A 57,671-nucleotide genomic window follows, 5' to 3' on the forward strand; every position below is an offset into this window, starting at 1 on the left:
AAGCGCTGGTGGCGGGACTGAAAGCCTCTCCTTGGTTGGTGAAACCAAACCGCCGGGAGCTGGAGATATGGGCTGGGCGTAAATTACCTACGCTGGCTGATGTGGTGGATGCCGCCCACGCGCTGCGTGAGCAGGGTATCGCGCATGTTGTGATCTCACTGGGTGCGGAAGGCGCGCTGTGGGTGAATGCATCGGGCGCGTGGCTGGCAAAACCACCGGCTTGTGATGTGGTAAGTACGGTAGGTGCGGGCGACTCCATGGTTGGGGGGTTGATTTATGGCTTATTAATGCGTGAGTCCAGTGAGCACACTCTGCGTTTGGCTACGGCGGTTTCAGCGCTGGCCGTCAGCCAAAGTAATGTTGGTATTACCGATCGTCCTCAGTTGGCCGCAATGATGGCGCGTGTCGACCTCAAACCCTTTAACTGATACAGCAGGAGATAAAAATGAAAACGCTGCTGATTTTGGATAAATCACTGGGCCTGGCGAGAAGCCAACTGGTGAAGAACCTACTCGGCGCTGCCGCTGCGAAAGCAGGGGTGACGTTTACAGAACAAGCTAACGACGCTGAACTGGCGATCGTTCTGGGTGCGTCCGCCGCGGCGGATAGCGCACTGAATGGCAAGCAGGTTTATGTCGGTGATATCGAACTGGCTGTTTCGCAGCCGGACGCTTTCTTGGCGAAAGCGCAGGCTGAAGCTACGGTCTATCAGGCCGCTGCGTCAGCTCCTGTTCAGCAGCCCGCAGTTGCCAAGCGTATTGTTGCAATAACGGCGTGCCCGACGGGCGTCGCGCACACGTTTATGGCGGCAGAAGCGATTGAAAGCGAAGCAAAAAAACGCGGCTGGTGGGTCAAAGTGGAAACGCGTGGCTCCGTTGGCGCGGGCAATGCGATTACCCCTGAAGAAGTTGAACAGGCCGATCTGGTGATCGTCGCGGCGGACATTGAAGTCGATCTGGCGAAGTTTGCCGGTAAGAAAATGTATCGCACCTCGACCGGGCTGGCACTGAAGAAGACGGCGCAGGAGTTAGATAAAGCGCAGGCTGAAGCTAAAGTATATCAGCCATCCGGGCAAGCCAGTGCGTCAAGCGCTAGCGAGTCTGGTCAGAAAGGCGGGGCAGGCCCGTATCGTCACCTGTTGACCGGCGTGTCTTACATGCTGCCGATGGTGGTGGCGGGCGGTCTGTGTATCGCACTCTCGTTTGTCTTTGGTATTGAAGCCTTTAAACAGGAAGGTACGCTGGCAGCGGCGTTGATGAAGATCGGCGGCGGTTCTGCTTTTGCGCTGATGGTGCCAGTGCTGGCAGGCTACATCGCATTCTCCATTGCGGATCGTCCGGGCTTAACGCCGGGTCTGGTTGGCGGGATGTTGGCGGTGAGTACGGGAGCGGGCTTCCTCGGTGGGATCATTGCCGGTTTCCTGGCGGGTTATATTGCCAGAGCGATCAACAATAAACTGATTCTGCCGCAAAGTTTGACTGCGCTAAAACCGATCCTGATTATCCCGCTGTTCGCCACGTTGGCGACGGGTCTTATCATGATTTACGTCGTTGGTACGCCAGTGGCGAAAATCCTGACTGGCCTGACAGGCTGGCTGCAATCCATGGGTACGGCGAATGCGGTGATCCTGGGGGCAATCCTAGGTGCGATGATGTGTACGGATATGGGCGGGCCGGTTAACAAGGTGGCTTACGTCTTCGGTACGACCTTGCTCAGTAGCCAGATTTACGCGCCGATGGCCGCCGTTATGGCAGCTGGTATGGTGCCACCGTTGGCAATGGGTCTGGCGACCGTGCTGGCAAGCAAGAAATTCAACCCGACCGAGCGTGAAGGTGGTAAAGCGGCATTTGTACTGGGCCTGTGCTTTATTTCCGAAGGGGCGATTCCTTACGCGGCGCGTGATCCAATGCGCGTTCTGCCTTGCTGCATCATCGGTGGCGCACTGACTGGTGCGCTGTCGATGGCGGTGGGCGCTAAGCTGATGGCACCACACGGTGGCCTGTTCGTGCTGTTGATTCCTGGTGCGATTACCCCAGTTATTGGCTACCTGTTAGCGATCATTGCGGGAACCGCAGTGGCTGGCGTGCTCTATGCGCTGCTGAAACGCTCTGATGAACAGCTGGCGAAAGTCGCGTAAGTCTGACTTTTACGATGCAGGAAACGGCGTCGTGAATAAAAAGTAATGCCATAACACAAGGATGTGGATGAGAGAGCGCCAGTTGGGTAAACCAACTGGCGCTTTTTACTATTATGGCGTCAAGAAGCTAACTAGCGCTGTGCTTCGGATTTGAGCCAGGCGATTTCGTCAGCCCAGATATCGGGGTTGATCGTTTCCAGAATCATCGGGATACCATCAAAGCGGGCATCTTTCATGATATAGCTGAAAGCGGTTTTGCCAATATTGCCTTCCCCCAGGCTATGGTGTCGGTCAACGCGGCTGCCGAACGCGCTTTTGGCATCATTCAAATGCATTCCGCGCAGATAGCGAAAACCAACAATACGATCGAATTCAGAGAAGGTGGCTTCGCAATCGGCTTCTGTCCGCAGGTCGTAGCCACCGGCGAAGGCGTGGCAGGTATCGATACAGACGCCGACGCGGCTTTTATCCTCAACACCATCGATGATGGCCGCCAGATGCTCAAAGCGGAAACCCAAATTACTGCCTTGCCCGGCGGTGTTCTCAATCACGGCGGTGACGCCATCCGTTTCCGCCAGCGCGATGTTGATGGACTCGGCGATACGTGCCAGACAGTCCGCTTCCTCTATCTGTTTCAGATGGCTGCCGGGGTGAAAATTCAGCAGGCTTAGCCCAAGCTGCTGGCAGCGCGACATTTCATCAATAAACGCGCTGCGAGATTTCTCCAGCGCCTCGGCGTCCGGGTGACCCAGATTAATCAGATAGCTATCGTGGGGCAGAATCTGTGCTGGCGTATAGGCGTACTGCTCACAGGCGGCTTTAAAACGCTCGATAACCTCTGTGCTGAGCGACGCGGCCTGCCATTGGCGCTGATTCTTGGTAAATAAAGCGAAAGCCGTCGCCTGTATCTCATGTGCGCGAATCACGGCCTGATCGACCCCGCCAGATGCGCTAACGTGCGCCCCGATGTATTTCATGTTGGTCTCCTCTGGTAACGGAGACATTATGCAGGTTAATGAGACGTTAACAGGTAAATAATTTATCGTTAGCCGAATAAATGTTCGAAGAACAGATTAATGCCCGCACCGCCAACGACCAGCCAGAGAAACAGAACGAGTGCCAGCAGCAGCGGCTTTGCACCTGCCTGCTGGATGGCACTGAATCGGGTTGTGAGCCCTAGCGCCACCATCGCCATGGTCAACAGCACATTATCGAGCTGTACCAGCTGCGTGACGAGCGCGGGAGAAAGTAGCTGGAAAGAATTGAAGGCGGCTACGGCAATAAACCCCAGCGCAAACCACGGGAACATCAGTGGAATCGCGTCTTGCGCGTCATTTTTTTGCGCCGTTTTTTTCAGGTAAAACCCAAGAATGAGAAGGAAAGGGGCCAGCATCATCACGCGCAGCATCTTGCTGATGACGGCGATGTTTTCCGTCGCACCATCGACGGCATGCCCAGCGGCAACGACCTGAGCAACTTCATGTATCGTCGAGCCGAAGTACAGACCTACGATCTGCGGTGTGACGTCAATCCAGTGATGTTCGAGATTAAGCTGATAGAGCCACGGATACAAAAACATCGCCGTCGTACCGAAAATCACCACGGTGGAAACGGAGACGGCAATCGCATTGCTGGACGCTTTGACCACGGGCGCGGTTGCCATGATCGCCGCCGCACCGCAGATGCTGCTGCCAGCACCGATGAGCATCACGGTCTCATTGTCGAGTTTCAGCCAGCGCTTGCCTATCCAGCAGGCGAGTAAAAACGTCAACGTGACGACGGTAAGATCGACCGCAACACCGGTAAAGCCAACGGCTGCAACCTGCTGAAAGCTGAGGCGAAAACCATAAAGTATGATGCCCCAACGGAGTAAATGCTGTTTGGCCCACTGCACGCCCGGGTCACACAGCGGATGAAGACGCGGATAAACGCTATTTCCCAGCACGATCCCACTCAAGATCGCCAATGTCAGCGAACCCGGTCCCCAATGGGCGATTTTCGGAATATTTGCCAGCCAGAGGAGCGAAAAAGTAATTAAACTTACTAACAGCAGATCGGGTAATCGCGCTTTTGCTCCATCGGGCGGGTCTATCGTGTGTAATGTCGCAGGAAGAGCCATGGGTTTGGTGCCTATTCTGACCGTACCGAAAATTGAGAAGCCAGCTTATAATCCATGAGATTAAAAGAGAAATTGATTATATATTTATAACCTATAAGTATTTCAGATAAAGAGCACACTATGCATATCACGTTACGTCAACTGGAAGTCTTTGCCGAAGTCCTGAAAAGTGGTTCAACGACACAGGCCTCCGTTGTGCTTGCCCTGTCTCAATCGGCTGTCAGCGCGGCTCTGGCGGATTTAGAAGGGCAGTTGGGTGTTCAACTTTTCGACCGCGTGGGTAAACGTCTGGTGGTTAATGAACATGGCCGCCTGCTGTATCCCAAGGCACTGGCACTGCTTGAACAGTCGATGGAAATTGAGCAACTGTTCCGGCGTGATAACGGAGCGCTACGTGTCTATGCCAGCAGCACCATCGGCAACTATTTATTGCCTGCGATGATTGCCCGCTATCGTCATGACTACCCTGACATTCCGCTGGAGCTGCATGTTGGCAATACGAAAGATGTGATCACCCGCGTATCTGAATTCAGTGTCGATTTGGGCTTGATCGAAGGGCCTTGCCATCACCCCGATTTGATTACACAGCCCTGGCTGGAAGATGAGCTGGTGGTGTTTTGTTCTCCCGAACATCCGCTCAGCCGCGGTTCTGCCTCATTAACGGCGCTGGCGGATGCGCACTGGATCTTGCGTGAACGTGGCTCAGGCACGCGCGAAGTGCTGGATCACCTGCTGCTGACGCACCTGTCACATTTCCATCTGGTGATGGAATTAGGTAATTCAGAGGCGATTAAGCATGCGGTTCGCCACGGGATTGGCATCAGCTGCCTGTCGCGGCATGTCATTGCCGAGCAGTTGGCGTCAGGTTCGCTGGTGGAGTTGAAGGTGCCGCTGCCTAAACTCACGCGGACGCTGTATCTGGTTCATCACCGACAGAAGCATCTTTCAAATGTGCTGCAGCGTTTCTTGAGTTATTGCTGCGAAACGCCATAGCGAAAATATTTTCTGCTGCTAATAATCGGACGCGAGTTATTAAGCTCTCTTATAACTCGACGATCTTAACTATTCAGCACAACGCTATTTGCTACAATCCCGCCTCGATTTTTAGCACGAGCATGCAGGATAACAATGGCTCAGCACGATATTCAACAAACTACACAGGGCGCACCGACCCTGCGCCGTGAACTGAAAGCACGGCATTTAACGATGATCGCCATTGGCGGATCGATTGGCACCGGGTTATTTGTCGCGTCTGGTGCGACGGTTTCACAGGCGGGCCCAGGTGGCGCACTTCTGTCTTATGCCCTGATTGGGCTGATGGTTTACTTCCTGATGACCAGTCTGGGTGAGCTGGCGGCGTTTATGCCGGTTTCTGGTTCGTTCTCCAGCTACGGTTCCCGCTATGTAGAAGAAGGGTTCGGCTTTGCGCTGGGCTGGAACTACTGGTACAACTGGGCGGTAACTATCGCGGTCGATCTGGTGGCGGCGCAACTGGTAATGGGATATTGGTTCCCTGACGTCTCCGGCTGGATCTGGAGTGCGCTGTTCTTGGCGCTGATGTTCCTGCTTAACTACATTTCCGTGAAAGGATTTGGCGAAGCGGAATACTGGTTCTCACTGATTAAAGTGGTCACGGTCGTCGTTTTCATTGCCGTTGGCGTGATGATGATTACGGGCATCATGAGCGGTGCGGAAAATGCTGGATTCCACAATTGGGAAATTGGCGATGCGCCCTTTGCTGGCGGCTTCTCTGCCATGATCGGTGTGGCGATGATCGTCGGCTTCTCTTTTCAGGGGACGGAACTGATCGGTATAGCTGCTGGGGAATCTCAGGAGCCGAGTAAAAATATTCCGCGTGCCATCCGTCAGGTTTTCTGGCGCATTCTGTTGTTCTACATCTTCGCGATTCTGATTATTAGCTTAATCATTCCGTATACCGATCCAAACCTGCTGCGTAATGATGTAAAAGACATTACGGTGAGCCCGTTCACGCTGGTGTTTGAGAACGCGGGCCTGCTGTCTGCGGCGGCGGTGATGAATGCGGTCATCCTGACGGCGGTGCTGTCGGCGGGTAACTCCGGGATGTACGCCTCTACACGTATGCTGTTTACGCTGGCATCGGAAGGTAAAGCGCCGCGCATTTTCGCCAGGCTGTCAAAAGGCGGTGTGCCGCGTAATGCGCTGTACGCCACCACCGTGGTGGCGGCGCTGTGTTTCCTGTCTTCTTTATATGGCAACCAAACCGTTTACCTGTGGCTGCTGAATACCTCCGGTATGACAGGCTTTATTGCCTGGCTGGGGATCGCGGTTAGCCATTACCGTTTCCGTCGTGGCTATGTCATGCAAGGACATGATCTGAATCGTCTGCCTTATCAATCGCGTTTCTTCCCGCTCGGGCCGATCTTCGCGTTTGTGCTCTGTCTGATCATCACGCTGGGGCAAAACTATCAGGCGTTTCTGGAAGATAAAATTGACTGGTATGGTGTGACGGCGACGTACATCGGTATTCCACTGTTCCTGCTGATTTGGTTCGGCTATAAGCTGTATCGTGGAACACACTTCATCAAGTATCAAGAGATGACGTACCCCGATCATAAAGACTAAATCGTAAGAATGCGGTTAACGGGCGACTCCCTGACGGGGGTCGCCTTTTTTATTGGTTTTTTTCTGTTCTTGTCGTTACGCTCATGTCTTTCTTTACTCTCGCATGTTGATTTAAATCAAATTTATTCACATTGATTTTTTAGGGTTATACTACATTAACTCGATTTAATAATTGGGAGTGACGATTAATTTATTGTTTATTAATGATTTTACATTAATTTTTGTTTGTTTTTATTGCGCATGCAAATGATTTTAATTTTCATTTACAATTATTTCTCGATCATTACAATGTGTCCGACAAAAAAACTCAATGCAAATGATTCGTTTTTGAGGACACAGACGCATGGCAATAAGTATAAGAAAATCGGTGGCATTGGCACTTGCTACAACCGTATCTACACCCGTTATCGCCGCACAGGACGATACGCTGGTTGTAACGGCTTCTGGCTATGAACAAAAAATCACTGAGGCGGCGGCGAGTATTTCCGTTGTCAGTCAGGATGAACTGACGAAGCGTAAATATAACGATCTTGGCGAAGCGCTCAGCGACGTGGAAGGCGTGGATGTGCGTAGTTCAACGGGGAAAACGGGCGGTCTGGACATCAGCATTCGCGGTATGCCAAGTGACTACACGCTGATTCTGGTTGATGGTATTCGACAGAATGGTTCATCGGATGTCACCCCGAATGGGTTTGGTACGATGAACACCGGTTTCATTCCACCGTTGGCGGCGATAGAGCGTATTGAAGTTATCCGTGGGCCGATGTCAACGCTGTATGGCTCTGATGCGATGGGCGGTGTGGTAAATATCATCACCAAAAAAGCGTCGAAAGAGTGGGTTGGGAATATCACGTTGGACCATACCTTCCAGGAAGACAGAGACTATGGTGATGCTTCCAAGTTCTCGATTTATTCCAGCGGTGAGCTGATCGAAGACAAACTGGGGCTTGCCCTGCGCGGCAACATCTTCCGTCGCGATGCATCAGAAGTGAAATCCTCAGAGGGAGCTTTACTGAATCAACGAGGTGCTAACCCTGTAAAATCAGATAATTACTTGCTAGGTGGTAAGTTAACCTGGATCCTGAATGATAAGAACTCTATATGGCTGGATGGGGAAGTTGCCAACCAGCAATATGATAATAAGGAAAATCAATTAGGAACGATTGGTGCTACAGGCGGCTATGAAGGTTCATTACATTATCAGCGTCGTAAGTTAACGCTGGGGAGTGATAATCAACTGAGTTTTGGTTCATGGAACTCTAGCTTGTCTTACAGTGAGACGGATAACAAAGGCCGCCTAATCACAACCGATTCTGTTCCTGCGGGTTCACCAGCGGTAGGTCAGAAACGTCGTCTGGAAAATACCAACGTTATTCTTGACTCGAAGCTGGTTGCTCCAGTAGGTGAAAGCCACTTGGTTACTATTGGCGGCCAGTATTGGAATGCAACGCTGAAAGATGGCGTCGTTTTGGCTAACAATGGGAATAAGTTTAAGCAAGATTCATGGGCGCTGTTTAGTGAAGATGAATGGCGCTTGCTGGATTCATTGGCTTTAACCTATGGTGCACGCTATGAGTACCATGAAACCTTTGGTGGTCATGTCAGTCCACGTGCTTATGTGGTTTGGAATGCATTGGATGACCTGACGATAAAAGGTGGTGTCAGTACGGGTTATAAAACCCCGTCACTGGCGCAGCTCCATAACGGTGTTAGCGGGGTAACGAGTCAGGGAACGGAGACTGTCATTGGGAACCCGAACCTGAAACCAGAAGAGAGTACGAATACTGAACTGGGCGTTTACTATGAGAACTATACCGGGTTCGCTGCGAATGCAACGCTGTTCAATAACCATTTCCGCAATAAAATTGACAGCTATGATGTGTCGACTACCCCTGCGATTAGTTCTTACCGAAACATCGGCAAGGCAGTGACTCAAGGGGTTGAATTGGGCTCCACAATTCCATTGTGGTCAGAGGATTGGACACTGAATGTAAACTATACCTTTACGGATAGTGAGCAAAAAGGTGGTTTAAACCCAGGAGCGCCTCTTACCAACACGCCGAAGCACATGGCTAACGCACGCCTTAACTGGAACGTTAATGATAAACTCTCGACGTGGTTGAAGGCGGAGTATCGAGATAAAACAGCACGTTATACGCAGAATTATAGTTCGTTCACTTCTGCGGCCCAGAGAGAGGCATACGATGATAAAGGAGCCTACTTTAAGTCTTTCACGGTGGTTAATTGGGGTGGCTCTTACAAGGTTTCAAAAGATGTGACCTTGAACGGAGCAGTAAACAACCTGCTAGACAAGGATTTCACCAGCGGTATCCGTACTTACGGTTCAGGAAGAGGGGCATTTACTACGGCTGATTATTATTCTTTCAGCCGAGTGACTTCAGGCTCCGTACTGCCAGGTCGTAATTACTGGCTATCGGTAAACGTCAACTTCTGATGTAGCACCTTCCCGGAATGGGTCAGCTCATTCCGGGGCATTATGACCCTCGCTTGCTTCCTCTCTCCAACGACATGTCACCACTTCTGCGGTTTTTCTCGAGAGTGTATTCTTTATGATTAACAACGGGGCTTAGTTGTGACCCGTTATTACGGATATCTCTTTGCCGATGTCATGATAACAATGAGCAGCAGACTTTATTTTTTTGTGATATTTCTGAATATCGTGGCTAACAATGTCGATGAATGAAATTCATTATATTAGGTATTGTTAATTGCTTTAATGCTGACTACGCTTCACGTTACGGAGTGATGGATTTCCAATGAGGCAGGAGGTGTAACGTTATTAATACGTTCGTTGTCTTGTGTCATACAGAGAATTTAATTCATTATTTTTGTATGAGAATACCTGTCGTGATTGCCGACTGCAGAGCCTTTGATATCTGCAAGCGGAAATCAGTGTATGAATAGCAACCAGGGCACGATGATGTTAAAAATTACCTTTTTGGATAAAGGCTCACTGCCTGAAACCATTTTCCTGAAAAAGACGAGTTTTAGGCGTCCACAGTGCCGCCATGAATGGGTTGAATATAACTATACCTCGCCCGATCACGTTATCGCCCGAGCAAAAGACACCCACATTATCATCACGAATAAAGCCCTATTAACGCGAGATACCTTGGCTGCGTTGCCTGCGTTGAAGCTGATTGCTGTAACGGCAACAGGCACCGACAATATCGATCTTGTTGCTGCTAAAGAACTGGGTATCACGGTCAAAAATGTACCGGGCTACTCGACGCAAGCCGTATCCGAGCACGTGATTGCCATGATTTTTGCGCTAAAGCACAGCCTGATGGCGTGGTATCGCGATCAGCTGAGTGACCGCTGGGCCAGCCAGTCGCAATTTGCTTATTTTGATCATCCGGTCAAGGACATCGCGGGTGCTACGCTGGGCATCATCGGCGCGGGGACGATTGGGCGGGAAGTCGCACGTCTGGCACAGGCGCTGGGGATGAAGGTGATTTTTGCCGAGCGCCGGGGCGTCTCACAGTGTCGCGCTGGGTATCTGCCGTTTGAAGACGTTCTGCGGTTAGCGAATGTGATTTCACTCAACTGCCCGCTGAATGAGAGCACGCAGCATCTGATTAATGCAGAGACGCTCGCCCTGTGTAAGCCCACCGCGTTTATTATTAACACCGCCAGAGGCGGGCTGATTGATGAGCGCGCGCTGGCAGAGGCATTACAGCAGCGCACCATTGCCGGTGCCGCGCTAGACTGCCTGACACAGGAACCGCCAGCAAAAGACAACCCATTAATGGTTGCGGCGAAAACCCTGCCTAATCTTCTGATTACTCCACATATCTCCTGGACTTCCGCCTCATCGTTGCAGTTGTTGATGGAAAAGACGATTGAAAATATTGATGAGTATGCTCAGCAGAATGGATACAAATAAGCTGTAATTTGATTTCGCCGGGTATGAAGGAATATTGCCCGGCAGAGGTATTATGATATTCATCAATTTTAATTGATTATCAAAATTGAATGTTTCATCGGGTTGATTCTTTCATGGTCGATTATCTATGCCGTTCTCGCTATATCGACAGGGAATGAACACGGCGCATGTCAGACCTAAAGCGAAAATATTATTATTTGTGATTATTCCGAATGCCCTCTTGGTTGTGTGAGGAAATATTTATTTCTTAATAATAACGGAAGTAAATAATAGAGTGAAGGCAGTGATATTTTTCGGCAGTAAGACGTCGATTAATGAGAAAAGGCATGGATGGACGGTATTGTCATCCGCCCCGAATCGACTGAACGGGGCGGAGGTGAGACGTTACTAAAAGTGAGACGTTACTGAAAACAATAGCTATTAGCGTTTCTGGATATACGTCATGGCTAGCGCGAGTGCCAGAACCAGACCTTTGATGATATCCATCGCGTAATAAGGCACGGAGAGCATCACCAGTCCATTCTGCAAGACACCAAGAATAACGGCACCGAGCAGCGTACCCAGCGCGTTCGGCTTGCCGGATCCCGCCAGCGAGAAACCGATGTAGGCCGCGGCAACAGCATCCATCAAATAGCCGCCCCCTGCATTGACCTGCGAAGAGCCGATGCGTGATGCCAGTAAAATACCGCCTAACGCCGCGAGCAGTGAAGAAAACACGTACGCCTGTACCCGATAACGTGCCGTGCGAATGCCCGCCAGCCGCGCGGCTTCTGGGTTGCCGCCGATGGCATACATCCGGCGGCCGTGCTTGGTGAGGGACAGATACAGCTGCACCAGTACCGTAACCGCCAGCATGATGACAACAATAACCGGCACCTGGCCCAGCGTGGCAAAGAATTCAGGAATGAGGCCTTCCGCCATTTCGCCACTCGGCAGCACCATGTTCTGCGTGATGGAACCGCCGTAGCTGTAGGTCATCGCCACGCCCTGAATGACGAACAAACTGGCGAGCGTCGCCAGCATATCGGGAATCTTCAGCACGACGATGAGGAAGGCGTTGAATAGCCCGACCAGCGTACACAGCAGCAGCGTCAGGACAATCGCGCCAGTAGTGCCAAATCCATGCCAGACGAAAAGCGAGATAACCAACGCATTAGCTAACGAGGCCGTCGATCCTACGGAAAGGTCGAATCCGCCCACGGACAGCGAAATAGAGACGCCAATGGCAATCACCGTAACGATGGCGATAGAACGCAGAATATTGATGATGTTATACGGGTCGAGAAAGTTGTCCGACGCCAGCCCAAAGAGGGCAATCAGCGCAACAACCGTGATCAGCATGCCCCACTTATAGAGAAACTCGAAAACGTGGTGACGGAAGGGGAGCGCCCCGTTAGATGAAAGTGGGTGACTCACGCGGGAGTTCCTCCAGTTGAATATAAAAGTAAGGTTTCTTCGTCAATCTCAGCGGCATTCAGGTCTGCGACAATGCGGCCATCCCATAGCACGCAGATGCGATCGCAGAGCCCGACCAGTTCAGAGAACTCGCCCGACGCATAAATAATGCCTTTGCCCTGACGGGCGAGGCCGTCAATCAGGGTGAACAAGTCCTGTTTGGCCTTGATATCAACGCCTTTGGTGGGTTCGTCAAAAATCAAAACCTGTGCTTCGCTGCGTAGCCACTTGCCGATAGCCACTTTCTGCTGATTCCCGCCCGACAGACGCGCCAGCTTTTGCGCCGGACCGGTGGTGCGAACCGCCAGCCGTTCAACGATCTGTTTTGCCCAGCCCAAAGCCTTGCGACGGCTGAACAGGCCCCAGCGTGAAAAGCTATCGGTGGCGGTGATACTGAGATTCATGGTGACGGATTCATCAATAAAAATGCCTTCTTTACGCCGCTCTTCAGGAACCAGCGCCAGACCCTGTTCGACGGACTGGTGCGGTGAATGCGGCCGCCAGGGTTTACCACGATATTCACCCTGTGCGATCTGGCAGGGCTCTGCGCCGAACAGCGCTTTACACAGCTCGGTTTTCCCCGCGCCAGCCAGCCCGGCAATGCCCAGAATTTCCCCTTTGCGCAGCGTGAGAGAAATATTGTGCAGCAGCGTTTCGTCGTGTAAACCGGTGACCTGAAGCAGCGTTTCTGCGGAAGGGGTTGTTCGGCGTGGCGGGAAGATATCGTCGAGCCGATGCCCCAGCATTCTCTCTACAATCTCTTCGCCGCTGAGCCCCTGCATCGCACCGCTGCTGACAAACTCGCCGTCACGCAGAACGGTCAACGTATCGCAGATTTCGCTCAGCTCATGAATACGGTGGGAAATAAACACGATCCCGATGCCATCAGCCTGTAAACGGCGTACCACCTCAAAGAGGCGCGCGCTTTCGGCCTGATCCAACGGGGCGGTAGGTTCATCTAAAATCAGGAAGCGACATTCGTGGGATAACGCGCGGGCGAGCAGAATTTGCTGTTTCTCCGCGAGCGAGCAGGTATCTAGCCGTTGGCGAACATTGAGGTGGACGCCAAGCTGGTCAAGCAGCGCCTGCGCCTGACGATAGATCTGCGGCCAACTCAGCAGATGTCCGTCCTGCGCCAGCGTATCCAACATAATGTTTTCCGCCACGGACAGCGTAGGAACCAGCGCGACATCGACTTCCTGTTGCACCAGATGAATACCGTATCGCTTGGCATCACGCGGTGAATGGACGTCGACCTGCTTACCATTAATCAGAATGTCACCCTGATAGTGATCGTAAGCGCCTGATAAGATCGTCATGAGCGTGGATTTACCCGCGCCGTTTGCGCCAGTCAGGGCATGAATCGAACCACCTTCCAGTGTGAAATTAACCTGCTTGAGGGCGTGGAAACCAGAAAAGGAGATGGAAATGTTGTGCATTTCCAGTCGGCTTTGGGAGGTAGGAATCATGGTCGGTAACGCTCTTGGCGGTCAAGGTCATGAAATAACGGAAAAGAAAGGTAGCACATATCCCAGAGAATTTAATACAGCTTCAAGTGTTTGAGAGTTATTGGCTATGAACGAAAAGGCATAAATTAAATAAAAAAGTTCTTAAGCTGGCGCAGGCAAGTGAATAAGATGGGATTATCAATAGAGTAACGCAGCAGATTCGGCTGTCTACCCGTTATACTTCAAGTTGCATGTACGTTGGCTTTCCTCGCTCACCCCAGTCACTTACTGATGTAAGCTCCCGGGGATTCGCTGTGTCGCCGCCTTCCTGCAACTCGAATTATTTAGGGTATAAACATAAGATAAGAGCCGTGCTCAAGAGAGGGCTCGGCGAGGAATATTCAAACATGCACACAACGACAGTCCGCGTACAGGTTGGCCCTGCCAACTATTTCTCTTTCCCCGGCGCTATCGATAAGCTGCTGGAGTTTTATCCGCCAGACGTGCTGAAAAACGCGCTGTGGATCTACGGTGAGCGGGCGATTGCTGCGGCTCGACCGTATTTACCGGCTGAGTTCGATGCGCCTTCAGCCCGCCGCGTTCAGTTTGGTGCGCATTGTAGCGAAGGGGAAGTGGCAAAACTGGTGGCGCAGGCGGGCGATGAGTGTCAGGTCGTCATCGGCGTTGGCGGCGGAGCGGTGTTGGATACCGCGAAGGTCGCCGCGCGTCATATCGGCGTGCCGCTGGTGGCGATTCCGACTATTGCAGCGACCTGTGCCGCCTGGACGCCGCTGTCCGTGTGGTATAACGATGCCGGGCAGGCGCTGCGCTTCGAGATTTTCACTGATGCTAACCATCTGGTGTTGGTGGAACCACGGATTATTCTGGCGGCACCGGTGGAATACTTGTTGGCTGGCGTCGGCGATACGCTGGCAAAGTGGTATGAAGCCGTTGTTCTCAGCCCTAAACCAGAAACGCTGCCGCTTTCTGTTCGACTGGGCTTACAGGCCGCGCTGGATATCCGTAATGTATTGCTGCAACAAAGTGCCGCTGCGCTGGAAGCCGTCGAGCGTGGCGAATTGACGCAGGATTTTCTGGATGTGGTAGATGCGATCATTGCCGGAGGCGGCATGGTTGGCGGGTTGGGTGAGCGCTACACCCGCGTGGCGGCGGCGCATGCGGTTCATAACGGTTTAACGGTGTTGCCGCAAACCGAACGCTTCCTGCACGGCACCAAAGTGGCTTATGGCATTCTGGTACAAAGCGCGTTACTAGGCGACAACGACACGCTGCTCCAGTTGAAAGAGGCGTTTAAAGCGTTTGGTTTGCCGACCTCGCTGGCCGCGCTGGATGTGGATATTCACGATCGCGCCGCGCTTCAGGCCGTTATTGCTCGCACCTTGCAGGCGGGGGAATCCATTCATTATCTGCCGCTGACGCTCAATGAAGAGGTCTTGCTGGCCGCGTTTAACACCGTTGAGTCTATTGGGGAATAAGCGGATAGGAAGAGGAGGGCGGAGAGTATTCTCCGCCCCAAAGACTTTATCTCTAAAAAACCATGCTTTATCTTTAAAAACTACTGCGTTTTCTCGTAGGGGAATGAATTTTTGATAAAGTTGGCGTAGTAACGGTACTTCGTCTTGCTGGCCATCAGCTCTTCATAAATCATGCGTGCGACGCCGCTATAGAGATAGATGCTCCCATTCAGCAGTTCGACTTCCAACTGGCTTTTTTCTGCATCGTACCCGACTGAAAACAACTCTGTTGATGAAACTCGTTTTCTCTGCAAAATTAATCACTCCCAACGTATCAATACCGCATCCTGACGATATACCACCTTTTGGGTTTTCTAACCATATTGTGTTATAGCTCGAAATATATCGGGGTTAAACAGCAGCATATCTTTATTAGATCATGAATAATCAGTAAACGCTCACAGAATTCTTGCTCTGTCGCCCATCGACCCGCTTTGTTTGTCGTCGATAAGGTGATATTCCGATCGCACCATTAATCCTGAGCAATAGCCCGTTGAAAAGCTGGCTGGCTTTCTATCCGCTCAATGTATTGTTTGATGTGCGGGTAGTGGCTGAAATCCAAACGTGTTTTCGCCAACACCAGCGGGACTGCCATTTGGATATCGGCACCGCTGAGCGACTCTCCCGCAAACCAATCTTGTTTAGTTAAATGCTGTTCGATGAACTGAAGTTGCGTCGTCAACCGCGGCACAATAAAGGCCTGCTCGATGCTTTGCACAATTTTGCGCGCGATAGGGCGGATGAAAAACGGCATCGGCGCGGACTCTGTCTTCGCCAATACCAAACGCATCACCAGCAGCGGCATAAGGGAACCTTCGCCAAAATGCAGCCAGAAGCGATAATCCAGCAGGGCTTGCCCGCTCTGTGGACGGAACCTGCCGTTGCCGTAAGTCTCAATCAGGTATTCCACAATGGCTCCGGATTCGGCAATCGTCAGTTCGCCATCGGTAATCACCGGCGATTTCCCTAGCGGGTGAATCTGCTTGAGCGACGCTGGGGCGCTAAACGTTTTTGGATCACGCGCGTAGCGAATGATTTCATAATCAACGCCCAGCTCTTCCAGTAGCCAGGTCGCGCGGGTTGAGCGGGATTTTTCGAGGTGATGAACGTGTATCATCAAGATTTCCTTTTTATTTGTCTTGGTTCCGTTATTCAGCACGGTGCAGGTGTGTGATTGTTTTACTGAGAGTTGCTGTAACAAGGAAGTGAAAATAGCACTCGGGGGACGCCCCCCGAGTGCGGTTATCAGCTAGATGAGCATAGCCCATTATTCGTATCGCGATTATGCATACAACTATTTATGCATACAAATAGTGGGCGTGGAAGCGCAGGTGATCTTCGATAAAACTGGCGATGAAGAAATAGCTGTGGTCATAGCCAGACTGTGTTCGCAGCGTCAGCGGCCAGTCATACTGGCTTGCCAGTGCTTCCAGTTTCGCCGGTTGCAACTGATCGGGGAGGAACTGATCGCAATCGCCCTGATCGACCAGCATAGGCAGCTTCTTCTGGCTATTCGCCAGCAAATGGCAACTGTCATACTGCAACCACTGTGTTTCATCCTCGCCGAGGTAGGCGGTAAGCGCCTTGCGCCCCCACGGAACCTGGCTTGGGTTAACGATCGGTGCGAACGCCGACGCAGACATAAATTGGTCTGGGTTGCGTAGCGCCAGCACCAGCGCACCGTGCCCGCCCATCGAATGTCCACTGATGGACTGACGGCTATTCACGTTAAAATGTTGCTGGATCAGCGCGGGTAATTCGCTGCTGATATAGTCATACATCCGGTAGTGTGCCGCCCAGGGCGCTTGCGTGGCATTCACGTAGAATCCCGCACCCTGACCCAGATCGTACCCTGCGTCGTCTGCTACGCCATCGCCGCGCGGGCTGGTGTCTGGCATGACCAGCACCAGACCCAGTTCGGAGGCAACGCGCTGCGCACCGGCTTTTGTCGTAAAGTTTTCGTCGTTGCAGGTTAACCCAGACAGCCAGTAAAGCACGGGTGGCGGTGTGTCATCCTGCGTTGGTGGCAGATAAATGCTGAACGTCATCGATGTGTTCAGCGTTTCTGACACATGGCGGTAGCGCTGTTGCCAGCCGCCAAACATACGGTGTTCTTCCAGCAGTTCCAGTGATGAATTCATCGCTGTACAGCCTCCTTATTCTGTTCCTGACGGTGGTGCAATTAACCGAAATGAATCACTGAGCGAATCGATTTGCCTTCGTGCATTAAATCGAATGCTGTGTTGATGTCGTCCAGCCCCATGGTGTGGGTGATGAAGTCATTCAGCGGGAATTCGCCTTTCAGGTAACGATCGACAATACCTGGCAGCTCGCTACGGCCTTTCACGCCGCCGAAGGCAGAACCACGCCATACGCGACCAGTGACCAGTTGGAACGGACGGGTTGCGATTTCTTCGCCAGCGCCTGCCACACCGATGATGATGGATTCACCCCAGCCTTTATGACAGCACTCTAGCGCGGAACGCATGACATTGACGTTACCGATACACTCGAAGGAGAAGTCTACGCCGCCATCGGTCAATTCAACGATGACGTCCTGAATCGGCTTATCGTAATCTTTCGGATTAATCAGATCGGTCGCACCCAGTTTACGCGCCAGATCGAATTTGCTGGTGTTGAGATCGATACCGATGATGCGTCCGGCACCTGCCATTTGTGCACCGATAATCGCTGACAAACCAATGCCGCCGAGGCCGAAAATCGCAACCGTATCGCCCGCTTTCACTTTTGCAGTATTCAGCACGGCACCCATCCCGGTGGTGACGCCACAGCCCAGCAGGCAGACTTCTTCCAGCGGTGCTTCTTTATTTACTTTCGCCAGTGAAATCTCAGGCACGACGGTGTGCTCTGCGAAGGTGGATGTGCCCATGTAATGGAAAATCGGTTGGCCGTTTTTGGAGAAACGGGTGGTGCCGTCCGGCATCAGACCTTTACCCTGCGTGGAGCGAATAGCCTGACACAGGTTAGTTTTGCCGGAGCGGCAGAATTTACATTCGCCACATTCTGGGGTGTATAGCGGAATAACATGATCGCCAACGGCAACGCTGGTCACGCCTTCCCCGATGGCTTCGACAATCCCGCCGCCTTCATGGCCAAGAATCGCAGGGAACACGCCTTCAGGATCTTTGCCGGACAGCGTGTAGGCATCAGTGTGGCATACGCCGGTTGCGACGATGCGCACCAACACTTCACCTTTCTGCGGTGGCATCAGATCCACGTCTTCAACCGACAGTGGCTGGTTTGGACCCCAGGCGATGGCGGCGCGGGTTTTAATCATTTGCATGGTGGTGACTCCTAATGGCATTCCGTTATGGGTAGTAAATTGAATGACAGGACGTGGCATTGATCGCTGTGTCGTCCTCTCTTGAAAATGGTCGTTCATTCCGACTGAGCGGGTGGTTCAATCATGCTGCACTGTTCAATAATGAGCTTTTTAAGCGCCTCGACATTAGGGCCGAAGGCGTCGCGTCGCCAGACGAGCCAGGTGGACGCGGCGGCGATATCGGACGGTAATTCATGTACCTGAACACGCGTGCCTGCGGGCAGTGATTCGAGGACGGCATACGGGAGCATGGCCAGCCCGGCACCGCTGGCGACACAGGCAAGCATGGCATGGTATGAGTGGATTTCCATGATGGTGCTGGGTACGACGCCATCCTGCCGGAACCAGTTCTCAAGGCGCTTTCTATAAGAACAGCTGGGGCGAAAAGCAAACAGGGTATCGTTGCTGGCATCCCGCGCATGGGTAATCGGGGCGTGTGCAGGGTCAGATATCAGCACTAACCGTTCCGCAAAACACGAACACCCATTCAGCTCATCGTAGACAACGGGGCCGTCCACTAACGCGGCTGCCAGCGTTCCCGCCCGCACGCGCTCAATGATTTCCCCCGATGTGCCGGTATTCAGGGACAGCGAAACGTTGGGGTAACGCTGATGATAAGCCGCCAATAGCGTAGGCAAACGGGTTGCAGCGGTGCTTTCCATCGAACCGAGCGCGAAATTACCGGCGGGTTCACCCGTGCGCGTCATGCTGATCGCTTCTTCACTAAGTGCCAGAATGCGCTGCGCATAACATAAGAAATTGTGCCCAATAGGGGACAGGCGCAGGCGCTGTTTCTCACGGATGAACAGATCGGTGCCCAGTTCCAGTTCCAACTGGCGCAGCCGCGTGGTCAGATTGGAGGGTACCCGATGAAGCTGCTCTGCGGCGCGCGCGACGGAGCCCGTTTCGGCGACGAGACAGAACATTCGGAGCTGGGTCAAATCCATATCTTTCTCTTTTCGTAATGAACTGATGTTTGATTATTCATTTTTTGTGAAGTGTAGCGGCAAGCAGCGCATTTCGCAACTGGCTTACGCCACACTGACGTGAGCGCAACGTAAACCCAGCGCGATGAGATGTGCTCGGAATGATGAAAATGACGGGCGTAATTATCATCAGGATTAATATTTATACGTAGAGAGATAAAGCGATAGCAGCCTGAATTAATAGCATCATAATCAACTAATACAAAGAACAGGCTTTGTCCTCTGGAAAATAAGCTAGAATGATAAATAAGAATAATCACAGAAAAATAAAACTGTATTTTATCCTGACGCAATAGCGGAAGCGCGAAAATAAATAGATAATTAAAATAAACAGTTAAATGTGAAGATAAATTGTTGTATCGGAGCAATAGTCATAAGCTATCGCAATTCTTCATTTTTATCGCATTTGTTGATGGGAAGGCGTAAAGTGCACGCCTAAAGTGCCGATAATGTTAATGTATGGTAGGAATACCTTATCGTTATTGTAAGGAAGTGTGTCTTTTGGTCATTAAAGGAAAATAACTCTAACTAATGAGAGCCTCTGCTCTTCATTAAATGACGTAACACCCGGCGTATTTCCAATTAAAAATGTGCGGTTATCTTGCAGAAAGCGCAGAGGAAAATCGCCAGATAATTTATAGGAGTCTTCTGTGAATTTTTTAAAAAATATCACCATCAGGGCAATGCTTTTAACAATATTAGGTCTGTTTCTGGTTGTATGGGGTGGAGCGTCTTTCTTTACCACCACCTCATTAAGCAGCATGACCAAACTATTGGAGTCCAGCGAAACTCAGCGTAAAAACGTAGAGATGCTGATGAAAGGCAATGACCAGTATTTTCGTACGGTTACTCGTGTCGTTCGCTCGATGGATTTCCAACAAACGGGTGATGTCGCCGATGCGGAGAAAGTATTCACGGCTGCAACCGCGGCATTTAAAATCACGTCAGATCAACTGGCTGCATTTAAACGTATTGAACATGTTGGCGTTGATAAAGAAACCGCAGACAATATGATCGCCGCGTGGACCCAACTGTTGGATAACGGGTTGACGCCGATGCTGAATGCCGCACGTGAGAATCGTCAAGAAGAGTTTCGTCAGCTTTTCCGTAAAACCTATCCTCCGCTGAGCGTGGCGTTTGGTGCCAACATGGATAAATACCAATCCGCGATTCTTTCGTCGTCGGAGGCGTCAATGAACGAGGTATCTAGTCTGGTTAGCTGGAGCAACCGTATTCTGCTGGGTGCGATGGTTATTGGATTGCTCATCCTGCTGCTGACGGATCGCTATCTGGTTCACTATCTGGTCAAGCCGTTGAATATGATCAAAGGCTATTTCCAGGTGCTGGCTGCCGGTCAGCTTGGTCATCCGCTTGAAGAGTTTGGCCGCAACTGTGCCGGGCAGCTGATTCCTTATCTGAAAGAGATGCAGGGCAGTCTGGTTAATACGGTGTCCATTATTCGCGACAGCTCTGCATCAATTCATCAGGGCTCAAGCGAAATTAAAAGCGGCAACAACGATCTGTCCGCACGTACCGAGCAGCAGGCCGCCGCACTGGAGCAGACTGCTGCCAGTATGGAAGAGCTGAGCGCGACGGTGAAACAGAATGCCGATAACGTTCATCAGGCTACTAAGTTGGCGCAGGATGCTTCCGTTGCGGCGAAGAAAGGCGGCGACGTCACGGCAGATGTGATGGCGACGATGGCGAGTATTACGACCAGCTCGAAGAAAATTGCTGACATCACTAGTGTGATCAACGGTATTGCCTTCCAGACCAACATTCTGGCGCTGAACGCAGCGGTAGAAGCTGCCAGAGCTGGCGAACAAGGCCGCGGTTTTGCGGTCGTTGCTGGCGAAGTCCGTAATCTGGCGCAGCGCAGTGCTCAGGCAGCGAAAGAAATTGAAAGCCTGATCACCGAATCGGTTGCACGTGTCAACATGGGGTCAAATCAAGTCACACAAACCGGCGAAGCGATGGATTCCATCATTTCCGCCATTACCCGAGTGAACGATCTGATGGGCGAAATCGCATCGGCATCGGATGAACAGAGTCGCGGTATTACTCAGATTGGTCAGGCTGTTACCGAGATGGATGGCGTGACACAGCAGAACTCCGCACTGGTACAGGAATCTGCTGCCGCCGCTGCATCGTTGGAAGATCAGGCTCGCCAGTTGACTGAAGCCGTATCGGTGTTCCAACTGTCGGCCACAGATGCCCCTCGTCGTCCTCAGCAGCGTCTGGCGGAGAAAGTGCCAACAACGCAAAAGCCGATGTTATTGGCGGCCGCTGGCGGTAAGAAGGGCAATGCTAACGACAACTGGGAAACCTTCTGATAGCTTCACAGCACGGGTCGTCAGGGCGCTGACGACCGCAAAAGTCAGGTGATTTACCGTTAAAAGCACTGGGATATTCTCCCGGTGCTTTTTTGTTTATCACTGACTTTTTTATTTATCACCGAATAGTTACGACGGAATAGGCGTTTTTTTGAGCATGCGATTAGACCTTGTTACTGCGCACAAGCACATCGGGCACGCTTGATAACTTGAATCTATTTCAACAATCATGACATACAATCGCTGGATAATCGTGACTCTCTCAACTAGAGTGTTGACGGCGCTAGGGTCTGACCAAGACCGTGATAGTGCGATAGGCATAGTTACACCTGCAGGAGAATAATAATGTCATCACTAAGTAAAGAAGCCGTTATGGTGCACGAAGCGCTGCTGTCACGCGGTCTGGAAACGCCGCTGCGCGGCGCGTTGTTGGATCGGGATACGCGTAAGCAACGTATTGCCGAGCATATGACGGAAATTATGAATTTGCTGAGCCTCGATCTGGGCGATGACAGCCTGGCTGAAACACCGACGCGTATCGCCAAAATGTACGTTGATGAAATATTCTCCGGTTTGGACTACGCCAACTTCCCCAAAATCACCATCATTGAAAACAAAATGAAGGTCGATGAAATGGTCACCGTACGGGATATCACGCTGACCAGTACCTGTGAACACCATTTCGTGACGATCGATGGGAAAGCGACGGTGGCGTATATTCCGAAAGATGGTGTAATCGGCTTGTCGAAGCTCAACCGAATTGTTCAGTTTTTCTCTCAGCGCCCTCAGGTGCAGGAGCGCTTAACGCAGCAGATTCTGGTCGCGCTACAAACGCTGTTGGGAACCAACAACGTTGCGGTTTCGATTGATGCGGTGCACTACTGCGTGAAGGCACGCGGCATTCGTGATGCAACCAGCGCCACGACCACGACATCGCTCGGTGGGCTGTTTAAATCCAGCCAAAATACGCGTCAGGAATTCTTGCGCGCGGTGCGTCACCACAATTAAGCCCTCTCTTATTGGCGATGATGAAGGAAATGCGCTTTGTCATCGTCAAATCAGCAAGCATCTTCGCTTTTTCTCTGTATGTGCATACAATCGCTACTTCGATGATTTGAAAATGTAATTTGTATGCCTTCTCACACTATACCGTCACCTCATTCGCCACCCTCGCGGATCGTTGCGTTGGATTTTTCGCGCGGCGTCGCTATCTTGGGCATTTTACTGCTGAATATTACGGCGTTTGGTTTACCGCATGCTGCCTACCTGAATCCGGCCTGGCAGGGACAAACCACATTATCTGATGCCTTAACCTGGGCGGCGATGGATCTGCTGGCGCAAGCAAAATTTCTGACGCTGTTTTCTCTTCTTTTTGGCGCAGGGTTACAACTGCTGCTGTCGCGGGGGAAACGCTGGGTACATGCACGTCTGTTCTGGTTGATGATCATTGGTCTGATTCATGCCATTTTCCTGTGGGATGGCGACATTTTACTCGACTATGCGCTGATTGGGCTGGTGTGCTACGGCATGATTCGCCACGCGGAAAGTAGCCGATTGTTAATGCGGACGGGGGCGGTCCTGTATCTGGTGGGGATCGGCGTACTGTTTGTGTTGAGCCAGATTTTGAGCCTGCAACCGGGACGTTTCTGGCTGCCGGGCATGGCGGACATCGCCTACGAGGCCTACTGGCGGGCGTTAGGTGGACCGGTAGCGTGGGGGAACCGTGTCGATCTGCTGACGGAAAGTCTGTTATCGCTGGGCGTGCAGTACGGCTGGCTGCTGGCAGGGTCGATGCTGCTGGGTGCAGGATTAATGCGCAGCGGCTGGCTGAAAGGTGAGTTCAGTACGGCACACTACCGTAAGGTTGCGCTGTGGCTGATTCCTCTGGGTGTGGCGATTAACAGCGTTGGCGTGGTGGGGCAGTGGCTGGTGGATTGGGAGTATCGCTGGAGCGGGCTGTTATTGCAGATCCCGCGTGAATTGAGTTCACCTTTGCAGGCGATAGGGTATCTCGCGCTGTGCTACGGCTTTTGGGCCACGCTGTGCCAATGGCGCATCACGTATTGGATTACGGATGTCGGGCGCATGGCGTTAAGCAACTATTTGCTGCAAACGCTGATTTGTGTGGTGTTGTTTAATCAGCTTGGCCTGTTTATGGCGTTCAGCCGCCTGCAACTGCTGGCACTGGTGCCCGCTATCTGGATCGCCAATCTGGTCTTTTCTCACTACTGGCTGCGCTATTTCCGTCAGGGACCGCTCGAATGGCTATGGCGCAAACTCACCAATGCGATAGGGAAGACGGCGTAGAGAAAGACGCTACGGCGCAGCGTGCTCATTGTGCGATTCGGATTCAGACTCGGCTTTCGTCGGTTGGGCTAGTTTAGCCTGCTGCGCTGGCGCGGGAAGCACCTGTTCCGGCAGGACGGCAGGATAATCCGGAGCATCGTCTGGAATGGTATGCTCGGCGGGAATCGGCACCTGTGGCCCTAAAAAGCGCGGCTCGCGTTTGAGGACATACAGGTCGAACAGCGCGCCCAAACGAGCACCAAATTCACGAACCCGCACGGTCATCATATTTTTCGGGGAAGGCACGGCGTAACACTGTGCCTGAATACCAAGATGCAGTGCGATGAATAGCGCACGCTCGCAGTGGAAACGCTGCGTGATGATGGTGAAATCGTTGGTATCAAATACCTTGCGCGTCCTGATAATGGAATCCAGCGTACGGAACCCCGCATAGTCCAGCACGATATCTGAAGGCGGAACGCCTGCGGCGATCAAATCACGACGCATCGTCATCGGTTCATTGTAACTTTGTAGCGCGTTATCGCCGCTTAATAGCAGATAGCTGACTTTACCGCTGTTGTAAGCGTTAATCGTCCCTTGCATGCGGAACAGGTAATACTGATTGATTACGCCGGTACGGTAGTATTTCGCTGTCCCTAATACGACGCCGACCTGACGTTTCGGCAAGGTCTGAAGCTCATCGTAAATAAATGGCGCGGTTTTCCAACTGATCCAACGATCGAGGGCAAAAGCAGAGAGCAGCAGCACGCCAATGAGGGCTAACAAACCGAATGTCAGGCGTTTCCACATGCTTATGCCTCAGGTAAGGCGAGTAGACTAATCATGCCTCAAGGCTACTTTACCTGACAGGGTGACGCAAGACGCAGGCGAGGAATGGGTGGTTTATTGATTGAATTTTCAGCGTTCGGGCGAGATGGTGTAAAAATAAAACGCCAGCTTTTCGGGCTGAAAAGCTGGCGTGACAAGCGTATTAAACGCGGCTACCCCACAGATCGTACTCGTCTGCGTGTTCGACCTTCACCTTAACGATGTCACCGACTTTCACGCCAGTTTCGCCGTTCAGGTAAACCGCGCCATCAATTTCAGGGGCGTCAGCCATGCTGCGGCCAATCGCGCCTTCTTCGTCGATTTCATCGATCAGCACCAGCACTTCACGGCCAATTTTATCCTGCAAACGCTGGGTGGAAATTGCCTGCTGAAGCTGCATGAAACGGTGGAAACGCTCTTCTTTGACCTCTTCCGGCACCTGATCTGGCAATTCATTTGCCGCTGCGCCTTCGACCGGACTGAATTTAAAGCAACCCACGCGGTCAAGTTTGGCTTCTTTCAGGAAGTCGAGCAGCATCTGGAAGTCCTCTTCCGTTTCGCCAGGGAAACCGACAATAAAGGTAGAACGCAGCGTTAAATCTGGGCAGATTTCACGCCAGCGCTTAATGCGCTCCAGCGTTCTTTCTACCGCACCTGGGCGCTTCATCAGCTTGAGAATTTTCGGGCTGGCGTGCTGGAGCGGGATATCCAGATAAGGCAGGATTTTGCCTTCCGCCATTAACGGAATGACATCGTCTACATGTGGGTAAGGGTAGACATAGTGCAGGCGCACCCACACGCCCAGCGACGCCAGTTGCTCACACAGGCTGGCCATACTGGTTTTGACCGGTTGACCGTTCCAGAAACCCGTACGTTGCTTCACATCCGCGCCGTACGCTGAGGTATCCTGAGAAATCACCAGCAGCTCTTTTACCCCAGCATCAACCAGACGTTTTGCTTCATCCAACACCGAGCCGATTGGACGGCTGTCCAAATCGCCACGCATAGAAGGGATGATGCAGAACGTACAGCGGTGGTTACAGCCTTCTGAAATTTTCAGATACGCGTAATGGCGCGGCGTGAGTTTGACTCCCTGCTCGGGAACCAGACTGGTAAACGGGTTGTGCGTCGGTTTAGGGACGTATTGATGGACGTGTGACAGCACCTGCTCGTAGCTGTGCGGGCCGGTAATTTCCAGAACCTTGGGATGCACTTCGCGTATTTGGTTTTCTTTGGCACCCAGACAGCCTGTTACGATGACTTTACCGTTTTCATTCAGCGCTTCGCCGATGGCTTCCAGCGACTCTTGTACGGCGCTGTCAATAAAACCACAGGTATTGACGATCACCAGTTCAGCGTCGTCATAACGTGGGACGACCTGATAACCTTCAGTACGCAGTTCGGTCAGAATCCTCTCGGAGTCGACGAGGTTTTTCGGGCAACCGAGGGAAACAAAGCCGATACGTGGTTGTTGCATATTATTCGCTCACAAAATAAACAGAAAATAAAACCGGAGGATTCTACACCATAGTTGATTATCCTTATAGTCAGTGGTGTAAAACTCAGCATTTTATCACTGCGGCGATGGTGCTTTTAACGGCTGAATTTCTTCAATAAATGTAAACCTTGCCCCGTTTTTTTGCACAAACATCGCTTGCCGCCTAAATTTACAGGACTTTTTGTTGGATGGAGACAACGCTATGTCCTACTGCCTGATGCCTCGCGATTCTGTTTCACACACCGTGTTACGACGATTTTCTGCTGCACCGCATTGGTTGCTGCTTAGCGCAACGTTGCTGTTTTCCAGCCAGATCTTGGCGGCGGAACCGAAGGTGATGGAATTGCAGGATAAGCTGGATCATCCTTGGTCATTAGCGTTTTTGCCGGAAGATCAGGGGATTCTGATTACGGAGCGTGCCGGGAATTTACGCTTATGGAAAGCGGGTAGTGCGCTGTCTGCGCCGATAGCCGGTGTACCGAAGGTCTTCGCTAAATCACAGGGCGGATTGCTGGAAGTCGCGCTATCGCCGGATTTTGCACAGAATCGGCGCATCTATCTGAGCTTTGCTGAAGAGGGGAGCGAGGGTAAAGCGGGAACCGCTGTCGGCTACGGTAAGCTCTCTGAAGATAATAAACGGTTAGAGAATTTCACGGTCTTCTTCCGTCAGGAACCGAAACTGTCAACGGGTAACCATTTCGGCGGCAAGCTGGCCTTTGATCGACAAGGGCATCTGTTTATTGCACTGGGTGAAAACAACGAACGCCCGACTGCACAAGATCTGGATAAATTACAGGGCAAAATTGTTCGCCTGACTGCGGAGGGTAAAGTGCCGTCCGATAACCCGTTTGTGAATACGCCTAACGCACGACCGGAAATCTGGTCTTACGGCCACCGCAACCCACAGGGATTGGCGATTAATCCGTGGTCTGGTGTGCTGTGGGAAAATGAACACGGCCCGAAAGGCGGCGATGAAATCAACATTCCCAAAGCGGGCGAAAATTACGGCTGGCCGATTGCGACACACGGCATTAACTATTCCGGGCTGAAGATTCCAGAAGCGAAAGGAAAAGAGATCGCAGGGATGGTGAACCCCGATTTTTACTGGGAAAAATCACCGGGTATCAGCGGAATGGCCTTTTATAACAGCGACCGTTTCCCGCAGTGGAAAAATTCGGTCTTTATCGGTGCACTGGCAGAGAAGAACCTGATTCGGTTGACGCTTGATGGTGACAAAGTCGCTTCCCAAGAGCGCTTGCTGGGCGATCGTGGTGAACGCATCCGCGACGTAAGACTGGGGCCAGATGGCTACCTCTATCTGCTGACCGATCACGACAATGGCAAATTGCTGAAAGTCGGGCTGGAGTAAGAAATCAGGCACCTTGCGGTGCCTGTTTCACTTAAGACAGTGGAATCATGACGTGTTTCTGATACGCCGGACGTTCGGTGAGTTGCTCATACCAGCGTTCCAGATGAGGATGCGACTGTTGCTCAATCGGCATATTCAGCCAGCCGTAAGCAATACAGCCTAAAGGAATGTCGCCAACGCCAAATTTATCGCCGGATAGCCACGGCTGATTAGCCAGAACGGTATCGACAATATCGAAAAGACGTTCGCATTCGGCGATGCCTTTCTGGACCAATGCCATATCGCGTTTTTCCGGCGCGACGCGGACTATATTAATGAATACCGGCCCGAAAGACACGGCGAAGGAGGTGGCCCAGTCCATCCACTTCTCGGCACTGGCGCGTTTTCCCGCATCGGCAATATACAGCGAATCCTGACCATACTGTGCCGCCAGATAACGGACGATGGTATTGGATTCCCACAGCACCAGATCGTCGTCCCGCAAACACGGGATGAGGCCATTAGGGTTCATCGCCAGATAATCGACCTCATGGTTAAGACCGAATTGTCCGCCCGCCGCAATATGCTGATAAGGCAGTGCAAGTTCTCCTGCACACCACAGGACTTTCTTTACGTTGGTCGAGTTATCACGACCCCAAATCGTTATCATAGTTGCCCCTTTCTTCGTGAAGCCTGTCCCGATTATCCGCGACAGCCGATGAGAAATAATGATATGCCTTTTTAGTCTTTATGATTTAACTTGTCATTCTTAATAATGACAGCAAGTTACATTCAGACAGGAAAGTTACACAATGAAATTGACGCATTCTGTTCGCGCCGCTCTCGGCATCACACTGCTTGCTGCTGGGATGCAACTGGCGCTGGCCAGCAGCGATCCTCAGACGATCACGTTTGGCGTGGCACCCGGGCCGTATGGCGACATGGTGAATCTGGCGATCAAACCTGAGCTGGTAAAAAAAGGCTACAAGGTCGTCGTGCGTGAATTCAGCGATTACGTTCAGCCCAATCTGGCGCTGGCCAACGGCAGCATTGATGCAAACCTCTTCCAGCATACGCTGTATCTGGAGAAATTCGCTGCCGATAAAGGGTTAAAAATTTCCCCACTGATTATCGTACCTACTGCCAGCATGGGCTTCTATTCGAAGAAGATCAAATCGCTGGATGAGCTGAAAAAAGGAGACGTAGTCACGCTCTCTAACGATGCCACCAATCTGGCACGCGGTCTGCGTTTCCTACAATCGATGGGGCTGATTACGATCAAGGCTGATATCGATCCGACCAAAGCATCTGAGAAAGATATTCTTGAAAACCCGCGCGGTTTGGTCTTCAAACCGATGGAAGCGGCGCAGTTACCCCGTACGCTGGATAGCGTGACGGCATCGCTGGTGAACGGTAATTTTGCGCTTGCGTCCGGTATGAAACTGTCATCGGCCATCAAGCTGGAAACGCTGGATGAGAACCTGAAAAATGTTATTGCCGTGCGTACCGACGATCTCGATAAGCCCTTTGTTAAAGATACCAAAGCGATTGTGGAATCACCTGCGTATGCCGCGGTGATCAACGATCCTGCGTTGATGTATAGCCAATTCCAGAAACCGGAGTGGATGCAGGCGAAAACGCCAGCGCCCGCACAGTAAGTTTCAGGCTACACAAAATATCCTTTGGCCGGTCTATGACCGGCTTTCTTCTTTTCCGCTCAGGCCAGGAGTTTGCGGATAATGATCCAGTTAGAAGGGGTTAGTGTTGACTTCTTGCACGGGAAGCAGCCAGAAAACCGCGCAGTAGACAACGTGTCGTTGCACATCTCGCGTGGTGAAGTTTACGGGATTGTCGGTACCAGTGGCGCGGGGAAAAGCACGCTGCTGCGGACTATCAATCTCTTGCAGCGACCGACTGCCGGCCGGGTGCTCGTCAATGGCGTGCTCATCAGCGAATTAGCTGGGCAACCGCTGCGAGAACAGCGGCAAAAAATTGGCATGATATTTCAGCATTTCAACCTGATGCAGACGCGCACCGTGGCAGAAAACGTGGCGTTCAGCCTGAAAGCCGCTGGGAAATCCAGTGCGGATATTGCAGCGCGCGTGCCGGAAATCCTGAATCTGGTAGGGTTGACGGATAAAGCGTTGTCTTATCCGGCGCAGCTCAGCGGCGGTCAGAAACAGCGCGTGGGCATCGCCAGAGCCATTGCCAACGATCCCGAAGTGTTGTTGTGTGATGAGCCGACCTCGGCACTCGATCTGGAAACCTCAGCCGCTATTCTGGCGCTGCTGAAAGAGATTAACGAGAAACTGGGCATTACCATCGTACTGATTTCTCATGAAATGAGCGTGATTAAGGCGGTCTGCGATCGGGTGGCGGTGATGACGGGCGGTCGGGTTGTGGAAGAGGGCGATGTTTTCGATATTTTTGCGACGCCGCAGCACGCCTTTACGCGTCAACTGGTCTCCCACACGCTCGATCTTGCATTGCCGCCTCGCTTGCTGGTGGATTTACAGGGCACACTACTGAAGATTCTGTTCGTCGGCGAATCGGCGGAGCAACCCGTGCTGTCGGACGTTGCGACGCGTTTTGGCGTGTCCGTCAATATCCTGCACGGCAAGATCGAATACATCGGCAATCGTGCGCTAGGCATACTCGTCGCACTACTGACTCATCCTTCCGATCCCGGAAAAGTGACTGAAGCAGTGGAGCATATTCAGGTCAGAACGGCGAACGTGGAGGTGCTGCATGGCTGATTTATGGATCGATCTGGTCGCAGCGTTCGGTGAGACATTTCAAATGGTGGGGATTTCCACGCTATTTGCCGTGATTGGCGGTTTACCGCTGGGGCTGCTGATTTACGTCACCGACAGGAACCTGTTCTGGCAAAATCGCGCCGTCTATCTGTTTGCCACGGTGCTGGTGAATATTATCCGTTCTATTCCTTTCGTGATTCTGTTGGTCCTGCTGTTACCGCTGACGCAGATCCTGTTGGGGAATACGATTGGGCCTGTAGCGGCGGCGGTGCCAATGTCGGTCGCTGCGATCGCATTCTATGCACGTCTGGTGGATAGCGCACTGCGTGAAATCGATCCCGGTATCGTGGAAGCGGCCGAAGCGTTTGGAGCCAGCCCGATGCGTATTATCAGCACGGTGCTGCTGCCAGAGGCGAAAGCGGGACTATTGCGTGGCTTGACGATTACACTGGTGAGCCTCATCGGTTATTCGGCGATGGCGGGCATTGTCGGCGGCGGCGGGGTGGGTGATTTGGCGATCCGCTTCGGCTATTACCGCTATGAAACCGAGGTGATGGTGATTACCGTTATTGCGCTGGTTATTCTGGTGCAGGTGGTACAGACGCTGGGTGACTGGCTGTCAAAACGTGCCGATAAGCGCGAACGCCGCTAAGGGTATTTCCAACTACTGTGCACGAGGGAGGCTGCGCTGCCATGTCCCCCTCGTGCTATCCGCTATTTTTTCTGGCGGCCTGCCGTCTGCATTTTCAGACATTCCTTACTTTCTTCTAAGTGCTTTTTTTATCTGCGTTTTTTTAGACACTTTCATTTCTTTGACTATCTTTACAGAATGAACGGTTTTCATCCCAGAGATGACGCGTTACCTTTGTATGTTACTAAAGTTTTCAAAACATATTGAAAATTAAGAATTTTTAACGACTGATGGATATCGCGGCGAACTCATGAAAACAACTCCTTTCCTGACCAGACTCACGTCTTTCTCTGTAGGTACGGTATTGCTTGTTGGTTTAGTGCCATTCACCTATGCGGAACAGTTGCCAGCGGTGCCGCAAATTGATGCTAAAGCCTATATCCTGATCGATCACCACAGCGGTAAAGTGCTGGCAGAAAGTAATGCCGATGAGCGCCTTGACCCTGCCAGCCTGACAAAAATTATGGCGAGCTATGTGATTGGACAGGCGATCAAATCCGGTAAAATTCGTCCGACGGATGAAGTGACCGTCGGAAAAGATGCCTGGGCAACGGGTAATCCGGCGCTGCGTGGCTCGTCGCTGATGTTCCTTAAACCTGGCGACCGCATCCCCGTTTCTGAGTTAAATAAAGGCATTGTCATTCAGTCAGGCAATGATGCCAGCATCGCGCTGGCAGATTACGTCGCGGGTAGTCAGGATGCGTTCGTTAGCCTGATGAACAATTATGCGAAGGCACTTAACCTGACGAATACGCATTTTCTGACCGTGCACGGTCTCGATGCGCCGGGGCAGTACAGTACCGCGCGCGATATGGCGCTGTTAGGGCAGGCGCTGATTCGCGATGTGCCGGAAGAATACGCGTTGCACAAGGAAAAAGAGTTCACCTTCAATAACATTCGCCAGCCTAACCGTAATCGTCTGCTGTGGAGCACTAACCTGAATGTAGACGGTGTGAAAACTGGCCATACCAACGGAGCGGGGCACAATCTGGTGGCCTCGGCCACCGAAGGTAATATGCGCCTGATTTCCGTGGTGTTGGGGGCGCAAACGGATGCCATTCGCTTCCGTGAAAGTGAAAAACTGCTCACCTGGGGCTTCCGCTTTTTCGAAACGGTAACGCCTATCAAGACGGATGCGCCTTTTACCACGCAGCGAGTCTGGTTTGGTACTGAGAAAGAGGCACGGCTTGGCGTCGCACAGGATGCTGCGCTGACCATCCCGAAAGGACAAATGAAGAACCTGAAAGCCAGCTTTACGCTCAATCAGCCGCAGCTTTCCGCACCGCTAACCAAGAATCAGGTTGTCGGCACTATCGACTTCCAACTGGACGGCAAGAGCATCGGACAGCGCGAACTGGTCGCGATGGATGATATTCCAGAGGCTGGTTTCTTTAGCCGCCTCTGGGATACGGTGATGATGAAGGTGCAGCAGTGGTTCGGCGGGTTATTCGGTTAAGAGCCTACCTCATTAGGGCTATTTTATTTGCCATTTTGAACCTGGGCAGTGCTCGAAACCCTCACGTACTACGTGTACGCTCCGGTTTTTCCGCGCTGTCCGTGTCCAAACTGGCTGCACCAATAACGCCTACTGGGACAGACTCTAATTCCCTGGGTGGATAAACTGAATGTCGTTGTTGGAAAAATAGCGTAAGTAGGATTCGCTCGGGGCGCTGTCGGAAATGACCGTATCAAACAGCGTCATCGGGCCGATACAGGCACGTTTGATCTGACCGAATTTGCTGCTATCCGCCACCATAATAATTCGCTGTGCGGTCGCCATCGCGCGTTGCTTCATGCCCAGTTCGGCAAAGTTAAAGCAGGTGGCACCCGCAGTCAGTTCGATACCTGCCGCAGAGATAAAGGCTTTATTCGGGCAGATGTTGTCCAGCTCGCTTCGCTGGTTGAGCGGGGTAAAAATCGCGTTATCAGGATGGTATTCCCCGCCGCACAAAATCACTCTGCACGCCTTTTTTTCCTGTAGCGCTAAAAACGTGTTCAGGGAATAACAAATCGCGGTAAAGGGCAACTCGTCAGGAATGGCATCGATGATGAAGGGGATTGTGGTGCCACAGTCGAAAAAAACGGTATCGTTTGCTTCCACCAGATAGGCAGCGGCGGTACCGATAGCCTGCTTCTCTCTTACGTGCTTGCTCTGCTGGTCGGAGACAAAATAATTCGTGACACCGTTATTCTTCAGGTCGCTAACGACGTAGCCGCCGAGCAGCATGACGCTGGTGGAATCTGCATTCAGATCGCGGCGCACGGTCATCTCGGACACGCCGAGTAGCTGTGCGGCGTCTTTAAGATGGAGTTTATCGGTTTTCTTTAATGCTTGAGCCAGTCTGCCGATTCGTTCGTCGCGCCGCGTTTCCATAAAATTCCCTGCTAGTAAGCTATTTTTGTTGTTAGTAGTTTCCTGCTGCGGCCGTTTCACCTGAAACGATAGCGACGCCTGAGCTAGTGCCGATACGCGTGGCGCCTGCTTCAATCATACGCTGTGCCGTTTGGCGATCGCGAACCGCGCCGGACGCTTTGACACCCATCTCGCTGCCGACGGTGCTACGCATCAGTCGAACGTGTTCTTCACGTGCGCCACCCGTACTGAAACCGGTAGACGTTTTGACGAACGCGACATCCAACTGACGACACATCTCACACACCAGGACAATCTGTTCGTCATCAAGCAGACAGGTTTCCAATATTACCTTCAACGGTATAGCGGCGCAAACCTCACGCACGGCCTGAATATCTGCTTTGACGGCGGCAATATTCCCGCTTTTCAGCCAGCCAACGTTAATCACCATATCGATTTCCTGGGCACCGGCATCAATCGCCGCTTTCGCTTCAAAAGCCTTGCTGGATGTCAGGCCTGCACCAAGAGGGAAACCGATAACAGAGCATACCTGTACTTCAGTGCCTTTCAGCTTTTCGGCCACTAAAGGAACGTAACCTGAGTTAACACAGACGGCATAAAAATGGTGAGCGATCGCTTCATCGCACAGGGTGGCTATTTGCTGCTCGGTGGCATTGGCCGCCAGCAGTGTGTGGTCGATATAGCGTGCGTAGTCAGTCATGGCAAATCCTCGGTAATATCGATGAGAAATCAGATAGCGTGATTATGACACTCAATAATTTTAATGTCACAAAAATAACAATAAAATTATATTTTGTTATTTTAATAACAAAAAATGAAGTGAATCTGATACCAGATGTGTGGATATCGGGAAATAGGGAAGAGGTATACTCTAAATAATTCAAATTTCAGGAAGGCGGCAAGCGAAGGAATCCCGATGAGCTTACATAGGTAAGTGATTCGGGTGACTGAACGTAGCCAACGCACATGCAATTTGAAGTATGACGAGTATAAGCAGAAAAGAAAACGCCCATCGTTCTTGAACCTGAAAGGCGGGAACGATGGGCTCCTCAATAAGGGGAATCAAAGAAAAGCAGTGGCACTTATTCAGACTTTAGGGCAAAGAAAAAGTTCTGGCTTTTAAAAAATAATATTGACGATTTTTTACATTTTTTCAGCCGGGCAGCTCAGGCCAGATAACCACGATAAGTGATCCCGCTAAAGTGAGTAGCACGTTAGCGATGGCATAGGTACCCGCATAGCCGAGTGCAGGGATGTTACTGCGCGCCGTATCGCTGATAATTTCCATCGCGGGTGCGCAGGTTCGTGCCCCCATCATGGCACCAAACAGCAGCGCACGGTTCATTTTCAGCACATACGCACCAAACAGAAAGCAAATCACCACCGGCAGCAGACTAACAATCAGCCCTGAAGCTAGCATCTGGATACCGACTTCTCCCAGGCTGCTGTTGATAGTGCTACCTGCACTCAGGCCAACGCCCGCCATAAAAACCATCAGGCCAAATTCTTTGACCATGTTAAGTGCGCCTTGTGGAATGTAGCCGAAGGTCGGGTGGTTGGCGCGCAGAAACCCCAGCATGATACCGGCGAACAGTAATCCAGCGGCGTTACCGATGCCAAAGGTGAAGTTGCTGAATTGGATGGTGATCAGCCCGACCATCACGCCGATGACGAAAAAGGCGCAGAAGGCGAGCAGATCGGTGACCTGACTATGAATAGAAATGAACCCGATCCTATCAGCAATGCTTTTTACCCGTCGGGCATCACCGCTGACCTGCAAGACATCGCCTTTATTCAGCACGACGTTATCGTCAATCGGCATTTCAATCTGGCTGCGGACAATGCGGTTAAGAAAACAGCCGTGATCGGTCAGCTTCAATTGGCTCAGGCGTTTGCCGACGGCATTGTGGTTCTTGACGACGATCTCTTCCGTCACGATGCGCATGTCCAGCAAATCACGGTCGAAAACTTCCTTGCCATCGCGGAAATTGGAATTCAGGCGGGAATGGGCATCGGGATAGCCGACCAGCGCGATCTCATCACCGATTTGCAAGACGGCGTCACCATCAGGGTTGGCCAGAATTCCGTTGCGTCGGATGCGTTCGATGTAGCAGCCGGTTTGTCGATAGATCCCCAGCTCGCGCAAATTCTTGCCGTCCGCCCAATCAACCAGCTCCGGCCCGACGCGATAGGCGCGAATCACCGGCAGATAGACTTTTCTCTGGCTGTCTGGGTCTAATCCGCGCTCGCGTGCAATCTGCTGAGCACTGGTGGGTAAATCCTGATGCTGGAGCTTGGGCAGGTAGCGTGCGCCAAAAATGAGGCTGACCAGGCCGACGAGATACGTCAGCGCATAGCCCAGACTCAAGTGATCTTGCTCAATACTTAGCTGGTTACCCAAGCTGGCGGTGTTGCGCAGCGTGTCGCCGGCCCCGACCAGCACCGGTGTTGAGGTCATGGATCCGGCCAGCATCCCCGCCGTCAGGCCAATTCCCCAACCAAAGAATTTGCCTAAGCCTAACGCCAGTAACATGGCGCTGCCGACCATCACCAGCGCCAGCATGAAATAATTCTTTCCGTCGCGGAAGAAAATAGAAAAGAAATTCGGCCCTGCTTCCACGCCCACGCAAAAAATAAATAACATAAAACCGAGGCTCAGTGCTTCGGTATTAATCGAAAAATGCTGTTGGCCGAGTAATAAAGAAACAACTAAAACTCCAATGGAATTACCGAGTTGTACTGGCCCGAGGCGCAATTTCCCTAGGCAGAGTCCTAATGAAAGAACCACGAATAAAAGTAGAATGTAATTCCCATTTAACAAATCAGCGACGTTTATATTCATGGAATGTAACTTGTTGTTTACCAGTAAGTTCTTGATGTTATTCATTATAGCGGCTAGATTTAGCCATGAAATGCATGAATTCCCGTGACGGTATCAATACGCGTCAGCTGAAAGGAATCAGCCTCGTTCAGTATAATTTATCCGATAAAAATTGTTCAGTGTAATTATTGTTTAATTTAATGATTGTGGTGTCGCTGTTGACGAAATGCGTCGGGTTATCGTCTTTTCCTGTGGACAACCTGCGTGTCGAATAAATCGTAGCGAAGCCTCATGTTTTTCATATCGGGGAATAGATACACCAATCATTTTTACCATGCCGCATATTTTCGGTCTCTGGTTGAGGCAGGTTGGGAGGCATATTGAGTGGGGGCGATTTATGGCAAGAAATAAAGGTTGGGTTGGTGCGACCTGCTGTTTTTTATTGTTCACTGTCGTGTTTCTGAGTCAAAAGATTGAGGTATCAGAGGTTGCGGTGAGTGATGGGCTACGCGGTAGTCCGGGGATGTTGTTTTTTCTGCTGCCCGGAATGGTGGCCTGTTTTCTTTCTGCGCGCGGTCGCCTGCTTTACCCGCTGTTTGGCGCGCTGGCGGCAATGCCCGTATGCTTGCTGGTGCTCCACTTGTGGAATACGCCGATGCGCTCTTTCTGGCAAGAGCTGGCCTACGTAATGAGTGCAGTCTTTTGGTGTGTGCTGGGGGCAATGGGCGTGCTGTGTTTGCGCAGCCTGTATCGACGTTATCTTCGTTGAGTGGTGGGTATTCCAAGCCCATAAAAAAGCGCGGACGGTCGCCGCGCTTGTTTTGTCAGTTTGATGATCTATTGTTCTGCTAGTTCGATGACTATGACTGGAACAGGGCCAGATGCTCTTTGGCATAGGCTTCAAAATCAGTGCAGCCGCCGATGTGTTTTTCATCCAGGAAAATCTGCGGTACGGTTTCAACCGGCTTTCCAACCGTCTTGGACAAATCTTCTTTCGAGATGCCTTCTGCGTGGATGTCTACATAGCGGAAGCTGAAGTCATCACGTTGCTCGGCCAGTTTCTCTGCCAGTTCTTTCGCACGTACACAATAAGGGCAAGCTGGGCGCCCGAAAATTACAGCGAACATGTAAACTCCTTTGTAAAATTAGAAAAATGTTCTCATTCTTGAAACGGATAGCGTGACGCCTATTACAGACAAGGTCACGTCTAAAAGTGTTACGGTCAATGAGGTTACTGCGAATCGCGCTACTATACCGAAATTTATCAATACTATGCCCGCATTCATTGATGAAAAAAAGTAGTCATTACCTGTTACAACGATTTGCTTAAGCTATTAGGTGGTGAGGGAATGCAGATTCCGCCTGAGCTACGATATAATCTCGTCATACTTCAAGCTGCCTATGAGATGTACTTTACCGACTGAAGGATGCCAGTGTGACACCAACGATTGATTTGCTACAGCGCCACCGTTCTATTCGCGCATTTACGTCTCAGGCCATAACGGATGAGCAACGCCACGCCATCATTACCTCCGCACAAAGTGCCTCCAGCTCCAGCTTTTTACAATGCAGCTCAATTATCCGTATTACCGATCCTGCCGTGCGGGAAACGCTTGTTCACTATACCGGTGAGCAAGGTTATGTGGCGCAGGCGGCGGAGTTTTGGGTCTTTTGTGCCGATTTCCACCGGCATGTGGAGATCTTCCCAGAGGCAGAAACTGGGCTGGCGGAGCAATTGCTGATTGGCTGCGTCGATACCGCTATCATGGCGCAGAATGCACTGGTTGCCGCCGAATCGATGGGGTTGGGCGGGGTATTTATCGGTGGGATCCGCAATCGCATTGCTGACGTGACGCAGTTGCTGCAATTGCCAACGCGGGTTCTGCCGTTGTTTGGCCTGTGTCTGGGGCATCCGGACGCGGAACCGATGCTGAAACCGCGCATGCCAACCGCTATGCTGCTGCATGAAAATGTCTATCAGCCGCTCGACCACGATGTGCTGGCGCAATACGACCAGCAAATGGTGGAATATTACCTGCAACGTACCGGTAGCCGTCGTGAAAGCTGGAGTGAGCACGTGGAACGGACGCTGAAAAAAGAGTTACGTCCCTTTATGCTGGACTACTTACATCAACAAGGATGGGCGATACGCTAGTATCCGTAGGGTATTTATGAAGATAGCCATTCTGTCTCGTGATGGGTCGTTATATTCCTGCAAACGTCTGCGTGAAGCGGCTGAGGCGCGCCAGCACAGCGTTGAGATTATTGACCCGCTTTCCTGCTACATGAATATTAATTCGGCGGCGCCGTCGGTGCATTATCGCGGGCGTCGGCTGGATAAATTTGATGCGGTTATTCCGCGTATCGGTTCACAGATCACGTTCTATGGTACGGCGGTATTGCGCCAGTTTGAAATGCTGGGCAGCTACCCGCTGAATAATTCTGTCGCCATCATTCGCGCCCGCGACAAACTGCATTCGCTGCAACTGCTTGCTCGTGAGGGTATTGATCTGCCGATCACCGGATTTGCTCATTCGCCGGATGATACTGGCGATCTGATTGCGATGGTGGGTGGTGCGCCGCTGGTCGTAAAACTGGTGGAAGGTACACAGGGAATCGGTGTGGTATTGGCCGAGACGCGACAGGCGGCGGAAAGCGTGATTGATGCCTTTCGCGGGCTGAATGCGCACATTCTGGTGCAGGAATACGTGCATGAAGCGCAGGGTAAAGATATCCGCTGTTTTGTGATCGGCAACCGAGTTGTTGCGGCGATTGAGCGACAGGCGAAAGCGGGGGAATTCCGTTCAAACCTGCATCGCGGCGGGTCGGCGAATAAAGTGAAAATTACGGCGAAGGAGCGTGCGATCGCCATCAAGGCGACAAAAACGCTGGGGTTGAATATTGCGGGCGTCGATATTTTGCGTGCCGATCGGGGGCCGCTGGTGATGGAAGTCAACGCCTCGCCGGGGCTGGAAGGGATTGAAACGACGACCGGACTCGATATTGCCGACATGATGATTGAATTTATTGAGCAAAATACCCAGAGGCGCCTCGCAATATCGGCAACAATAAGCAAAAGTTAGCTTTCTGAAACAGGGGCAGCGCCGTAAAATACGGTGTTGCTTATTGGCGTGTAGGCACCGGGCAGCGGCGCTCTCCGGCGCGTCACCGTGAAGCGGAACGAGGAAAGCGGGGGGCAGGGCGCTTTTATCATGGCATCGTCGCGCAATATTCCGTAAGCTATGGGCCGTTTTTAAGGCTCTTTCTGTTTTAACATCGCTTCTGCGTAAACGGTGTTTTCTTTTCAACAACGCTGTCTGTACGGCAGCAGGTATGAGGCAAACATGATGGATTCACTCATCGTCCCGGATTTGGCTATGCTACGGCGGTGGCTGGATCAACTGAACATTCTGTATTTCGAATGTGATTCTTGTCAGGCGCTCCATCTTCCTCATATGCAAAATTTTGATGGCGTGTTCGATGCGAAAGTTGATCTGGTAGATAACGTGATCCTGTTTTCTGCCCTTGCCGAAGTGAAGCCCAGCGCGTTGATTCCTCTGGTCGGCGACCTGAGCCAAATCAATGCCAGCTCGTTGACCGTCAAGGCATTTATCGACGTTCAGGACGATAACCTGCCGAAGTTGATTGTCTGCCAGTCATTCAGCGTGGCCGCTGGCATGACGTTGGAACAATTCAGACATTTCATGCAGCAGTCCGAAGAGCAAATCTCAATGGTGATCCTTGAGGCCGGCGCTAATAATCTGCTGTTTATCGGTGAGGAAGAAGAGGGCTCTGCTGCCAGAGTCACCACCTCTCATCTGCATTGATACGGTTGCTGCCAACGGCAGCAATTGGTTTTACTTATTTTCCTTTCACCGTCATTTATTCTGGTTATTTCGCATTATTGCCAGATATTTCTCTTTGTTTACCGCTAAATGCCTTCATCACATCGATAAAATGTGAATAAATAATCGTTAAAACCCATTTTTTACGTTCAAGTATGGTGCGCACGATGTTGTGGGGTTATGCTTTATTCCTGTAAGACACAGACAGCGAAATCAGGGCTATGTCTGTGTCTGAGCGAATAAAAATCGGTGCATACTCATTCACCGGTTGGATAGCGTGGCAGGACATATTTTGTATCGGAACGATACAGATTAACTCCCATGAATCACCCCCTTGTATGGAGGAAGGAACGGATGTTCACCCAACGTAAAAAATGGCTATCGGGTGTTGTTACCGGCTTGCTGATGGCCGCGTCCGTCACCGCATCTGCGGAAGAGAAAACGCTGCATGTTTATAACTGGTCCGACTATATCGCACCGAACACGTTAGCCAATTTCCAGAAAGAAACCGGTATTAAGGTCGTCTATGACGTGTTTGACTCCAACGAAGTGTTGGAAGGCAAGCTCATGGCGGGCAGCACGGGTTTTGATCTGGTCGTGCCTTCTGCTAGCTTCCTGGAGCGCCAGCTCTCTGCGGGAGTGTTTCAGCCATTAGACAAGAGCAAACTGCCGAATTACAAAAATCTGGATCCTGAGCTGATGAAGTTGATCGCACAGCACGATCCAGACAATAAATATGCCCTGCCTTACCTGTGGGCTACCACGGGAATCGGCTATAACGTTGAGAAAGTGAAAGCCGCACTAGGTGCTGATGCACCGGTTAACAGCTGGGATTTGGTGCTGAAGCCAGAAAATCTGGAAAAGCTGAAAAGTTGTGGTGTCTCTTTCCTGGATGCGCCAGAAGAGATCTTTGCAACCGTGCTGAACTATCAGGGTAAAGATCCGAACAGCACCAAGCCGGGTGATTACACCACCTCTGCGACCGATCTGCTGCTGAAACTGCGTCCGAGCATTCGCTACTTCCATTCGTCGCAATACATTAACGATCTGGCGAACGGCGATATCTGTGTCGCGGTAGGCTGGGCGGGTGACATTTTGCAAGCAGGAAACCGTGCGAAAGAAGCGAAAAACGGGGTGAATATTCAGTACAGCATTCCGAAAGAAGGCGCGCTGGCATTCTTTGACGTTCTTGCCATTCCGAAAGATGCTAAAAATCTGGATGAAACCTATGCGTTTCTGGATTACCTGATGAAGCCAGAAGTGATGGCTGAAATCAGTAACCACGTGTATTACGCGAGCGGTAATCTGGCCTCCTTACCGTTGGTGAACGAAGAAATTCGTAATAACCCAGGCGTTTACCCGCCAGCGGATGTGCGTGCCAAACTGTTTACGCTTAAAGTGCAATCTCCTCAGATTGACCGTACGCGTACTCGCGCATGGACTAAGGTTAAAAGCGGCAAATAGCCTCTTGGATCTGAATCGTTACCCACGCGCTTGACGGTTGCTGGTTTCAGCAACCAGAGAATGGATGGGTATAAAATGTGGCAAAGAACAGGCGGATAATCCGCCTGTTCGCGCTCTATATTGTGTCACACCGCTGAATGCAAAAGCCCTGAATGGCGGCATCCACGGTGTGACTTGTTCTGCTTTTGCCGGAGAGCAATGCGAAGTGAATGACGCGATCCCCCGCCCTCAATCAAAACCTCAAAAAGCGGCCACGCCGCTGCTGGAAGTGCGCAACCTGACGAAGTCGTTCGATGGTCAGGCCGCCGTCGATGATGTCAGCCTGACGATTTATAAAGGTGAAATTTTTGCTCTGCTGGGTGCCTCTGGCTGTGGGAAATCCACGCTGCTGCGCATGTTGGCAGGTTTTGAGCTTCCCACACAGGGGCAGATTGTTCTGGATGGTCAGGATTTGTCATTGGTGCCGCCTTACCAGCGTCCTATCAATATGATGTTCCAGTCTTATGCGCTTTTCCCACATATGACGGTGGAAAAGAATATCGCGTTTGGTCTGAAGCAGGACAAGCTACCGCGCGCAGAAATTAAAGATCGTGTGGAAGAGATGCTGTCGCTGGTGCACATGCAGGAGTTTGCCAATCGTAAACCGCATCAGCTTTCCGGTGGCCAGCGTCAGCGTGTTGCGTTGGCTCGTAGTCTGGCGAAGCGTCCCAAACTGCTGCTGCTGGACGAACCAATGGGAGCGCTGGACAAAAAATTACGCGACCGTATGCAGCTTGAAGTCGTCGATATTCTGGAACGCGTGGGCGTGACCTGCGTGATGGTGACGCACGATCAGGAAGAAGCCATGACCATGGCGGGTCGCATTGCCATTATGAATCGCGGCAAATTCGTACAGATTGGCGAACCGGAAGAGATTTATGAGCACCCGAACACGCGTTTCAGTGCGGAGTTCATCGGCTCAGTCAATATGTTTGAAGGGATCTTGCAGGAACGTCAGGACGATGCGCTGATCATTAAAAGCCCCGGACTGGTGCATCCGCTGAAAGTGGATTCTGATGTCTCGGTGGTCGATGGCGTTCCGGTCTACATCGCGTTGCGTCCTGAGAAAATCATGCTGTGCGAAGAGGTTCCGGCCGACGGTTGTAACTTCGCGGTAGGGGAAGTGGTCCATATCGCCTATCTGGGCGACTTGTCGATTTACCACGTCAGGCTCAACAGCGGGCAAACTATCAGCGCGCAGTTACAAAATGCCTACCGCTATCGCAAAGGCATGCCGACCTGGGGAGATGAGGTCCGGTTGTGCTGGGATGCGGATAGCTGTGTCGTTCTGACGGTGTAGCGAGGAAGAATACCATGACTTCATTTCCCGAACATAACACGGCGGAACCACCGGGCAAGGCCAGACTCTGGTTTCGTGTTCTGATGGCGCGTTGGCGCCAAAAACATGGGCGCAAGCTGGTCATCGCGCTGCCGTATCTGTGGCTGCTGCTGCTGTTCATGCTGCCGTTCCTGATCGTGTTCAAAATCAGTCTTGCAGAGATGGCGCGGGCTATCCCGCCTTATACCGATCTGGTTTCGTGGCTGGACGGCAAACTGGATATTTCCCTGAACCTTGGGAACTACCTGCATTTGTTGGACGATCCGCTGTATTTCGATGCCTATATGCAATCGCTTCAGGTTGCTGCTGTGTCGACGCTGTGCTGTCTGCTCATCGGCTACCCGTTGGCCTGGGCGGTGGCGCACAGTAAACCGTCAACGCGTAATATCCTGTTGTTGCTGGTGATTCTTCCATCGTGGACATCATTCCTGATTCGCGTCTACGCCTGGATGGGGATTCTGAAAAATAACGGAATCCTGAATAACTTCCTGCTGTGGCTAGGTGTGATTGATGAACCGCTGGTCATTCTACACACCAATTTGGCGGTTTATATCGGCGTCGTGTATTCCTATCTGCCGTTTATGGTGTTGCCGATCTATACCGCGTTGATGCGGTTGGACTATTCGTTAGTGGAAGCGTCGTTGGATCTGGGCGCGCGACCGCTGAGAACCTTCTTCAGCGTGATCGTCCCCTTAACGAAAGGCGGAATTATTGCGGGTTCGATGCTGGTCTTCATCCCTGCGGTAGGGGAGTACGTGATTCCAGAACTGCTCGGCGGGCCGGATAGCATCATGATTGGCCGTATTCTGTGGCAGGAATTCTTCAATAACCGTGATTGGCCGGTAGCTTCTGCCGTTGCCGTCGTCATGCTGCTGCTGTTGATTATGCCGATTATCTGGTTCCACAAACATCAGAGTAAAACGGCGGAGGGTGAGGCGTGAATAATTTACCTGTTGTTCGCTCACCGTGGCGTATTGTGATTTTGGTGCTGTGCTTTACGTTCCTCTATGCGCCGATGCTGATGCTGGTGATCTACTCGTTCAACAGCTCCAAGCTGGTGACGGTATGGGCTGGCTGGTCGGCACGTTGGTACGTCGAGCTGTTCCACAATACGGCGATGATCAGCGCGGTGCTCCTGAGCCTGACGATTGCTGCCGCGTCGGCCACAATGGCCGTGATTCTTGGGACGATCGCCGCCGTGGTCATGGTGCGTTTTGGTCGTTTCCGTGGCTCCAATGGGTTTGCTTTTATGCTGACGGCACCGCTGGTTATGCCAGATGTAATTACCGGTCTGTCGCTGCTGTTGCTCTTTGTTGCATTAGGGCATGCCATTGGGTGGCCAGCAGAGCGAGGGATGTTCACCATCTGGCTGGCGCACGTCACGTTCTGTACCGCGTATGTCACCGTGGTGATCAGCGCTCGTCTGCGTGAGCTTGATCGTTCGATTGAAGAAGCGGCGATGGATCTGGGGGCGAATCCGCTCAAGGTATTCTTCATTATCACGGTACCGATGATTGCTCCCGCACTGCTTTCCGGCTGGCTGCTGGCGTTTACGCTGTCGCTGGACGATCTGGTTATCGCCAGCTTCGTAGCAGGGCCCGGCTCGACAACGTTGCCAATGCTGGTGTTCTCTAGCGTCAGAATGGGCGTTAATCCACAAATTAACGCCTTGGCTTCCCTGATATTGTTAGTCGTTGGTATTATTGGGTTTATCGCCTGGTGGTTTATGGCGAGAGCAGAGAAGCAGCGCTATCGCGATATGCAAAAAGCGAGACGCGGCTGATTCGATTTCTCATCGTAATTTGTTAGCCTAGCGAAGATTTCCAGCAACGCCGCCAGAGTATGGGGGCGTTGCTGTTTTATATCAGTATCACGTTTTATATTGGCATCGGATTCTATATTGGTGCTGTATTTTTGGCGGGTAAATACCGCATGAAGGGAGTGCGTTGAAATTCTATATATGAAGAAGGAAATAACACAACGCAAAGTTTATGCCCCGGTGCCCGTGATGGTGGCGGGGATTGCGATTATTGCTACTCGTGTTTTGGGGATTCTGCTGCTTGTCTGGGAGCTAGGGCTCAGCGATTTGAGCGGCTGGATTGGCAGCAACGCGGAAGCTTGGGATTCGACGCTGGTGTTACTGCTATCGCTGATTATCGTTGGCGTTGAAATTCGCTGTGGCTTTGCCGTTTTGGCGGGGGCGAACTGGGGACGGTGGGGCTATGTGGCCTGTCAGGCTGTCGTCGTGTGTTACCTGCTGCTGGCGTCGCTCAGTGAACTTATGCCAGCGATATTTCATATCTCAGGAGAGAACAATGCTGCCGTGCTGCATCAACTCCTGTTGCAAAAGATCCCGGATCTTCTGGTGATTGTTTTACTGTTTCTGCCACGACGCAGTAAGCGTTTTTTTACGCGTCAGAAATAGGTATGTCTCTCTTATGAGCTAATCTGGCTGCTGGCGTCACCATGAATCAGTAAAAGGTCGCAGGGTGACGCCGCCAGAGTGATATAATCCTCGCATTCCGTATTATTTTAATAGTTAGATTTTTATGCATTGTGCCCGCTACAGCACGGGAACCTGTCGTTCCTGCCAATGGTTGGAAAAAGCCTACCCGCAGCAATTGTCTGATAAGCAACAGCATCTTGAAGATTTGCTGCAACCGCACGCCGTGCAGCGCTGGTTGCCCGTACAACCTTCTGCGCAGTTTGCATTTCGTAATAAAGCCAAAATGGTGGTAAGCGGCAGCGTGGAACGCCCGCTGCTGGGGATGCTGCATCGTGATGGAACGACGGTGGATCTCTGCGATTGCCCGCTTTATCCGCCCAGCTTCGCGCCGGTTTTCGATGTGCTTAAGGTCTTCATTGCTCGGGCAGGGCTGACGCCTTATAACGTGGCTCGACGTCGCGGGGAGCTGAAATACCTGCTACTGACAGAAAGTACGCAGCGCGGTACGTTCATGCTGCGCTTTGTCTTGCGCTCAGAAACCAAGCTGGCGCAGCTGCGAGCTGCATTGCCGTGGCTACAGCAGCAATTGCCCCAGCTTGAGGTCATATCCGCCAATATTCAGCCTGTGCATCAGGCGATTATGGAAGGGAAAACGGAGATTATCCTGAGTGATGCAGCCGCGCTGGCTGAACAATTCAATCAGGTACCGCTGTATATTCGCCCGCAAAGCTTTTTCCAGACGAACCCGCAGGTGGCAGCCGCGCTGTATGCGACGGCACGCGATTGGGTTGCAGAGTTGGATATTACTAGCATGTGGGATCTGTTTTGCGGGGTAGGGGGTTTTGGCCTGCACTGTGCCTCACCTGAGATGCGTCTGACGGGCATTGAAATCAGCGCTGAGGCGATAGCCTGTGCGCGTCGCTCTGCGGAACAGCTAGGATTGAAGCAGGTGGAGTTTCAGGCGCTGGATTCAACGCAGTTCGCGACGGCTAAAGCTGAAATCCCCGATCTGGTGTTGGTCAATCCGCCGCGCCGCGGTATCGGCAGTGAACTATGTGCCTACCTGAGCCGCATGGCACCGGACTATATTCTCTATTCTAGCTGTAACGCCGAAAGCATGGCAAAAGACATGACGGCGCTGGCGAATTACCGCGCACTGCGCGTACAGCTATTCGACATGTTCCCGCACACGGCACACTACGAAGTGCTGACGTTACTGAAGCGGGAAATATAGGAAAAAACTGCGATATCTACGTTTTTTGTAGGAACTACCGTAGGCGTAAAAAATTGCGCTGAGGTGGGCGTGGCCGCCGGATGAGCGGCATGGACGCCGCGAAAGTCTGCGCCGCGTAAGGAACGCGTCGCAGACGGTCCGAACAGCGGATACGAACGCCGAAGGCACCGCGAAGCGGCGCAATTAGCGCCGAAAAGCCAGTGGTCAAGGCGCTGCGGCGTTTGAGCGCGCCTTGTCGGGCGTGTGATGAAATGACAGAAGAATGCTGTAATTAACACGCCCGAAACTTTTAAACGACCTAACACGTAATCGTGGAAGCGTTCGATAACGCGGTGCATTCACACCGCGTTAAGCTAAGTGAACCTTATTGCGGGAACCACTTGTCGTTAATGGTTTTGTAAGTGCCGTCAGCTTTGATGGCATCCAGCGCTTTATTTAACTTCTCCAGCAGTGCTTTGTCGTCGGGACGAACGGCGATGCCCAGTCCGGTGCCGAAGTATTCTGCGTCAGTTACATGTTCGCCAACCGTTGCCAGTTCAGGGTTCGTCTTGATCCACTCGTTGACGACAGCAGTATCACCGAATACACCGTCGATACGGCCATTTTTCAGATCCAGTACCGCATTCTGATAGCTGTCATAAGAAACGGTTTGCACTTCCGGGTGCTTATCGTGCATGTATTTCTGGTGCGTGGTGCCGTTTTCCATCCCGATACGTTTGCCTTTCATCGCGGCGAAGTCGCTGAATTTGCCTTTCTGCGCGATAACCACGGCGGAGTTGGCATAGTAAGGCTGCGTGAACGCGACCTGCTTGCTGCGCTCTGGCGTGATGTCCATACCGGAAATCACTGCGTCATAGCGGCGGAATTTCAGTGCAGGGATCAGGCTGTCAAACGCCTGATTGGTGAACGTACAAGTCGCTTGCATTTGCTTACACAGCGCTTTTGCCAGATCCATATCGAAACCGACGATTTCGTTACTGGCATCCAGTGACTCAAATGGCGGGTAGGTGGCTGATGACGCAAAACGGATGGTGTCTGCGGCGGTCGCGCTGAAGGCAATTCCTGCCAGTAACGTGGCGAGCACTAATTTTTTCATTACCTACTCCTGTTCTTCTTATATTGATAAATATAGTTGTGCGGAAGGGTTCCGACGTCATGGCGATTACTATGCCACTGAATGAATTTATATGCAATTAAAATGATTAATAAGTCGATTTATTGCATGTTTTTACATCAGCAGGCCATAAAAAAGCAGGCTATCAAAGCCTGCTTTCTAAGTGGATAAGGGCGATAAGGATTAATTACGGCGCTCGAATGCCAGCGAACGACGCTCAACCCAACGCATCAGCAACGTCAGTAACCCGTTGACGCACAGGTAGATAATCCCTGCGGCACCAAACACCATCACATCATATGTCCGGCCGTACATCAGTTGGCTGTAGCCCATGACTTCCATCAGCGTGATGGTGTAAGCCAGTGACGTACTCTTAAACACCAGCACCACTTCATTTGAATAAGAAGACAGTGCGCGTTTAAACGCAAACGGCAGCAAAATGCGTAATGTTTGCTTCTGATCCATGCCCAACGCGGCACAGGACTGCCACTGTCCGGCGGGAATCGCTTTTACCGCACCATAGAACAGCTGCGTAGTATAAGCCGCGCTATTGAGCGCCAGTGCCACCATTGCACACAGCCACGGCTGTGAAAGCAGGCTCCACAGCCAGGGGATTTGCTGGATAGAAGTAAACTGTCCGGGCCCATAGTAAATCAGGAAGATTTGCACCAGCAGCGGCGTACCGGTAAACAGCGTAATGTAGCCTTTCGCCAACAGCGATATGACAGGCGTTTTGAGCGTCAGCACCACAGTCAGCAGCAGTGATAACACCAGCGCTACGACGATGGAAACGGCAGTTAAGGTCAGGCTGGTATGCAGGCCTTTTACTAGCTCAGGTAAATAAGCGAGCATCAGGAAGGCCTCCGCTCAAAACGCGTGGTGCGCAGTTCAATGCGTTTCAGCACATACTGACTTAACAGCGTAATAATCAAATAGATCGCCGCCGCGACAACGTACCAGGTGAAGGGCTCCTGCGTCCGTGTCGCAATACTTTTGGTTTGCAGCATCAAATCGTTCACGCTGATCAGCGACACCAGCGCGGTATCTTTTAGCAATACCAGCCACTGATTGCCTAACCCCGGCAGGGCGTGACGCCACATCTGCGGCATGATCAGACGGAAAAAGATCGCGGATTTACTGAGCCCCAGCGCCTGACCCGATTCCCATTGCCCTTGCGGGACGGCTTTCAGCGCGCCGCGCAGCGTTTGGGAGGCGTAGGCCGCATACAGCAGCGCCAGCGCAATCACGCCGCACAGGAATGGGCTGATTTCAAACATGCCGATATCCAGTTTTACCGGAATCTGCACGATGAAGAGATTCAGGGTAAAACCGTCTGCCAGCATCATCAGCAGTTGAGAAGAGCCGAAATAGATGAACAGCACGACCAGAATTTCTGGCAGGCCGCGCAACAGCGTCACGACGGCGGTTCCCGTCCAGCTAACGGCTTTCCAGCGAACAGTTTCCCAAACGGCAAACAGCATCGCCAGCGCGAGGCCGAGCACCAGTGCACAAACGGCAAGGCCGACGGTCATCCCGGCGGCGCTTGCAAGAGGTTGAAATTCAATCATTGAGCGTCAGATTACTGCTGGAACCATTTTTTGTAGATGGTCTCGTAAGTACCATCCTGCTTGATTTTGTTGAGCGCAGTGTCGAATTTCTTCAGCAACTCATCGTTGTTCTGGCGCACAGCGATGCCCAGACCGATACCGAAGTAACCTTTATCCGTCACTTTCTGACCAACGGTTGCCAGCGCATCGTTCTGTTTCAGCCATTCGTTAACCACAGCGGTGTCACCGAACACGGCATCCAGACGACCATTTTTCAGGTCCAGCACGGCATTCTGGTAGCTGTCGTAAGGCACAGTTTTGATATCGCTATGCTTTTCCATCAGGTATTTCTGGTGGGTAGTGCCATTCTGTACGCCAACGCGCTTGCCTGTCAGCGCGGCGATATCGGCAACTTTCCCTTTCTGGGCAATAAACTGAGCGGAGTTGTCATAGTAAGGCTGAGTGAACGACACCTGCTGTTGGCGCTCAGGGGTAATATCCATTCCCGCGATGACGGCTTCGAAGCGACGGAATTTCAGGCCGGGGATCAGACTGTCGAAGGCCTGATTGCTGAACGTACAGGTCGCCTGCATTTCTTTGCACAGTGCATTCGCTAGATCGATATCAAAACCTTGGATCTGGTTATTGGCATCGACAAATTCGAACGGAGGGTAGGAGGCTTCAGTCGCGAAACGGATGGTATCTGCGGCGTTAGCAGAGGCGGCACCAACGGCGAATAAGGCTGCAACAATCAATTTTTTCATTATCATTTTCCTGATAGTAATCAATGTGACAAATAACCAGCGAATTCAGGCGTCTGCGGTTGGGTAAAGTGCGTCGCATCCCCTTGTTCAACGATGCGGCCGTTTTCCATATACACCACACGACTGGCCGTTTTACGGGCAAATTCAACTTCGTGGGTCACAATCACCTGCGTAATCCCGGTTTCTGCCAATTCACGGATGATGTTGACGACCTGAGCGGTAATTTCTGGATCCAGCGCGGCAGTCGGTTCATCAAATAACAGAACCTGAGGTTCCATCATCAGCGCACGGGCAATCGCGACACGCTGTTGTTGTCCGCCAGAAAGATGGAGAGGGAAGCGATCGGCAAAGTCATTGAGGCGCAGGCGCGTGAGCAGCTTGTCCGCCCGCGCTTTCGCTTCTTCTTTACTCAGCCCCAGCACGCGGCAGGGCGCTTCGATAAGATTCTGCACCACGGTCAAATGCGGCCACAAATTATATTGCTGGAACACCATTCCGACGTTCTGACGCAATTCACGGATCGCGCCGTCGGATGGCGTGCGCTGAAAATCAAACTGATTACCGGCGATGGAAAGCTTGCCAGAACGTGGCATTTCCAACAGATTAAGAACGCGTATCAGCGAGCTCTTTCCCGCACCGCTGGGACCAAGAAGAACCAGCGTTTCACCCGCAGGACAATCGAGGGTGATATCAAATAGCGCCTGGTATGTGCCGTAGAAACAGTTAATGCCGTTTAGTTGAATACTCATGCGTAAGAATTGAATAGACATTGATGCGGCGAATGTTAACGTCGGCAGAATAGTTATGCAATCACCGTGGGTTAAAATTTGCCAATAAGCGATTTGTTGATTAAATAATAGCACAAAATAGCGGCTTACAATCTGGGCGCTCGCTTTCTCATCGCGGATGCTAACAGTACCGCCGACTTATATTTACGTGTACTTAACATCCATTAGAAAAGCAGTGAAAGGAGACGACATGCAATTATCCACTACGCCGAATCTGGAAGGTTTCACCATCACTGAATATTGTGGCGTCGTAACCGGCGAAGCTATTCTTGGAGCAAACATCTTTCGGGACTTTTTTGCCAGCATCCGCGATGTCGTCGGCGGCCGTTCGGGTGCCTATGAGAAAGAGCTGCGTAAGGCGCGACAGATTGCGTTCAAAGAGTTACAGGAGCAAGCCGAAGATTTAGGGGCGAACGCCATTGTAGGCATCGATCTTGACTATGAAACCGTCGGGAAGGACGGCAGCATGCTGATGGTGACCGTGAGCGGTACTGCGGTAAAAGTTCGCCGCTAGCAGGTTAAAGCATAAAAGTATCTGGCGGAAAATAAGCACAATAGTGGAATAACAATGTTGAAATGGATGGTCTGCATAGCGCTGGGACTGTTGGCGGGTTGCCAATCAGCCTCCTCGTTGAAAGAACAGAATAATTATGTGCTGGAGACCGCAGTGCAGTCGCGGGCGCAGGAGTCCCGTATCCGCTTTCTGGTGATTCACTATACGGCGGAAGACTTTGCCACCTCGCTGAATATTCTGACGGATGAGCATGTCAGCGCCCATTACCTGATTCCAGCACGTCCACCTTTGCAGCGCGGCAAGCCGCTTGCCTGGCAACTGGTGCCTGAATCTCAGGCTGCCTGGCATGCGGGAGCCAGTAGCTGGCGCGGATTTAGTCGACTGAATAATTCTTCGATTGGTATTGAGATCGAAAACGCGGGCTATCAGCGCACGCTAACAGGCTATACGTGGGAGCCGTTTACCGCCTCGCAGATTCAGCTCGTGACTGCGATCGCCCGCGATATTGTCGACCGCTACCAGATTGCCCCGCAGAACGTGGTGGCGCACAGCGATATTGCTCCACAGCGCAAACAAGACCCCGGGCCGCTGTTCCCCTGGCAGGCGCTAGCACAAGCAGGCATTGGTGCCTGGCCGGATGTGCAGCGGGTCGCGTTCTATTTGAACGGACGACAGCCGATGCTGCCAGTGGATGAAGCGGTTCTGCTGGAAAAACTGGGGCGCTATGGTTACTCGGTGCAAGACACGATGACGGCGCGCGAAAAGCGGCAGGTGATTGCCGCTTTCCAGATGCATTTCCGTCCTGAGAATTACCAAGGCCAGCCAGATGCACAGAGCGAAGCGATCGTTGATGCGTTGCTGGAGAAATACGGCAGCCGCTAAACCGTTTCCTTTTCTGCCAGTTTCGCAATACGTGTCGCCATACCACGGAAGATAAACAGGTGAGCGGGCATCATTAGAAACCAATAGACCAGCCCGTTGAACCCAGAAGGGTGCCAGCGGGCGCGGACATCCACCGTTCGGTGGGTGCCCTTATCGGTGATGGTAAAGTTGAGTTTACCCAGCCCCGGTGCTTTCATGCCGAATAACAGCACTAGCTGACGCTGTGGCTTGATCGAAATAACCTTCCAGCCGTCAATCTTGTCGCCCACTTCCAGCGTCGGACGCTCGGGGCGTCCGTAAGTCACACCGTTGCCGCAGAGATCGTCCAGCCGAGCTCGGATATTCCAGAGTGTATTCGCGTAAAAATAGCCTTCTTTCCCGCCGACCTGCTGGATGACCTGCCAGAGCGCCTGACTGGAAGCGGACGTCTCCATCGTATGGCCCGCCTGTTTAGGATAAAAGCCGTAATTGGGCTTCCAGCGTGCGCGGACCTCGGTGTCATCGCCCCAGTCTGCCTGTTGTACGCTCTCCATTTCGCTTTGCAACGTAAAGCGCACGGCGTCATCAAAGCTAATCAGCGTTTGTGGGATCAATGCCTGGAGTTCGCGGCCATCGGCCTGTAAATCGTGTTTTAACCCCTGAATCAGCGCGCGGGCGATAGACGGGGGAACCGATGTCACCAAATGCAAGAACCAGACGGACACCAGATGCGTTGGCATGGGAACGGGTATCAGCAATCTGCGCTTGCCGCTGATCTGAATGAAACGCTCGAACATGGTCTGGTAGCTGATGTATTCGGGGCCTGCGGCATCCATGATGCGGTTTTCTGTCGCGGGATGCTGCGCGATATTGATCAGATACACCAGCAGGTTTTCCAGCGCAATGGGGGATGATTTAGATCGCACCCAGCGCGGCGGCGTCAGTATCGGCAGGTTATAGACCATATCGCGCATGATCTCGAACGCCGCCGAACCGGTACCGATAATAATACCTGCACGCAGCTCTGTGACGGGAATGCCGCTACTGCGTAAAACATCTCCCGTGATCTGGCGCGCTTGCATATGCGGCGAGGTATCGTCTTTCGCCTGAAGCGACCCCAGATAGATAATCTGTTTTACGCGGCTGGAGGCCAGTGCCAACAACAGATTCATGGCGGTCATCCGCTCTCTTGCCACGAAGTCCGCGCCGTCGCCCATGCTGTGCACCAGATAATAGAGTGTTTCCGCTCCCCACAGGCCATCAGGCAGGCTTTCTGGCTTAGCGAGATCAACTTGTTGGCAATCGACGCCCGGCCAATTCCGTGACGCGAGGGATTCGGTATTCCGACCAGCAGCGATGACTCGGTTGCCTTGTTTGCTCAATCGCTCGGTTAAATGGCGACCAATGTAGCCAGTTGCGCCCAGAATCAGGATCGGGGCTGAGGGGGATGTCATGTGCCAGCGGCTCCACAGCAAAATATAACCATGGCTTACTATAATCGCGAAAAGGCAAATCGCGAAAGGGCAAAAAGCGATGAAAAGTATGAGGTTAATGCTCGCCTGGAACCAAGCGCAATTTAGCATGACCTACCTGCCCGATAGCAGAGGCTACCGGACAGAAGGGGGTAAAACGCGGGCGTATCAGGCCAAAACGGTGTCGCCTTGCAACTGGCAACTACAGGCCAAAACATAGCCCTGTTCGATCTCGGCTGGTGTTAGCGTCATGGTACTACTGGTGGTGTAATTTCCGGATAGCACGCGGGTTTTGCAGCTTCCGCAAACACCGGCACGGCAGGCGGCGACAACCGGCACCTTATTGGCTTCCAACGCGGCCAGCAGACTGATTCCTACCGGAACGCGCAGATTTTTCAGCGGACGACTGATGGTCAGCGTGAGCTGATCGGCGTCGTCATCCAGTACTTCATCTGCCGGGCGGAACTGTTCTTTGAAGATCCGGTTTGAGGCAACGCCAAGCTGCTGACTCAGGGTTTCAATCTGATTCATGTACGGCGCTGGGCCGCAGGTCATCACGGTGCGGCTGGCGATATCCGGTACGTGTTCGACCAGCAGGTCTCCGCTGATGCGTCCAGAGAGGAAGCCGGGCGCAGCGTCAAATTCTGCCATCAGCGTCAGATGCAGTTGCTGCGGATAGCGCTGTACCAGATCCTGCCATTCTTTGGCGAAGATCACCTGTAGCGGATTGCGCACGTTGAAAATAACGTGGATATCGGTTTGTGGTTTGTTTGCCAGCAGCCAGCGGCACATCGACATAATCGGTGTGACACCGCAGCCTGCCGCCGCCATCAGGTAGCGATCGCTGAAGGCGTTGGCGCAGGTAAACTCGCCCTGTGCATCGGACAGCCACAGATAATCACCGACTTTCAGCGCCTGGGTCAGCCAGCGTGAGCCGACACCGTCGTCCAGTCTTCTTACCGTCAACGTGATAAAACGGCTGAGGCCCGGTGAAGACGAAATCGTATAAGCCCGTAGCGTCTCCGCGCTGTTGGCAATGCTGACTAATGCATACTGACCCGGCTGATAAGGATAAAAATCATGATTAACCAGTGAAATCGTCCAGACATCAGGCGTTTCCTGAGTAATCGAGTGTACCTGCATGCGGTTAGAGCACAGCGGTGTCGGCCCAATCTGTAGTGCGGGCATAGTCATAATCAATCTCCATAACAAACGGGTACGGTGAAGCGTGTAAAAATGGCGGCCCATAAGACAGTGGGCTTAGCGTGAGGCATCAATGCGATACCTCACGCTGCGTGACGAGGAACGCGCACCTCCGTCCGCATTGATTCATCAAGCGGCCAGAATGGTGTTCATGTCCTGTTCAACGGTGGTAATCGCTCGCATACCGAATTTATCGTTCAGAATGGCAAGCAGGTTGTCCGTCAGGAAGCCCGGAGCCGTCGGCCCGGTGTAGATATTCTTCACGCCGAGGGACAGCAGGGTGAGCAGGATGACAATCGCTTTCTGTTCAAACCAGGACAGCACCAGACTCAGAGGCAGGTCGTTCACGCCACAGCCCAATTTTTCCGCCAGTTTCACGGCCAGAATAATTGCCGCATAGGCGTCATTACATTGGCCGACATCCAGCAGACGTGGCAGGCCTTCCAACGTACCGAAGTCCAGTTTGTTGAAACGGTATTTACCGCAGGCCAGCGTCATAATCAGGCAGTCTTGCGGAACGCTCAGCGTGAAGTCAGTGAAGTAGCTACGTTCTTCACGGCTACCGTCACATCCACCAACCAGGAAGACGTGGCGCAGCTTTTTCTGTGCAACCAGATCGATGACGGTATCCGCGGCGCTCAGCAGCGTTTCACGACCAAAGCCGACGGTGATCATGTGCTCGATTTCGCTGTATGGGAAACCAGCCAGACCCTGTGCCTGTTCGATAACGGGGCTGAAATCATCGCCTTCCAGATGGTTCACGCCCGGCCAGCCAACGATGCTGCGCGTCCAGATGCGGTCGCCATAGTTACCCACGTTTGGATCGATAATGCAGTTAGAGGTCATGACGATCGCGCCAGGGAATTTGGCAAATTCAGTCTGCTGGTTCTGCCAGCCACTGCCGTAGTTACCCGCCAGATGCGTGAATTTTTTCAGCTCTGGGTAACCGTGCGCAGGCAACATCTCACCGTGGGTATAAATATTCACGCCGGTGCCTTCGGTTTGCTCTAGCAGCATGCGCAGGTCTTTCAGGTCATGACCGGAAATCAGAATCGCTTTACCCGCAATCGGGCGGACGTTAACGGAGGTCGGCTGTGGATGACCGTAAGCATTGGTTTCGCCATGGTCTAGGATCGCCATAACGTTGAAGTTCATTTTACCGATGCCCATTGCGTTGTTCAGCAGGGTGTCAACATCGGATGGCTGCGTGCCCAGCCATGCCATGAAGGCATGATATTCGGCATAAATCGCGTTGTCATACTGACCGAGAACGTGGGCGTGTTCCATATAGGCCGCCGCACCTTTCAGGCCGTAAAGGTTTAGCATGCGCAAGCCGTGAACGTCGTCACCCACGCTGGCTTTATCGCTGTCCAGCGCAAAATCCGCTGCCTGTTGCAGCAAGGTCGGAATATCGTTGCCAGCCAGTTGCAGGGCTGCCATTGGGTGATCCACAGTCGCGGTGGCATCGTGCAGACGGCAACGAACAGCCAGAGACTCACGCAGTGTAATGGCTTCCTGTGCGTAGCCAATAATGCGCTGAGAATCGAAGTTAACGTTGGTCAACGTCGAGAAGAAGGCGCGTGGCGCAAAGTTGTCGACATCGTGATCGATGATATCCAGCTCGCGCGCTTTCAGCGCCCAGGCAGAAAGCCCTTGCAGCACCGCAACCAGCAGGTCTTGCAGATCGGAGGTTTCTGCGGTTTTGCCGCACATACCCTGCGCGTAAGAGCAGCCGTTTCCAACAGGGGTACGAATCGTTTGTTCACATTGCACACAAAACATAATGACTTCCTTTTTTAAGTTGCATTTTAAATGCTTGTTTAAAGCATAGTGTTAGCCGAGGCAGGTAAAAAGGCTTTTTTACTGCAACTTTAGGTAAATTTGATTTAGCGCAAGTTTGGTGATGGGCAATGAAAATCACTCTCAATCACAGCCCATAAACGAGGGGGAAAACGGTGTTTAGTGTGCGCTTATGAAGAAAAGAGCGCCATCAGTATTGGCGCCGCGAGGCTTAATAAGAAACCATGTACGATAGCCGCAGGCACGACGTCGATACCCGCACTGCGCTGCAAAACGGGCAGCGTGAAATCCATCGAGGTTGCACCGCAAAGGCCTAACGCACAGGAGCGATTGCGCTGTGCCAACACGGGAACCAGCATAATCGCCAGCAACTCGCGAGTCAGATCGTTGAAAAACGCGGTGCTGCCGATGACGGGCCCGAGAGCATCGGTCAGCAGAATGCCTGACAGCGAATACCATCCATAGCCAGATGCCATCGCCAGACCGGTTTTCAGCGGCAGTCCCAGAATCCACGCGGCCAGCAGGCCACCACCGAGCGCACTGATACCGACGATAAGCGCAATGACCAGACCGCGACGGTTTAAGACGATTTGGCGCAACGTCATCCCGCTGTTACGCAGTTGAACGCCGACCAAAAAGAGCAGGAAGATCAGTGCATATTCGCTGCCTTTGCTGGCGTAGGTGAATCCCGACCATTGCGTTAAGCCCAGCAGAAAACCACCGAATACCACGCCGCAGAGTTTGAACGATTCAAGGATCATTCGCAGTCGGG

The 57,671-nt window shown here is 52.1% G+C and carries 52 protein-coding genes (2 of these 52 running past the window's edge); 27 read left to right on the forward strand and 25 right to left on the reverse strand.

The features are described 5' to 3' along the window. A protein-coding gene (fruK, locus tag EIP93_RS09440) for a 1-phosphofructokinase (protein ID WP_005967280.1) crosses the window boundary here: on the forward strand, positions 1-428 show its final stretch. Its footprint begins 511 nt before the window's first position; the window shows 428 of its 939 coding nt (coding positions 512-939); its start codon lies beyond the left edge, outside the window; its stop codon occupies positions 426-428. A 17-nt stretch (positions 429-445) separates the two neighbouring features. Next, a complete protein-coding gene (fruA, locus tag EIP93_RS09445; protein ID WP_109225635.1) occupies positions 446-2,137 on the forward strand; it encodes a PTS fructose transporter subunit IIBC in 1,692 nt (563 codons plus the stop codon). A 131-nt stretch (positions 2,138-2,268) separates the two neighbouring features. Here the strand turns inward: fruA and nfo are convergent, their stop codons facing one another. Further along, positions 2,269-3,114: a deoxyribonuclease IV gene (nfo, locus tag EIP93_RS09450; protein ID WP_107333003.1), complete on the reverse strand. Its 846-nt coding sequence runs from the start codon at positions 3,112-3,114 to the stop codon at positions 2,269-2,271. Between the two features lie 68 nt (positions 3,115-3,182). Next, the gene (locus EIP93_RS09455) at positions 3,183-4,256 is read right to left on the reverse strand and encodes a YeiH family protein (protein ID WP_125232628.1); all 1,074 of its coding nucleotides are present in this window, start codon (positions 4,254-4,256) and stop codon (positions 3,183-3,185) included. Between the two features lie 120 nt (positions 4,257-4,376). Between EIP93_RS09455 and yieE the strand changes: the two genes are divergently transcribed. The 4 genes from yieE (at position 4,377) to EIP93_RS09475 (ending at position 10,767) form a co-directional block, all read left to right on the forward strand. Next, on the forward strand, positions 4,377-5,249 hold the full coding sequence (gene yieE, locus EIP93_RS09460; RefSeq protein ID WP_040030890.1) for a DNA-binding transcriptional regulator YeiE: 873 nt from the start codon (positions 4,377-4,379) through the stop codon (positions 5,247-5,249). Between the two features lie 135 nt (positions 5,250-5,384). Continuing rightward, positions 5,385-6,860, forward strand: coding sequence for an amino acid permease (locus tag EIP93_RS09465; RefSeq protein ID WP_040030891.1), 1,476 nt, complete (start codon positions 5,385-5,387; stop codon positions 6,858-6,860). Positions 6,861-7,203: 343 nt separating this feature from the next. Continuing rightward, positions 7,204-9,315: a TonB-dependent receptor domain-containing protein gene (locus EIP93_RS09470; protein WP_119158597.1), complete on the forward strand. Its 2,112-nt coding sequence runs from the start codon at positions 7,204-7,206 to the stop codon at positions 9,313-9,315. Positions 9,316-9,777: 462 nt separating this feature from the next. Then, the gene (locus EIP93_RS09475; RefSeq protein WP_080766181.1) at positions 9,778-10,767 is read left to right on the forward strand and encodes a 2-hydroxyacid dehydrogenase; all 990 of its coding nucleotides are present in this window, start codon (positions 9,778-9,780) and stop codon (positions 10,765-10,767) included. A 420-nt stretch (positions 10,768-11,187) separates the two neighbouring features. On the opposite strand, the gene EIP93_RS09480 is transcribed toward EIP93_RS09475, so the two are convergent. Together EIP93_RS09480 and EIP93_RS09485 are read right to left on the reverse strand one after the other, a co-directional pair. Next, entirely contained in the window at positions 11,188-12,108 is a 921-nt protein-coding gene (locus tag EIP93_RS09480) for an ABC transporter permease (RefSeq protein ID WP_219614339.1), read from the reverse strand. 71 nt (positions 12,109-12,179) lie between these two features. Then, positions 12,180-13,691 (reverse strand): sugar ABC transporter ATP-binding protein, encoded by a 1,512-nt coding sequence (locus EIP93_RS09485; RefSeq protein ID WP_125232629.1) that lies wholly within the window; start codon positions 13,689-13,691, stop codon positions 12,180-12,182. Between the two features lie 386 nt (positions 13,692-14,077). On the opposite strand from EIP93_RS09485, the gene EIP93_RS09490 reads away from it, so the two are divergent. Continuing rightward, entirely contained in the window at positions 14,078-15,166 is a 1,089-nt protein-coding gene (locus EIP93_RS09490) for an oxidoreductase (protein WP_119158599.1), read from the forward strand. An 80-nt stretch (positions 15,167-15,246) separates the two neighbouring features. Here the strand turns inward: EIP93_RS09490 and EIP93_RS09495 are convergent, their stop codons facing one another. The 5 genes from EIP93_RS09495 to ptrR form a co-directional block, all read right to left on the reverse strand. Further along, the gene (locus EIP93_RS09495) at positions 15,247-15,459 is read right to left on the reverse strand and encodes a KTSC domain-containing protein (protein ID WP_029367290.1); all 213 of its coding nucleotides are present in this window, start codon (positions 15,457-15,459) and stop codon (positions 15,247-15,249) included. Between the two features lie 218 nt (positions 15,460-15,677). After that, complete coding sequence (locus tag EIP93_RS09500; RefSeq protein WP_103971005.1) at positions 15,678-16,322, reverse strand: glutathione S-transferase family protein; 645 nt, start codon at positions 16,320-16,322, stop codon at positions 15,678-15,680. A gap of 181 nt (positions 16,323-16,503) precedes the next feature. After that, positions 16,504-17,346, reverse strand: a complete 843-nt coding sequence (fghA, locus tag EIP93_RS09505; protein ID WP_109225630.1) for an S-formylglutathione hydrolase — start codon at positions 17,344-17,346, stop codon at positions 16,504-16,506. A gap of 41 nt (positions 17,347-17,387) precedes the next feature. After that, a complete protein-coding gene (locus EIP93_RS09510) occupies positions 17,388-18,509 on the reverse strand; it encodes an S-(hydroxymethyl)glutathione dehydrogenase/class III alcohol dehydrogenase (RefSeq protein ID WP_164498009.1) in 1,122 nt (373 codons plus the stop codon). A 95-nt stretch (positions 18,510-18,604) separates the two neighbouring features. After that, complete coding sequence (ptrR, locus tag EIP93_RS09515; protein ID WP_103971003.1) at positions 18,605-19,495, reverse strand: putrescine utilization regulator PtrR; 891 nt, start codon at positions 19,493-19,495, stop codon at positions 18,605-18,607. A 689-nt stretch (positions 19,496-20,184) separates the two neighbouring features. Here ptrR and EIP93_RS09520 point away from each other — a divergent pair. The 3 genes from EIP93_RS09520 to yeiB all read left to right on the forward strand — a co-directional run bounded on the left by EIP93_RS09520 (position 20,185) and on the right by yeiB (position 24,174). Beyond that, positions 20,185-21,867: a methyl-accepting chemotaxis protein gene (locus EIP93_RS09520; RefSeq protein ID WP_125232630.1), complete on the forward strand. Its 1,683-nt coding sequence runs from the start codon at positions 20,185-20,187 to the stop codon at positions 21,865-21,867. Between the two features lie 345 nt (positions 21,868-22,212). Beyond that, positions 22,213-22,875 carry a GTP cyclohydrolase I FolE gene (gene folE, locus EIP93_RS09525; protein ID WP_010294723.1) on the forward strand — a complete coding sequence of 221 codons (663 nt, stop codon included), beginning with the start codon at positions 22,213-22,215 and terminating at the stop codon, positions 22,873-22,875. A gap of 123 nt (positions 22,876-22,998) precedes the next feature. Continuing rightward, positions 22,999-24,174: a DUF418 domain-containing protein YeiB gene (yeiB, locus tag EIP93_RS09530; protein ID WP_125232631.1), complete on the forward strand. Its 1,176-nt coding sequence runs from the start codon at positions 22,999-23,001 to the stop codon at positions 24,172-24,174. A 9-nt stretch (positions 24,175-24,183) separates the two neighbouring features. Here yeiB and sanA read toward each other — a convergent pair whose 3' ends face one another. Beyond that, complete coding sequence (gene sanA, locus EIP93_RS09535) at positions 24,184-24,963, reverse strand: outer membrane permeability protein SanA (RefSeq protein ID WP_125232632.1); 780 nt, start codon at positions 24,961-24,963, stop codon at positions 24,184-24,186. Between the two features lie 181 nt (positions 24,964-25,144). Next, the gene (rimO, locus tag EIP93_RS09540; protein ID WP_103860934.1) at positions 25,145-26,458 is read right to left on the reverse strand and encodes a 30S ribosomal protein S12 methylthiotransferase RimO; all 1,314 of its coding nucleotides are present in this window, start codon (positions 26,456-26,458) and stop codon (positions 25,145-25,147) included. A 223-nt stretch (positions 26,459-26,681) separates the two neighbouring features. On the opposite strand from rimO, the gene EIP93_RS09545 reads away from it, so the two are divergent. Continuing rightward, the gene (locus EIP93_RS09545; protein WP_103970999.1) at positions 26,682-27,848 is read left to right on the forward strand and encodes a PQQ-dependent sugar dehydrogenase; all 1,167 of its coding nucleotides are present in this window, start codon (positions 26,682-26,684) and stop codon (positions 27,846-27,848) included. A gap of 31 nt (positions 27,849-27,879) precedes the next feature. Here the strand turns inward: EIP93_RS09545 and EIP93_RS09550 are convergent, their stop codons facing one another. Beyond that, entirely contained in the window at positions 27,880-28,497 is a 618-nt protein-coding gene (locus EIP93_RS09550; RefSeq protein ID WP_125232633.1) for a glutathione S-transferase family protein, read from the reverse strand. Between the two features lie 142 nt (positions 28,498-28,639). Here EIP93_RS09550 and EIP93_RS09555 point away from each other — a divergent pair, with 142 nt between their 5' ends. The 4 genes from EIP93_RS09555 to EIP93_RS09570 all read left to right on the forward strand — a co-directional run bounded on the left by EIP93_RS09555 (position 28,640) and on the right by EIP93_RS09570 (position 32,730). Beyond that, positions 28,640-29,485 (forward strand): MetQ/NlpA family ABC transporter substrate-binding protein, encoded by an 846-nt coding sequence (locus EIP93_RS09555; RefSeq protein ID WP_103970998.1) that lies wholly within the window; start codon positions 28,640-28,642, stop codon positions 29,483-29,485. Between the two features lie 81 nt (positions 29,486-29,566). After that, complete coding sequence (locus EIP93_RS09560; protein ID WP_125232634.1) at positions 29,567-30,583, forward strand: methionine ABC transporter ATP-binding protein; 1,017 nt, start codon at positions 29,567-29,569, stop codon at positions 30,581-30,583. Then, positions 30,576-31,235, forward strand: a complete 660-nt coding sequence (locus EIP93_RS09565) for a methionine ABC transporter permease (protein WP_103970996.1) — start codon at positions 30,576-30,578, stop codon at positions 31,233-31,235. Before EIP93_RS09560 ends, EIP93_RS09565 begins: the two co-directional genes overlap by 8 nt. A 289-nt stretch (positions 31,236-31,524) precedes the next feature. Then, positions 31,525-32,730 (forward strand): serine hydrolase, encoded by a 1,206-nt coding sequence (locus EIP93_RS09570; protein ID WP_103970995.1) that lies wholly within the window; start codon positions 31,525-31,527, stop codon positions 32,728-32,730. Between the two features lie 144 nt (positions 32,731-32,874). On the opposite strand, the gene deoR is transcribed toward EIP93_RS09570, so the two are convergent. The 3 genes from deoR to EIP93_RS09585 all read right to left on the reverse strand — a co-directional run bounded on the left by deoR (position 32,875) and on the right by EIP93_RS09585 (position 36,490). Beyond that, positions 32,875-33,648 (reverse strand): DNA-binding transcriptional repressor DeoR, encoded by a 774-nt coding sequence (gene deoR / locus EIP93_RS09575; RefSeq protein WP_039537035.1) that lies wholly within the window; start codon positions 33,646-33,648, stop codon positions 32,875-32,877. A gap of 31 nt (positions 33,649-33,679) precedes the next feature. Further along, a complete protein-coding gene (deoC, locus tag EIP93_RS09580) occupies positions 33,680-34,348 on the reverse strand; it encodes a deoxyribose-phosphate aldolase (RefSeq protein WP_125232635.1) in 669 nt (222 codons plus the stop codon). Positions 34,349-34,801: 453 nt separating this feature from the next. Then, positions 34,802-36,490: an aspartate:alanine antiporter gene (locus EIP93_RS09585; protein ID WP_107333716.1), complete on the reverse strand. Its 1,689-nt coding sequence runs from the start codon at positions 36,488-36,490 to the stop codon at positions 34,802-34,804. Positions 36,491-36,866: 376 nt separating this feature from the next. Between EIP93_RS09585 and EIP93_RS09590 the strand changes: the two genes are divergently transcribed. Further along, positions 36,867-37,238, forward strand: a complete 372-nt coding sequence (locus EIP93_RS09590) for an inner membrane protein YbjM (RefSeq protein WP_103940608.1) — start codon at positions 36,867-36,869, stop codon at positions 37,236-37,238. Positions 37,239-37,329: 91 nt separating this feature from the next. Here the strand turns inward: EIP93_RS09590 and EIP93_RS09595 are convergent, their stop codons facing one another. Beyond that, positions 37,330-37,596: a GrxA family glutaredoxin gene (locus tag EIP93_RS09595; RefSeq protein ID WP_010277298.1), complete on the reverse strand. Its 267-nt coding sequence runs from the start codon at positions 37,594-37,596 to the stop codon at positions 37,330-37,332. A 308-nt stretch (positions 37,597-37,904) separates the two neighbouring features. On the opposite strand from EIP93_RS09595, the gene nfsA reads away from it, so the two are divergent. The 9 genes from nfsA (at position 37,905) to rlmC (ending at position 46,836) form a co-directional block, all read left to right on the forward strand. Next, entirely contained in the window at positions 37,905-38,624 is a 720-nt protein-coding gene (gene nfsA, locus EIP93_RS09600; protein WP_125232636.1) for an oxygen-insensitive NADPH nitroreductase, read from the forward strand. A 16-nt stretch (positions 38,625-38,640) separates the two neighbouring features. Further along, complete coding sequence (gene rimK, locus EIP93_RS09605; protein ID WP_103940604.1) at positions 38,641-39,552, forward strand: 30S ribosomal protein S6--L-glutamate ligase; 912 nt, start codon at positions 38,641-38,643, stop codon at positions 39,550-39,552. Between the two features lie 264 nt (positions 39,553-39,816). Further along, positions 39,817-40,296 (forward strand): type III secretion system chaperone family protein, encoded by a 480-nt coding sequence (locus tag EIP93_RS09610; protein ID WP_039275494.1) that lies wholly within the window; start codon positions 39,817-39,819, stop codon positions 40,294-40,296. 372 nt (positions 40,297-40,668) lie between these two features. Then, complete coding sequence (potF, locus tag EIP93_RS09615) at positions 40,669-41,778, forward strand: spermidine/putrescine ABC transporter substrate-binding protein PotF (RefSeq protein ID WP_103860923.1); 1,110 nt, start codon at positions 40,669-40,671, stop codon at positions 41,776-41,778. Between the two features lie 205 nt (positions 41,779-41,983). Further along, positions 41,984-43,117, forward strand: a complete 1,134-nt coding sequence (gene potG / locus EIP93_RS09620) for a putrescine ABC transporter ATP-binding subunit PotG (protein ID WP_039489921.1) — start codon at positions 41,984-41,986, stop codon at positions 43,115-43,117. A 14-nt stretch (positions 43,118-43,131) separates the two neighbouring features. Beyond that, positions 43,132-44,097, forward strand: coding sequence for a putrescine ABC transporter permease PotH (gene potH, locus EIP93_RS09625; protein WP_103860922.1), 966 nt, complete (start codon positions 43,132-43,134; stop codon positions 44,095-44,097). After that, positions 44,094-44,939: a putrescine ABC transporter permease PotI gene (gene potI, locus EIP93_RS09630; RefSeq protein WP_039357800.1), complete on the forward strand. Its 846-nt coding sequence runs from the start codon at positions 44,094-44,096 to the stop codon at positions 44,937-44,939. The genes potH and potI overlap by 4 nt, the downstream gene beginning before the upstream one ends. Positions 44,940-45,128: 189 nt before the next feature. Beyond that, positions 45,129-45,581 (forward strand): YbjO family protein, encoded by a 453-nt coding sequence (locus EIP93_RS09635; protein WP_103861104.1) that lies wholly within the window; start codon positions 45,129-45,131, stop codon positions 45,579-45,581. 124 nt (positions 45,582-45,705) lie between these two features. Beyond that, positions 45,706-46,836 (forward strand): 23S rRNA (uracil(747)-C(5))-methyltransferase RlmC, encoded by a 1,131-nt coding sequence (gene rlmC / locus EIP93_RS09640; protein ID WP_125232637.1) that lies wholly within the window; start codon positions 45,706-45,708, stop codon positions 46,834-46,836. 364 nt (positions 46,837-47,200) lie between these two features. Here the strand turns inward: rlmC and artJ (EIP93_RS09650) are convergent, their stop codons facing one another. The 5 genes from artJ (EIP93_RS09650) to artP form a co-directional block, all read right to left on the reverse strand. After that, a complete protein-coding gene (gene artJ, locus EIP93_RS09650; protein ID WP_010306608.1) occupies positions 47,201-47,932 on the reverse strand; it encodes an arginine ABC transporter substrate-binding protein in 732 nt (243 codons plus the stop codon). A gap of 201 nt (positions 47,933-48,133) precedes the next feature. Beyond that, positions 48,134-48,802: an arginine ABC transporter permease ArtM gene (gene artM, locus EIP93_RS09655; protein WP_039489914.1), complete on the reverse strand. Its 669-nt coding sequence runs from the start codon at positions 48,800-48,802 to the stop codon at positions 48,134-48,136. Continuing rightward, positions 48,802-49,518: an arginine ABC transporter permease ArtQ gene (artQ, locus tag EIP93_RS09660; RefSeq protein WP_039513912.1), complete on the reverse strand. Its 717-nt coding sequence runs from the start codon at positions 49,516-49,518 to the stop codon at positions 48,802-48,804. The genes artM and artQ overlap by 1 nt, the downstream gene beginning before the upstream one ends. Before the next feature lie 11 nt (positions 49,519-49,529). After that, a complete protein-coding gene (artJ, locus tag EIP93_RS09665; RefSeq protein ID WP_039472655.1) occupies positions 49,530-50,261 on the reverse strand; it encodes an arginine ABC transporter substrate-binding protein in 732 nt (243 codons plus the stop codon). A gap of 20 nt (positions 50,262-50,281) precedes the next feature. Then, positions 50,282-51,010: an arginine ABC transporter ATP-binding protein ArtP gene (artP, locus tag EIP93_RS09670; protein WP_279629364.1), complete on the reverse strand. Its 729-nt coding sequence runs from the start codon at positions 51,008-51,010 to the stop codon at positions 50,282-50,284. Positions 51,011-51,239: 229 nt separating this feature from the next. On the opposite strand from artP, the gene EIP93_RS09675 reads away from it, so the two are divergent. Beyond that, positions 51,240-51,563 (forward strand): heavy metal-binding domain-containing protein, encoded by a 324-nt coding sequence (locus EIP93_RS09675; protein WP_005967367.1) that lies wholly within the window; start codon positions 51,240-51,242, stop codon positions 51,561-51,563. Between the two features lie 54 nt (positions 51,564-51,617). Continuing rightward, positions 51,618-52,445 (forward strand): N-acetylmuramoyl-L-alanine amidase, encoded by an 828-nt coding sequence (locus EIP93_RS09680; RefSeq protein ID WP_103860918.1) that lies wholly within the window; start codon positions 51,618-51,620, stop codon positions 52,443-52,445. On the opposite strand, the gene EIP93_RS09685 is transcribed toward EIP93_RS09680, so the two are convergent. From EIP93_RS09685 to EIP93_RS09700, 4 genes are all read right to left on the reverse strand, one after another. Further along, complete coding sequence (locus EIP93_RS09685) at positions 52,442-53,878, reverse strand: DUF2867 domain-containing protein (protein WP_125232638.1); 1,437 nt, start codon at positions 53,876-53,878, stop codon at positions 52,442-52,444. The genes EIP93_RS09680 and EIP93_RS09685 overlap by 4 nt on opposite strands. Before the next feature lie 186 nt (positions 53,879-54,064). Next, entirely contained in the window at positions 54,065-55,090 is a 1,026-nt protein-coding gene (hcr, locus tag EIP93_RS09690; RefSeq protein WP_103940593.1) for an NADH oxidoreductase, read from the reverse strand. Positions 55,091-55,228: 138 nt separating this feature from the next. Next, positions 55,229-56,881, reverse strand: a complete 1,653-nt coding sequence (hcp, locus tag EIP93_RS09695; RefSeq protein ID WP_125232639.1) for a hydroxylamine reductase — start codon at positions 56,879-56,881, stop codon at positions 55,229-55,231. A 188-nt stretch (positions 56,882-57,069) separates the two neighbouring features. Continuing rightward, positions 57,070-57,671: the 3' portion of a LysO family transporter gene (locus EIP93_RS09700; protein WP_103970985.1), read on the reverse strand. The gene runs 298 nt beyond the window's last position; 602 of the gene's 900 nt are visible here — the last part of the coding sequence; its start codon lies off the right edge, out of view; it ends in the stop codon at positions 57,070-57,072.

Origin of the sequence: Pectobacterium versatile (assembly GCF_003932035.1) — a bacterium.
Taxonomy (GTDB): domain Bacteria; phylum Pseudomonadota; class Gammaproteobacteria; order Enterobacterales; family Enterobacteriaceae; genus Pectobacterium; species Pectobacterium versatile.

Excerpts from the sequence above, each read along its gene's own strand:
- rimO (WP_103860934.1), bottom strand. The coding sequence starts at position 26,458 with ATGCAACAACCACGTATCGGCTTTGTTTCCCTCGGTTGCCCGAAAAAC.
- ptrR (WP_103971003.1), bottom strand. The coding sequence starts at position 19,495 with ATGGATTTGACCCAGCTCCGAATGTTCTGTCTCGTCGCCGAAACGGGC.
- EIP93_RS09675 (WP_005967367.1), top strand. The coding sequence starts at position 51,240 with ATGCAATTATCCACTACGCCGAATCTGGAAGGTTTCACCATCACTGAA.
- fruA (WP_109225635.1), top strand. The coding sequence starts at position 446 with ATGAAAACGCTGCTGATTTTGGATAAATCACTGGGCCTGGCGAGAAGC.
- EIP93_RS09470 (WP_119158597.1), top strand. The coding sequence starts at position 7,204 with ATGGCAATAAGTATAAGAAAATCGGTGGCATTGGCACTTGCTACAACC.
- potF (WP_103860923.1), top strand. The coding sequence starts at position 40,669 with ATGTTCACCCAACGTAAAAAATGGCTATCGGGTGTTGTTACCGGCTTG.
- EIP93_RS09485 (WP_125232629.1), bottom strand. The coding sequence starts at position 13,691 with ATGATTCCTACCTCCCAAAGCCGACTGGAAATGCACAACATTTCCATC.
- EIP93_RS09610 (WP_039275494.1), top strand. The coding sequence starts at position 39,817 with ATGGATTCACTCATCGTCCCGGATTTGGCTATGCTACGGCGGTGGCTG.
- EIP93_RS09455 (WP_125232628.1), bottom strand. The coding sequence starts at position 4,256 with ATGGCTCTTCCTGCGACATTACACACGATAGACCCGCCCGATGGAGCA.
- nfo (WP_107333003.1), bottom strand. The coding sequence starts at position 3,114 with ATGAAATACATCGGGGCGCACGTTAGCGCATCTGGCGGGGTCGATCAG.
- EIP93_RS09585 (WP_107333716.1), bottom strand. The coding sequence starts at position 36,490 with ATGAATATAAACGTCGCTGATTTGTTAAATGGGAATTACATTCTACTT.
- deoR (WP_039537035.1), bottom strand. The coding sequence starts at position 33,648 with ATGGAAACGCGGCGCGACGAACGAATCGGCAGACTGGCTCAAGCATTA.
- folE (WP_010294723.1), top strand. The coding sequence starts at position 22,213 with ATGTCATCACTAAGTAAAGAAGCCGTTATGGTGCACGAAGCGCTGCTG.
- artJ (WP_010306608.1), bottom strand. The coding sequence starts at position 47,932 with ATGAAAAAATTAGTGCTCGCCACGTTACTGGCAGGAATTGCCTTCAGC.
- EIP93_RS09550 (WP_125232633.1), bottom strand. The coding sequence starts at position 28,497 with ATGATAACGATTTGGGGTCGTGATAACTCGACCAACGTAAAGAAAGTC.
- EIP93_RS09500 (WP_103971005.1), bottom strand. The coding sequence starts at position 16,322 with ATGATACACGTTCATCACCTCGAAAAATCCCGCTCAACCCGCGCGACC.
- potH (WP_103860922.1), top strand. The coding sequence starts at position 43,132 with ATGACTTCATTTCCCGAACATAACACGGCGGAACCACCGGGCAAGGCC.
- EIP93_RS09590 (WP_103940608.1), top strand. The coding sequence starts at position 36,867 with ATGGCAAGAAATAAAGGTTGGGTTGGTGCGACCTGCTGTTTTTTATTG.
- artJ (WP_039472655.1), bottom strand. The coding sequence starts at position 50,261 with ATGAAAAAATTGATTGTTGCAGCCTTATTCGCCGTTGGTGCCGCCTCT.
- EIP93_RS09555 (WP_103970998.1), top strand. The coding sequence starts at position 28,640 with ATGAAATTGACGCATTCTGTTCGCGCCGCTCTCGGCATCACACTGCTT.
- artM (WP_039489914.1), bottom strand. The coding sequence starts at position 48,802 with ATGCTCGCTTATTTACCTGAGCTAGTAAAAGGCCTGCATACCAGCCTG.
- EIP93_RS09490 (WP_119158599.1), top strand. The coding sequence starts at position 14,078 with ATGCACACAACGACAGTCCGCGTACAGGTTGGCCCTGCCAACTATTTC.
- EIP93_RS09685 (WP_125232638.1), bottom strand. The coding sequence starts at position 53,878 with ATGACATCCCCCTCAGCCCCGATCCTGATTCTGGGCGCAACTGGCTAC.
- EIP93_RS09510 (WP_164498009.1), bottom strand. The coding sequence starts at position 18,509 with ATGCAAATGATTAAAACCCGCGCCGCCATCGCCTGGGGTCCAAACCAG.
- sanA (WP_125232632.1), bottom strand. The coding sequence starts at position 24,963 with ATGTGGAAACGCCTGACATTCGGTTTGTTAGCCCTCATTGGCGTGCTG.
- rlmC (WP_125232637.1), top strand. The coding sequence starts at position 45,706 with ATGCATTGTGCCCGCTACAGCACGGGAACCTGTCGTTCCTGCCAATGG.
- artQ (WP_039513912.1), bottom strand. The coding sequence starts at position 49,518 with ATGATTGAATTTCAACCTCTTGCAAGCGCCGCCGGGATGACCGTCGGC.
- EIP93_RS09570 (WP_103970995.1), top strand. The coding sequence starts at position 31,525 with ATGAAAACAACTCCTTTCCTGACCAGACTCACGTCTTTCTCTGTAGGT.
- EIP93_RS09475 (WP_080766181.1), top strand. The coding sequence starts at position 9,778 with ATGAATAGCAACCAGGGCACGATGATGTTAAAAATTACCTTTTTGGAT.
- EIP93_RS09680 (WP_103860918.1), top strand. The coding sequence starts at position 51,618 with ATGTTGAAATGGATGGTCTGCATAGCGCTGGGACTGTTGGCGGGTTGC.
- fghA (WP_109225630.1), bottom strand. The coding sequence starts at position 17,346 with ATGAATTCATCACTGGAACTGCTGGAAGAACACCGTATGTTTGGCGGC.
- yeiB (WP_125232631.1), top strand. The coding sequence starts at position 22,999 with ATGCCTTCTCACACTATACCGTCACCTCATTCGCCACCCTCGCGGATC.
- EIP93_RS09480 (WP_219614339.1), bottom strand. The coding sequence starts at position 12,108 with ATGCTGATCACGGTTGTTGCGCTGATTGCCCTCTTTGGGCTGGCGTCG.
- EIP93_RS09560 (WP_125232634.1), top strand. The coding sequence starts at position 29,567 with ATGATCCAGTTAGAAGGGGTTAGTGTTGACTTCTTGCACGGGAAGCAG.
- EIP93_RS09595 (WP_010277298.1), bottom strand. The coding sequence starts at position 37,596 with ATGTTCGCTGTAATTTTCGGGCGCCCAGCTTGCCCTTATTGTGTACGT.
- hcr (WP_103940593.1), bottom strand. The coding sequence starts at position 55,090 with ATGACTATGCCCGCACTACAGATTGGGCCGACACCGCTGTGCTCTAAC.
- hcp (WP_125232639.1), bottom strand. The coding sequence starts at position 56,881 with ATGTTTTGTGTGCAATGTGAACAAACGATTCGTACCCCTGTTGGAAAC.
- EIP93_RS09565 (WP_103970996.1), top strand. The coding sequence starts at position 30,576 with ATGGCTGATTTATGGATCGATCTGGTCGCAGCGTTCGGTGAGACATTT.
- rimK (WP_103940604.1), top strand. The coding sequence starts at position 38,641 with ATGAAGATAGCCATTCTGTCTCGTGATGGGTCGTTATATTCCTGCAAA.
- artP (WP_279629364.1), bottom strand. The coding sequence starts at position 51,010 with ATGAGTATTCAACTAAACGGCATTAACTGTTTCTACGGCACATACCAG.
- yieE (WP_040030890.1), top strand. The coding sequence starts at position 4,377 with ATGCATATCACGTTACGTCAACTGGAAGTCTTTGCCGAAGTCCTGAAA.
- EIP93_RS09465 (WP_040030891.1), top strand. The coding sequence starts at position 5,385 with ATGGCTCAGCACGATATTCAACAAACTACACAGGGCGCACCGACCCTG.
- EIP93_RS09545 (WP_103970999.1), top strand. The coding sequence starts at position 26,682 with ATGTCCTACTGCCTGATGCCTCGCGATTCTGTTTCACACACCGTGTTA.
- deoC (WP_125232635.1), bottom strand. The coding sequence starts at position 34,348 with ATGACTGACTACGCACGCTATATCGACCACACACTGCTGGCGGCCAAT.